Here is a 43526-nt window from a genome sequence, read left to right on the forward strand (position 1 = left end):
TTTTTGTCAACACTTAATTTTAAACTTTCTTAAAAATCTAAACTTAAGTTTTACTAGACTAACTGATTAACTCTTGCCTCGCTAAGCGTTGCTGTCTGCCGTCTCAGTGGGGTCGCATTATAGGGAGATCCAAAAACAGATCAACCTTTTTTTGAAGAAAACTTAAAATAAAACACTGTTCGCTGAGTATTTAAGCTAAACGCTCAAAAACAACACTAAACCAGCCTGTTTTTAACTATATAAGTGTAAGTTAAATGAAGAAACCCAGATTCAATCTTTAATCGAAAAAACGATCCACTACTGAAATGATCAATATTTTGATCAAATGACCTAAGTTTATAATCTTTACCTATGTATATTGTTAATAACTTATGAGGGTCAAACACTGACAGTCGCAGTTATCACGCATTTAAATCATAGGTAAAAGTAGACTCTATAGATTTATACAGCTACATATTCAGTAGCAAGGTAACTTTCAAAGCTATAAATGTTATTACCGACCATGAAATTTAAATTAACAAGCTAGTTGAATAACAAATGGTTATTAAGGTAAGTAGATTCTAGTGACGCTTAGTGGGCTTACAAAGATGTTGGTTTGATAATGGTATAGTTGAGATGTTGCGCTATATACAGGGATACTGATAGCGATATTATTTTTTGCCAAATTTTAGATATTAAAAAGCCGAGCTTATGCTCGGCTTTTTGGTGTCTTTAAGACTTACTCAGCAGACTGCGCGTCTTCTTGAACTTCTTCGTTCGCAGATGTGCGACCTACTAGTTCAATATAAGCCATTGGTGCATTGTCACCAGCACGGAAGCCACACTTAATAATACGAGTGTAACCACCTGGACGGTCTGTATTGCGAGGACCGATTTCACTGAACAACTTACCAACTACTTCTTTATCACGCGTGCGAGCAAACGCTAAACGGCGATTTGCTACACTGTCAGTCTTAGCCAGTGTGATTAAAGGTTCAATTACACGACGTAACTCTTTCGCTTTTGGCAAAGTAGTTTTGATGATTTCATGTTTCACCAAAGAACCTGCCATATTGCTGAACATCGCTTTACGATGGCTGCTGTTACGGTTTAATTGACGACCACTCTTACGATGGCGCATGACCCTATCCTTCTAACTAAACTAATATAGTGATTTAGATTATTCAGCTAGGCTTGCAGGTGGCCAATTTTCTAGGCGCATACCTAGAGATAGACCACGTGAAGCTAGCACGTCTTTAATTTCAGTCAGAGACTTCTTGCCTAAGTTAGGCGTTTTAAGAAGCTCGACTTCTGTGCGCTGAACTAAATCACCGATATATTGAATTTGCTCGGCTTTCAAACAGTTTGCTGAACGCACTGTTAGTTCAAGATCATCAACTGGACGAAGTAGAATAGGATCGAATTCTGGCTTCTCTTCTTTCTCTTCTGGCTCAGTAACATCACGTAAGTCTACGAATGCTTCTAGCTGCTCAGCTAAGATAGTCGACGCACGGCGGATCGCTTCTTCTGGATCTATAGTGCCGTTTGTTTCCATATCAATGATTAACTTGTCTAAGTCTGTACGTTGTTCAACACGTGCTGATTCAACCGAGTACGCAATACGTTCAACTGGGCTAAATGATGCATCAAGCAACAATCTACCAATTGGACGCTCATCGTCATCAGAGGATAAACGGCTAGATGCCGGCACATACCCACGACCACGTTCAACACGAATTCGCATGCTGATCGCGCTATTATCTGCCGTTAAATGACAAATAATATGATCTGGGTTGGCAATGGTTACATCGCCGTCGTGCTGAATATCAGCCGCAGTCACAGGGCCTACACCAGACTTAGTCAGGGTAAGAAAAACTTCATCTTTACCTTCCAAAGTAACTGCTAGACCTTTAAGATTTAACAGAATTTCAATGATGTCTTCTTGTACGCCTTCTTTCGCGCTGTATTCGTGCAACACACCGTCGATTTCAACTTCGGTTACTGCACATCCTGGCATTGACGAAAGAAGTATACGGCGTAAGGCATTCCCAAGAGTATGACCGAAGCCACGCTCTAATGGCTCTAAAACTACTTTAGAACGAGTTGGGTTAATAGCGTCGATATCGACTAACCTTGGTTTTAGAAATTCTGTAACAGAACCCTGCATTTTATCCTCTCTTAACTCTTAACTTTACTTAGAGTAAAGTTCGACGATTAGTTGTTCATTGATGTCCGCAGACAGGTCTGAACGCTCTGGTAGGCGTTTGAAATTACCTTCCATTTTCTTACCGTCAACTTCAACCCAAGTCGGTTTTTCACGTTGCTCGGCTAGTTCTAGAGCAGCGATGATACGAGCTTGTGTCTTAGACTTTTCACGGATAACTACTACATCTTCTGGAGTAATTACGAATGAAGGAATGTTCACTACACGACCATTAACTAAAACCGCTTTGTGGCTTACTAACTGACGTGCTTCAGCACGTGTGCTTGCAAAACCCATGCGGTATACAACATTGTCTAAACGTTGCTCTAAAAGCTGTAACAAGTTTTCACCTGTGTTGCCCTTAAGGCGAGCAGCTTCTTTGTAGTAGTTACGGAATTGCTTTTCTAATACACCGTAGATACGACGTACTTTTTGCTTTTCACGTAATTGTAAACCGTAATCAGATAAGCGACCTTTACGAGCGCCGTGCTGACCAGGTGCAGTCTCAAGTTTACACTTAGAGTCGATAGCTCTTACGCCGCTCTTAAGGAACAGGTCAGTACCTTCACGACGACTCAGCTTGAGCTTAGGGCCCAAATATCTTGCCATGTTATTTCTCCTAACCTATTGTTAAACGCGACGTTTCTTCGGTGGACGACAACCATTGTGTGGTATTGGCGTCACGTCAGTAATGTTGGTGATACGGTAACCAGCAGCATTCAAAGCACGTACAGCAGATTCACGACCTGGACCTGGACCTTTGATGAAAACTTCTAGATTTTTTAAACCGTATTCTTGAGCAGCAGTACCTGCACGCTCTGCAGCAACCTGAGCAGCGAATGGTGTAGATTTACGTGAACCACGGAAACCTGAACCACCGGCAGTAGCCCATGATAGTGCATTACCTTGACGGTCGGTAATTGTAACAATAGTGTTGTTGAAAGAAGCATGAACATGAGCCATACCATCAGCAACTTGCTTTTTAACCTTTTTACGACGAATTGGTGTCTTAGCCATAATACTATCCCCTTATCGCTTAATAGGCTTACGAGGACCCTTACGGGTACGCGCGTTAGTCTTTGTTCTTTGACCACGTAGTGGTAAAGAGCGACGGTGACGTAGGCCACGGTAACAACCAAGGTCCATAAGGCGCTTGATATTCAAAGTAACTTCACGACGAAGATCACCTTCTACAGTGTACTTGCCAACTGCTTCACGCAATACGTCAAGTGTTTCGTCTGAAAGTTCACCGATTTTTGTGGTTTCGGCGATACCAGTCGCTACTAAGATAGCCTTAGAGCGAGTCTTACCTATGCCATAAATAGCTGTTAAACCAATAACTGCATGTTTATGATCAGGGACGTTAATGCCAGCGATACGGGCCACTAACACATCTCCTATATTTGAATTCGGTTATCATCTGTTTGAAGAGCCCGTAAGGATACTCAAACGAAGACCAAATCACAACTGAAAACACAGGCCGAGAAACCTCAGCCTGCACGACTTATAAATTAACCTTGCCTTTGCTTATGCTTAGGCTCACTGCAAATTACACGTACAACACCGGCACGTTTAATAACTTTACAGTTACGGCATATTTTCTTAACGGAAGCACGTACTTTCATTGCTCAACTCCGTAAACTGACCTTATCGACCGTAGCCTTTAAGGTTCGCTTTTTTCAGCACAGAATCATATTGATGAGACATCATATGAGTCTGTACTTGTGCCATAAAGTCCATGATCACAACAACGATAATCAAAATTGATGTACCGCCGAAGTAGAATGGCGTTTGCCATGCCATGGTCATGAATTCGGGCACCAGACAGATAAAGGTTATATACAAAGCACCTGCCAATGTCAGGCGTGTCATCACTTTATCAATGTATTTCGATGTCTGCTCGCCTGGACGAATACCTGGGATAAATGCGCCAGATTTTTTCAGGTTATCTGCTGTTTCACGTGGGTTAAAAACCAACGCTGTGTAGAAAAAGCAGAAGAAGATAATAGCCGCAGCTAAAACTATTGCATACAAAGGCTGACCTGGAGTCAACGTTGTAGCAATCGCTTGTAGCACATCAGCGACAGGACCTTCACCCTGGCCGAACCAGCTGGCAATAGTACCAGGGAACAGAATTATACTGCTAGCAAAGATTGGTGGAATAACACCCGCCATGTTTACTTTTAGTGGTAAATGCGTGCTTTGGGCAGCAAATACTTGACGACCTTGTTGGCGCTTTGCGTAGTTAACGACGATACGACGTTGTCCACGTTCAAAGAACACTACAAGATAAGTAACAGCGAATACGATTACCGCAATCAATAACAGTGCTAAAACATGTAAATCACCTTGGCGCGCCATTTCGGCTGTCGAACCAATAGCAGACGGCAGGTTAGCTACAATACCAACAAATATTAGAACTGAGATACCGTTACCGATACCACGTTCAGTTATTTGCTCGCCCAACCACATCAGGAACATAGTACCAGTTACTAAACTCACCACTGCGGTGAAGTAGAAACCGAGACCTGGGTTAACAACTAACCCGTCCATCATACCCGGTAAGCTTGTGGCAATACCGATCGATTGGATAGTAGCAAGCAAGAGCGTGCCGTAGCGTGTGTACTGGCTAATTTTCTTACGACCTTGTTCACCTTCTTTCTTAAGCTCTATAAACGGAGGATACATATGCGTTAATAGTTGCGTAATAATTGAAGCTGTGATGTAAGGCATTATACCCAGTGCTAACACCGAAGCGCGCTCAAGCGCACCACCGCTGAACATGTTGAACATTTCAACAATGGTGCCCTTTTGTTGCTCGAAGAAATCGGCAAGTACAGCGGCGTCAATCCCAGGGATTGGCACAAATGAACCTAGACGGTAAATAATGATAGCGCCCAATACGAATAGTAATCGACGTTTCAATTCCGAAAGCCCACTTTGTGCACTTTGTGTATCTTGACCTGGTTTAGCCATTAGTACTTCCTTAGTCTTCTACCTTGCCTCCGGCGGCTTCGATAGCTTCGCGAGCACCTTTAGAGGCTTTAAGGCCTTTAACGGTAACAGCGCGTGAAACTTCGCCAGATTTAACAACTTTAACGAACAGAACGTTCTTTTTAACTAGACCAGCTGCCTGTAGCGTACCTAGGTCTACCACATCGCCTTCAACTTTAGCGATCTCGTATAGGTTTATTTCTGCAGATACTAAAGATTTGCGAGAAGTGAAACCAAACTTAGGTAGACGACGTTGCATAGGCATTTGACCGCCTTCAAAACCAACGCGTACTTTACCGCCAGAACGTGACTTTTGACCTTTGTGACCACGGCCACCAGTCTTACCTAGACCAGAACCGATACCACGACCAACACGTTTACCAGCAGATTTAGAACCTGCAGCAGGAGAAAGTGTATTCAAATGCATTCGAATTACCCCTCAACCTTAACCATGTATGAAACTTGGTTGATCATACCACGTACACATGCTGTGTCTTCTAACTCAACAGTGTGATTGATACGACGTAAACCAAGACCGCGTAATGTAGCTTTATGTTTCGGTAAACGACCGATAGAGCTCTTTACTTGTGTTACTTTTACAGTTTTATTAGCCATGGTTTACCCCAGAATCTCGTCTACTCGAAGACCACGTTTTGCAGCGATCGACTGAGGAGAATTCATATTCTCAAGAGCTGAGATCGTTGCACGTACAACGTTGATCGGGTTAGTAGAACCGTAACATTTAGAAAGTACGTTCTGCACACCAGTAACTTCTAGTACTGCACGCATAGCACCACCTGCGATGATACCAGTACCTTCAGATGCTGGTTTCATAAACACAAGAGAGCCAGCATGACGTCCTTTAACAGGATGCTGTAATGTGTTGCCATTTAGGTCTACGTTGATCATGTTACGACGTGCTTTTTCCATTGCTTTTTGAATAGCAGCTGGAACTTCACGTGCTTTACCATAACCGAAACCTACTTTACCTGCGCCGTCACCAACTACAGTTAGTGCAGTGAAGCTAAAGATACGACCACCTTTAACTACTTTAGACACACGGTTCACCGCGATTAGCTTTTCAGCTAGATCAGGCTGTTGTTGCTTTGCTTCTACGTTAGCCATTGTCTACTCCTAGAATTGCAAACCGGCTTCACGCGCAGCATCTGCTAGCGCCTTCACACGGCCGTGATATTTAAAGCCACTGCGATCAAAAGCAATCTTTTCGATGCCTTTGTCAGCCGCACGTTCAGCAACCGCTTTACCAACTGCTTGCGCAGCTGCAACGTTGCCTGTGCCTTTAACTGTTTCGCTAATAGCTTTCTCAACAGTAGAAGCAGCAGCCAGTACATTACCCTCAGCGTTTACAACTTGAGCGTAAATGTGACGTGGCGTGCGGTGGATAACAAGACGCGTTGTGCCTTGTTCAATATAATTTCTACGAGTGCGTTTAGCACGACGTAGACGAGCTGTTTTTTTATCCATCGTCTTACCTTACTTCTTCTTAGCCTCTTTACGGCGTACATTCTCATCTGAATAACGAACACCTTTACCTTTATAAGGCTCAGGTTTACGGTATGCACGAATGTTAGCAGCTGTTTGACCAACTAACTGCTTATCTACGCCCTTAACTAGAACTTCTGTTTGGCTTGGAGTTTCAATCGTAATTCCTTCAGGAACTGCGAAATTAACTGGGTGTGAGAAACCAAGAGTTAAATCTAATGTTTTACCCTTAGCTGCAGCACGGTAACCAACGCCTACTAACTGAAGTTTCTTCTCGTAACCTTCATGCGTACCAACAATCATATTGTTGATTAGAGCGCGAGCAGTACCTGCTTGTGCCCATGCATTGGCTACGCCTTCACGAGGTAAAGTTGTAATAACGTTGTCGTTAAGTTGTACTTCAACTGCAGAGTTGATAGTACGCGTTAATTCGCCGTTTTTGCCTTTAACTGTGATGTCCTGGCCTTTTAATGTAACTTCTACACCGGCAGGAACATTAATTGGTGCCTTTGCTATGCGAGACATAGTTCCCCTCCGATTAAGCTACAAAACCAATGATTTCACCACCAACACCAGCACTACGTGCGGCGCGGTCTGTCATTAGGCCTTTAGAAGTTGATACGATAGCGATACCTAGACCACCCATTACCTTTGGTAATTCGTCACGTCTCTTATAGATACGTAAACCAGGGCGGCTAACACGCTGGATATTTTCAATAACAGCTTTGCCTTCGAAGTATTTCAACTCGATAGAAAGCTCAGGTTTAACATCACCGCTGATTGTGAAATCAACGATATAACCTTCATCTTTTAATACTTTAGCTAATGCTACTTTCAGCTTTGAATTAGGCATCGTTACAGATACTTTTTTCGCTGACTGACCGTTACGAATTCGTGTAAACAAATCCGCGATAGGATCTTGCAAGCTCATAGTCTTACTCCCGTGATTCTATTACCAGCTAGCCTTTTTAAGGCCAGGAATTTCACCGCGCATAGCTGCTTCGCGAACTTTAATACGGCTCATGCCGAATTTGCGAAGGTAACCATGTGGGCGGCCCGTAATGTTACAACGATTACGTTGACGTGCAGGGCTAGAATCACGTGGTAAAGCTTGTAGCTTAAGTACCGCGTCCCAACGATCATCGTCAGATGTTTTCACATCACTGATGATAGCTTTTAGTGCTGCGCGCTTTTCAGCGAACTGAGCAACTAATTTCGTGCGCTTTGCTTCGCGCGCTTTCATAGAATTCTTTGCCATAACCCTACCCTTATTTCTTGAATGGGAAGTTAAACGCTTCTAACAACGCACGGCCTTCCTCATCTGTTTTCGCAGATGTAGTGATTGTGATATCCATACCGCGTACGCGGTCTACTTTATCATAATCAATTTCTGGGAAGATGATTTGTTCACGTACGCCCATGCTGTAGTTACCACGTCCATCAAAAGACTTAGCACTTACACCACGGAAGTCACGGATACGTGGGATAGCGATTGAAACCAAACGCTCAAAAAAGTCCCACATACGCTCGCCGCGTAGGGTTACTTTACAACCAATTGGGTAGCCTTCACGTACTTTAAAGCCAGCAACAGATTTGCGTGCTTTAGTAATGAGTGGCTTCTGACCAGCGATTGCTTCTAGATCCGCAACAGCGTTGTCTAGAATTTTCTTGTCAGCTAGGGCTTCGCCCACGCCCATATTCAATGTGATCTTTTCGATCTGAGGGACTTGCATGACAGAGCTGAAACCAAACTTCTCTTGAAGTTCAGCAACTACTTTGTCTTTATATACTTCATGCAGTTTCGCCATCATTCTACTCCAACTATTAGATAGTTTTACCAGTAGATTTAAAGATACGTAATTTCTTACCATCTTCAATCTTGAAACCTACACGATCTGCTTTACTCGTTTCCGAGTTGAAGATCGCAACGTTTGATACGTCAATAGACGCTTCTTTCTCAACAATACCACCTGGCTGGTTCAATTGTGGAACCGGCTTTTGGTGCTTCTTGATTAAGTTAATGCCTTCGACAAATACTCGACCAGACTCGGTAACAACTGAAAGCACTTTGCCGCGCTTACCTTTGTCTTTACCTGCTAGAACGATTACTTCGTCATCACGACGGATTTTTGCTGCCATGATTGACTCCTTACAGTACTTCTGGGGCTAGTGAAACGATTTTCATGAACTTATCATTACGAAGTTCGCGAGTCACAGGGCCGAAAATACGTGTACCAATTGGCTGCAAGTTATCATTTAAGATAACAGCCGCATTGCTGTCAAAACGGATCAAAGAACCATCTGGACGACGAACGCCTTTCTTAGTACGCACAACTACCGCGTTTTTAACATCACCTTTCTTCACTTTACCGCGAGGAATCGCTTCTTTAACGGAAACTTTAATGATGTCACCAATCGCTGCATAACGACGGTGCGAACCGCCTAAGACTTTAATACACTGCACTTTGCGAGCGCCGCTGTTATCAGCAACTTCCAGCTGAGTTTGCATTTGGATCATGTTAATGACCTCCGGTGTAGTTATTACAACTGTCTTAAATTTGTTTAAAATCAAGACATTTAGGTTAAAAACCACTCAAAAAACAATCTAGTTGTCTCCCAAGGGCGGGCAATTGTATCAGCATTGCGGGGGTAGTGGTAGGTTATTTTTTAATTAATTTAGAATAACGAGGATGGTTGTTTTGTCGATGAAACATATTTTGCTATTTTAGCATTGATTATAAAACAATCAGGGCAATTTTATGCCCTGATTGTTTTATCACCGAATAAAATCGGCATTATTTGCCAAACAAACCTTTTAACTTATCTTTAATTTTATCTTTCGCTTTTTCTTTTACTTCATCTTCTGCCGCTTTGCTTACATCTAAGCTGATGCCAACATCATGAAATGGTCCTTTGATTCGCACTGGAATTTTAAAGCCGGTACTGTCATCTTGGGTACCCTGTCCTTCGAGTGAATCGACTATACCTGTCACTAAGCGGTAGTTAACTGTCGTTGCAGGTAGATTAACATCCCCTTCACCACTAATACGTACTAATGGACTTAACAAACTCAGATCTGTGTTTTTACCTACGCCATTGGTAAAGTTAAAGCTACCCGTTAGCGCAGAGAAGTCGGTTTGCTGGGAATTATCAAAGCCAGTATCTAGTCCTTGTGATATTGCACCAAAGTTACCCTTAATTAGCTCTTTGCCTTTGCGAACCATTTCAGCAATGTTGGCGCCTTTTACTGCACCATCGGCAAATTCAAATGCTAGTTTACCCTGTAGGGCACTCATAAAGTCTTTTTGGCTCTGACCTGATGTTGCTAAGTCCCAATTGAGTGAGCCTTTGCCCATTAGCTTATCGAAGCCAGCGGCATCTGTTAGCAATGGTTGTGCATCTATTTTATCTAACGAGAAGTTGGTGCTGATTTTGTAAGGAGCTTGTTTCGCATTAACCGTTACTGTGCCTTTACCATTACCTTCGTAGGCGGCAAACTTATCTAGGCTGATTTTTGCTACGCCTTTGTTAAGGTTTACAGTGAATTGATTAGCACCAAGTTTGATTTCATTTGCTTTTAAGCCACTTGAACGGATCACCACATTCGCATCTAAGGCATTTAAGCCACTTAAATCCATTTTTGTGTCATCCCATACAATTGGTTTGGTTGGCTCGTCACTTTTAGGTTCTGGTTTATCTGCTGGCGCTACCACCTCAGGTAAGTAAGGATTTAAGTCCAGCATACCTAAATCGATGTCAGCATTAACGGCTAAACGCTTACCTAAATTAAGCTCGCTTTTTCCTTTGATCTCTAATGCATCAAGAGTGGCGACTAATTCAGCTAGGTTGAACTTATCACCTTGCATACGCATTTTGCCGCTAACACTAAATGCATTAAAGGCGCTTTCTTTAGCGTTCAGCTCGACTCCCTGCCATTTAGCAATGTCTTTTACTGAATCACCACTGAGCGCTAATTGACCTTGAATATCTTTACCTTGACCGGCTATTAAGCCTTTAAACTCAACATCAACTAACTTTGAAGTGACATCAGTTGTCACATTAAATGTATCACCTTCTATTGCTTTAGCTGGGTTATCAACTGTTACATCAAGCTCAAAGCGCTCTTGCATATAAGTGATCCCACCTTTGACTTCGAGTGATTTATGCAGTGAAGGCAGTAAGATAGCTAATTCTAAATCGCTAATTTGCTGTTTAGCTCCCGTTTGACCATCTAAATAAGTAAACGACCCACCATATATAGCTACTTCACCTAATTGAATATCGAAATTTTCAGGTAGTTTGACTGCCTCACCTGCTTGAGTTTGCTGCTCAGGTTTCGTAGCTACTGCATCAAATAACTGCCAGTTAGCTTTACCATTTTTATCTGTTTCAAGCAGAATATTTGGTTCATTAATCACAAACTTTTCTAGTTTAAGTTCACCACCAAATAGCGAAAACCAAGGAATATGAACTGCAAGTTGCTGCATGCTTGCCATATCTGCACGTGAGCCAGTTTTCATATTGGCAAAATGCACATCTTCAAGTTCAAGCTTCAAAGAAGGAAAAACGGATAATATTTTATCGCCTTTAATAGTTAAAGTACGCCCTGTGGTTTGCTCAACCTGCTCAGAGACTTTATTAAAAATGGCATCGGTTGGAATTAAAAACGGTGCAGCAATAATTAAAGCAACAAGCAATAATAATATGACACCAATAACTTTAAATAAGGTCTTCATGATGGTCCTTTCAAATGTGCAAATAATGTTCTTATCATAGCGGGAGTTAGTATTAAAATCATTGTGCAACGAATAAAAATGCTATTCCCTGCATTCTACATTGAATATATGAATTGTGACTGAAATATTTTGATACCTTTAGGTTACAAAAAACAACTTGACCAAATGATACCCCAAGGTTACATTGATACCTGTAGGTTACAAAAATATAAATTAACACTTTCACAGGATGGACTTTATGAAACAACAAGATATTAAAACCGAAGAAAAATTTATGAACCAAAACGCATGGTTTTCGATCTTCATGGGTATAACCTTACTAATTATTAGCGTTTACCCCATGCTTAATCACACATCAGCACCGCTGCTGTTTTTAGGAAGTGCTGCTTTTCTTGGTTCATTTTTTATGTTTGTGATCAGAGGTGGCTTTACATGGAAATTAAGTTACCGCCTGACTTATAAAGATGAGTATTTAAATACTATAGACACGATAGCCTATAAACATGTTGTACTCGCTCTGCTGTTTAGCATGGGGGCGATATATTTAGCTTCAGATAACCTTGCTGTTGATGTAACACACAGTACCATGGCCACCTTTTACTTAGCTGTTATGAGTTTGGTATATGGCTTTTCAATTTTTTGGCAAAGCCGTGATTAGGAGGTAATGTGCAAAACCATATAGCTGAATTTCGCAAAGCCGCTGGGCTTTCACAGCAAGAGCTAGCCGATGCTATCGCCGTTTCACGCAAAACAATCAGCACGGTCGAAACATCACGCTTTACACCTTCAGTGATCATTGCATTGAAGATAGCTCGGCAGTTTGAAACTACTGTGGAGCAGTTATTTTCACTTGAAGAAGCAGATTAACCCCTTTAAATGCAATCTTGTGCAGATTTAACTTATCAAGATTGCATCCCCTGTATTCTCCGGTATGATGCACAGCCCTGTTGTTTTAAGACGTTTTGCGCTAAAATTAAACAACTGAAAAATGTATTTAACCGGAGTACCATCAGGCATGAAAAAATTGCTCATTTCACCTTCACAAATGGCATTAGGCGAACAAGAAGGCCATATTTATCAAAATATTCTAAAGCAGGCTTCTGAAATCAGCTTAAACCTGATGGCGGTGAAAATAGAAAATCATCCTGAAGACTTCTTAGGTTGGTGCTATGAACTACTTAATGCTAGCCGTGACCGTATTAATCATGACTTACTCGAAACCAATCAATTACCAATTTTAAAAAAGCTTAATGACTTATTAGTTTCAGCAATTAGCTTCTTACAATTGAAAACATTACGCGTAGCGCCTTGGCCTGTAGTTAGTGTATTTATAGAGCAACATAAAGATGTGTTAGCCCTTGATGAACAGTTACGCCTTGCCAACTATATAGCTGGTATTCGCGAGCAATCACTGAAAGAGATGATCCCTGAAGATTTATTAGCATTTAGTGGCAAACATACTTCTGCACTGGATCCAAGTAGTTATAATTTTGATGTTGAATGGTTTAGCTCTACTAAAAGCGCCAAAGCTTTTCATCAAATGCTTGCCGACCTGCCTGCATTATTTGATGAAGCATTAGCACATATACCTTTAGAAGGTGAAGTAACTGAAGCTGATTACCAAGAATTTGTGGTCAAATATTTAAAAGCCTTTACTGATAGCAATGAAAAGCCAACGCTTGCACCGGCAACTCGTCTATTAGCAATGCGCCGCCCAGATGTTTTTACACCAATTAATAACACCCGTTTAGATGCACTTTGTTCAGCATTGGCTATTACTAAATTAAATAATCGTGACTTTGCGCGTTATTGGCAGGATATTGTCCAAGCAGTTCATGGTATGTCTTGGTTTAAAATGGCAAGTGGTGACAGCGAGCTGGATCAACAACTTGTTGCAATCAAAGCGTTAATTCCGTGCTTTTTCTATCACGCAGACAAAAACACGCCTGAAAACTCTAACTACATCAAGTTATTGAGTAAACCAAAGCGTACAACAACCACTGGCACTAGAAAAGTGCGTCGTGGTAAAGAGTCTGCTGAAATACTTGTTGATCGCGCACTTGCTGCTGACGATATGCCTGAGCATATTCGCGCAAAGCGTGATTCAATTATCAGCGAAGTACAAAAAGGCCGTGGCGTGAACGAAACAATCAGCCTAATGCGTACTATTTTTGGTTAAACCACAGTAAAAAATACAAAAACCCGCTGCAACTGAGTTGTGCATGCGGGTTTTTTTTCGCACCAATAAAGTGCGCAGGCTTCGTAAAAAACAATCTCCTCCTTTCACTATAAATATTTATACCTTTGTTTATAAAGTAATTTAAATATAAATTATTGCTTTTCATTTAACTTGGCACAAGCAGTGCAATTATCCTGGTAGACAACTAAAAATAGGATCCGCAATTATAGACTGCAATCTAATTAATAATTGCGAGCCAAAAAATCAGCATAACAACAGGATACCAAACATGTTAAAACTAAAATCAGCAATTGCGATCAGCACACTTGTACTCATGGGTGCAACATCTACAGCAGCATATGCAGAAGTAACAGCCAATGCCGCAGCAACTTCAAACTACTTATGGCGTGGTCAAGAACAAACCGGTGGTGATGCTGCAATTTCAGGTGGTATTGATTATGCCAACGAATCAGGTTTTTATGCTGGTACTTGGGCTTCAAATGCAAGCTGGGCCGATGAAATGACCTACGAGCTTGATCTCTATGCTGGTTTTGGTGGCGATATTAATGAAAATATGAGCTACGACGTTGGCTACATCTATTACGCTTACCCTGATGCAGCTTCTGGCGCAGACGCTGATTTTTCTGAAATTTACGGTAGCATCAGTATGGGTGGCTTTAGCTTTGGCGCATCAGTTCTTGCAACTTCAGCCGCAAGCGGTGATGGCACAGACTTTGGTGATTCGTTATACCTGACTGCAGATTACGGTTTCGCTGTTGGCAGTAATGGCACTGAAATGGCTTTACACTTAGGTCACTACTCTGGTGATTTTATTGGTGATGACGATATCATCGACTACGGCGTATCTATCTCTAAAGATGGCTTCACTTTTGGTCTATCTGATACCGATATGGATGACAGTGATATTAAGGCTTACGTTGCTTTTTCAATGGACTTTAGCCTATAAAAAAGAATGTGTTACTTGCTGCAACACTAAGGGCCGTAAGGCCCTTTCTCGATCTTGGTAAGCGGCTAAGTTCAGATTTTATGTCAAGACTTACCCTCAACTCAGACTGCTTATAGCTTAAAACTTACAACTCCTATGGCACACTGTGCCCTGTTGAACCCTGCCAAATACGATACCATTGTTCACGACTGAGTTTTAACTGCTTAGCGGCAACAGCCGATTTAACACGCTCAATATTGCCAGTACCCAGTACCACTGATGGGAAACTTGGGTGCATTAATAACCACGCGTAAACCACTTGATCAATAGAACTTGCACCAATTTCGCTACCGACTTGCTCAAGTACTTGACGCAGGCGAATCGCTTTTTCATCATTTTCTGCAAAAATGCGACCGCCAGCCAAAGGTGACCAACACATAGGTTTAATATCAAGTAACTGACATTGGTCTAAACTACCATCATCAAGTGCTTGCATTTCATACGGTGAAAATTCAATTTGATTGGTCACCAATTCAAAATCAAGACGCGACTGCAATAAACTTAGTTGTGATGGCGTAAAGTTTGATACACCAAATTCGAGTACATCACCATTTTGCTTAAGAGTAGTGAATGCCTCAGCTACTTCGTCTGCATTCATCAAATAATCAGGGCGATGAATAAGTAATGCATCTAATCTATCGGTATTAAAATGCTTTAACGATTGCTGTGCTGAGCTAATAATATGTGCGGCACTCGAATCGTAATGATTAGCTTGGCCTGCTAATCCTAAGCTTGCAAAAGCAGGTTTAATACCACACTTGGTAATAATTCTAATCTCATCTCGAATACTTGGCTTTAAAGCCAAGGTTTTACCAAACTCTGCTTCACAGCCATATCCACCGTAAATGTCAGCGTGATCGGTGTGCCTTACGCCAGCTTCAATTGCTTGCTCGAGAAAAGCTAAACACTGTTGTGGAGTAATTTGCCAATCTAATAATCGCCAAAACCCTAGTACTAGTTCGTCAATTTTACGCTCTGCGTTGTTCATTATTATCTCTCAACTATTTGGTGCACGATGCTAAAAAATGCCAGCCTCTATACGAATGGACTATATTCTACTAACTTAATATACTTTTAATAGAGAGAAGAAGATAATATATCCAGCATAGAAAAAGCACCCATTAAAAGTGAGTGCGATGCTAACTATATGATTGAGTTAAATAAGGTTAAGGTACTTAACTAGTACAACTTTAACATGATCTTTGATTATTAAAAATTACTGCACTTTATACGGTACCTGTGCACAACTCACCTCAACTGTTTTTGGGTACCAAATAGGCCCAACTTCGTTAACAACCAGTTCTGCTAAGCCATTAGTAAATGATTTATAAGTGTGCACACTTTGCCATTGCGGATCAGGGCAAATCTCAGATAAATCAACCGCATTCGAGCCCTCATAAAGAGCGGCGGCAAAGTTGTGATGCCATTGCTCACTTTTATGGTTTTCAGATAAGTCATCATATTCACCGTTATCAAAATGAATATTAGTACACCCCGCTAACACGACAATAAATACAATAGTGAACAACCCTGTTAACTTTTTCATATTCCAACTCCTTCGCTACCTTGCTCCTGACACCAGACTTTAATTGTGTGTGGTGCATAAATACCTAACGTGACTAACCCTAGCGCACCATCGGTAAATGTTTGTTGTGATTGCATTTGCACCACAGTTTGATCGCCACATACCTTTTTTACATCAACACGCTGCTCACCAACCAGTCCCCACATAAAAAATGGACGGCTATCTTGATAAGTTGGTTTTGAGCTAAGTTTAGCCATTTTTTGTGGTTGGATTGTTACAGCTGAACACCCTCCAAGCACAATAAATAACAAACTTATTAAAAAAATTCGCATAACTTAATCCTGATTAATTTAGTGGTGCAGAGTGTAAAATGAATGCCTACTAAAAAAAGTAAGAAACTGTATTGAAAATGTAGAAACAAACTGTATTCATTAGCTTGGCAAGCTTTTGTAGGAACTTTATCTTATTTAGAGCACCTAAAATGCAGTAACATTCTTTTTAGTCAAATTACTTTAAGGTCATTGATGCAGATAAAATCATTTTCTTTTATTGCTATTGTAGCAATTGCCATTGCTTTGCTAAGCATCACAGCATTGGCCACAGCACCATTGTCAGACGAATATAAAGGCGTTACTGAAACAGCTCATACACTCACGCAAGATTTAACAACATCAAGGACCGATTATTTTTGCTGGGGAACTCAATGCATGTAGTGATGCAAGGCAAAAGGTAGCTATTACCGCACTTTATAAGCTTGGTTTCTCAAAAACGCTTTATATTGATGATAAACGGACAAATGCTTTTGGTCTTGCGCTTGAACAAATATGGCCCCGCGGTGTAACCGTTAATACAACCCGTGTGCCACAAAAACAAAGCTCAGATCACAATCCTATAATGGTAAATTTACACCTAAATGAGGCTATAGATGAAACACTTACCCCATAATATATACGTTTTTATAGCGTGCCTTTTACTGTGCGTTAGTCGGCTAAGTGTTGCAGCAAGCGCAGATCAGGAAGTCAGTCACTTAATTAGTTTTATTAAGCAAAGTAAAGCAACGTTTATTCGAAATGGCGATGAACATAACAGTGAAGAAGCTGCTGAGCATTTAGCCATGAAATACCGAAAAGCCAAACGCTATGCAAAAACCGCTGATGATTTTATTGACAACCTTGCCAGCAAAAGTTCATGGAGTGGTAAAGCCTATACGGTTATTTTACCTGATAGTAGCACATTAACCGCTAGCAAATGGTTAACTGATGAATTAGCCCGTTTTAGAGCAATAGAAAAGCCGCAATAAATGCGGCTTTTCACCTTGTGAAAGTGGATATAAACCAAGTCTCAGCTAACGAACTCTAAAACTTAGCCAAGTTATCAACACTATCTTTATCAATTAACTTAACAAAAGGATCAACCCCTGCGAAAAGCGGCTTTTCTTTCACTTTTAGTTCAATGGTGTTAGTGCCGGTTACTAACCGGTGCTTTTGTGAATAAATCACAAAATCTTCAGCTAGTAGGTTTTCAGGATCATCGTTAAATAATGCAATATCAATCATTTCATCAAGTGGTTGCTCTGCTTCTTCACCTTGACCATCGGCACGCTTTTTAGCGGCCTCGACAGTTAGAGTGACCGTGTACAAGCCATCACTATCAGCCTCATCAGATACTTTCGCTTCTTTCATTGTCAGCTCATATAAAGTGATATACATAAACTGATCATCAATGAACGCTTGCTCTGCGGGAGTCGCGTCACGTTTCAAATAACTAAGTAAATCTAACGTGGTCGGGTAAGGATTACTTTGATATTTAAAGTCACTAACAAACTCTTTTAAAATGCTGTTTAAACGCTCCTCACCAAACAAATCATGCATGGCCATCATCACCACTGAACCTTTTTGGTAATAAATATGCGCTTGGCTTTCTACTTTATACAACGGCATTTCTTGATACGCTTCAACTGAGCGACCTTGCAAATACTTATCAAGTTCATACTTTAAGAATTTACGTAGCTTTTGCTCACCGTATTTTTTCTTAAGTACCATAATTGCGCTGTATTGCGATAAACTTTCTGACAATACTGCAGCACCTTGCACATTAGCTCCGGTAACCTGATGCCCCCACCACTGGTGAGCCACCTCATGAGCAGTAACATAGTAAGGCACATCAATCTTAGTACTGTCTCGGTTATCTGTAATAAAGCCTATTTGCTCTGAATAAGGTACAGTATTAGCAAAGCTTTGTGCAAATGACTCATAACCAGGGAACTCAATAATACGCATTTGCTTATGTTGATAAGGACCAAACTCCGCAGAAAAATAATCAATTGAATCAGTAACCGACTCAATCATACGATCCACGTTCCACGTATGGTCTTGATGGTAATAGACTTCAACATTTACTCCATTATGCGTTATTTTTTTAGACTCTAAACGAGCGGATAAAATGGCATAAAAGTTTATTATTGGTGAATCCATTTCATAACGGAACGTGCGTCGTCCGTCAGTCACTGTTTCACTTTTTAAATAACCTGGTGCAATTGCAAATTGCGACTCATCAGTAGTAATGGTTGCAGCAAAGTTGATAAAACCACCATTCGCGCCAAACATGCTTTGTTTGTAATACTGAGTGTCTTCAAGTTTATTAGCACGCTGTAGCTCAGGTAAGCCACGTTTACGACGCTCATGTTTATCCGTTAATTGATAACTGTCGTTATAACCAAAGCGCGGGAATAAGCGCCAATTATCAATAAAGGTGCCATTAGCAACAAGCTTAGTATCGGTGTTGCTATCGGCAAAACCTTGGTGGCTGCGCTCGACTGAAATCTCACCTTTGCGCACTTCACCAGGCATTAATGGCTGAGTAAATTCAAACCACGCTGAGTTATAGTCAGGCAATTGTTCAGTGATGTCCCCTCCGGCAATTTTAACACTCCACTGAGGGCTGTTATCCGGTTTACTCACCAAAAATCGCTTAATTGCTTGATCACTAGTATTGGTAATAAGCACATTGGCAGTGGCGAGTATTTTGCGCTGCTGTGGATATATCGCAACATTAAGATCAACGTCAGTGATTATCGGCAGTGGGTCATCTTTATACTGCACAAACTGTTGCTCGTATTCAACTTGCAAGTTTTCAAGTTGATCTTTAGTATAAAAATCATTCAGCACTCTTGTATTATAATAAATTTGTGCGCCCGCAGCGATAAATACCACTAACCCAAGTACTGCCGCCGCTTGCCCTTTTCGACCTAAGTTATATTTTAACTGCGCAAAACGATTGCGTAAGCTTTGTGACGGGCCACGGTGCCACAATGCAAGCCCAATAACGGCTAGCACCACACTTAACCCTCCCCAATAAAGTGTGTACCATGCCACTCCAGTTAAGTAATGACCATAACCGTTAATATCTGAATAAGCAGCAGGACTTGATTGGGCAAAATGAAACATATTATGACTAAACCCATAATTACTTAGCACTATTGACACTAAATAATACAGTCCAAATAATCCCATGCCGATGTATTTATTAGCACTGATTATCTGCAGAAAAAAGGCCAGAATAGCGAGCATTACAAAAGGTAAAAAAGCAAAATAACCTAACCTAAATAGGTATTGTCCAAGCTCTAAATTAAACTGTCCTTTAATTAGCTGTACAGTAATTGTCAGTACCATACTAAAAATATAAAGCAGACCAATAACACTCACTAAAGCCAATAGCTTAGACACCCAAAACACACTATTATGCACCGGAAAGCTATCGACAATATCACCCATGCCGCTATTACGTTCACGCCATACTAGCTCAGCGCTGTAGTACACAATAACAATAGTAATTAATAGTCTTATTGCATTTTGAATGATACCAACCATGTTTTGAGTAACAGGCCAATTAACTGTGCCATACCAACCAACTGGAGCTAGTAATGGCACCATAAGTACAGCTAAAGTAATAATACCTAAAATCAAAAATGGCGCACTGATAACAACTTGTTTAAACTCAAAAACACAGCGCAATAATAGCTGTTGTTTGAAAGAACTTGCGCTCGCTTTATGATTTACCGAAGAAGCAATGAGAGCCGCCTCTTTTTGTTTAGTTAAATTAGAGGCAGCGAGTTTCTTCTTTTCGCGCTTGATAACAATGCGAGATGACAGCTTGCCTGAGGCAAAAAATATAACAGCTGCCAATATAACCCATAATATACGATTAAATAGTAAAACCCCTGTTAGCTCTAACGTTTGAGTATTTTTATCACTCGCAGTCCAATAACGAGTAATATCAAGTAATGAGCCACTTGCAAAAGGATCGGCATAACCCACTATCCATCGAAACGCTAAATCATCAAAGTAAACAGATACGGTAGAGTAGGCGATTAAAAATGCAACCGCGGTAAGATATACTGCCATCATTGAGCGAAAATACGTTGCCACACCATTAAATATAGCCGCTAAAACAAACAAGCTAGGCACTGCCATATAAAAATAGGCCGTTAAGTAATAGCCTAACTTGTTATCTCCTACCAACTCAGGATCAAGCCAACCAACTAGTAAACCAAAACCAGATCCTAAATATATTCCCAGCGGTACAAACGCAAAAATAAGCGCAACAACACAGTACGAACCTAAAAAGCGCCCTAATTGATACATTAATGGCTTGAATGGCTTGCTAAAAACTAGCTCTGACATATTCGTTTCATCATTACGAATCGCAGAACCAGCAACAAAATTTACCACTAAAAAAATAGCAAACTGAAGCAAAATACTAACTAGCATCAAGATACTAAATGGTGAATTCACATTAACGTTGCTGCCACCAAGTAAGACGTTGTCACTGCTACTTGCAAAAAAAGCCACTAAAAAAAAGATTAAAGCGGTTACATAAAATGAAGGCTGACGTATAAAATAACGCAGCTCAAAGGTAAGCATATTTAAAAACATGATATCCCCCCCTACGCTGCACTGATATTACGATGCTGATGCAAAGTAGAAAAATACACATCTTCTAAGTTAGCATGACTAGCAGTAAACCCTTCAGGAGCTTGCTCACCATACACATTTAAAATTGTCTGCCCAGCGAATAAACGCTTTGAAATCACTGGTAGATGCTGTTCAAGCTCTTGCGCTTCAGTTTGGTTGGTTGTTTTTTGCCAAATTTTACCTTGGAGTTTATCAGTAAGTGCTATTGGGTTACCTTCAAGTAAAATTTTGCCACTGGCTAATACCGCCATATTAGGGCAAAGCTCCGCGACATCTTCAACAATGTGAGTTGATAAAATGACCACTTTTTTCTCGCCAAGGCTTACTAATAAATTATGAAAACGATTACGCTCTTCAGGATCAAGACCTGCTGTTGGCTCATCAACAATCAGTAAATCAGGGTCACCAAGTAATGCTTGTGCGATACCAAAACGCTGGCGCATACCACCAGAAAAACCACTCACGGCTTTATTACGATGCTGATACAAATTTGTATGTGCCAACAAGCCTTCAACCGACTCTTTACGCAGTGCTTTATTATCGAGCCCTTTTAAAACAGCCATATGATCAAGTAAGTCATAAGCTGAAACTCGCGGATAAACACCAAAATCTTGTGGTAGGTAGCCTAAACGCTGACGAAGCGCTTGTGGGTCTTTAAATGCATCAATACCGTCAAAGATCACAGAACCTGCATCGGCTGACTGCAAAGTGGCAACAGTACGCATTAACGATGATTTACCGGCGCCATTTGGTCCAAGTAATCCAAACAGACCTTTTCCTATTGATAAATCAACCCCTTGTAGTGCGTGCACCCCGTTATCGTAAGTTTTTGATAACCCAGTTATTGATAGCATTTTTACTTCCTAGTATTTGATTATAATAATTATTTATACGAAGTAAGTTACATTACCAGCAAGTTAGTAACAATAGCAGGAGGTTGTAATTTTGTAACAGAATGAAAACAGAAAAGCCGCAATAAGTGCGGCTTGGTTTCACTCTTAGGAGAGGTGAACTTAAATTCTGAAGTAACACTAACTCAAAGCTGTATTTAATACTGCGGTAGTTATTTTCATCATCAGTTTGCACTAGCGATAACTTTATATAACTAAGTTATCGACAAAACCTGCCTGCACTGATGATTTTTGAATGTCTAAATAATGACTGCTGGTATGTTCGGCTGAGTATTCAAAGCATGTGCTTGTAATAATGTTGCTTTGCTTTTAGCTACCCATGCACTCTTAATTTCGAACTATACTGTATGCAAATATAGCTGAACAATCTGTGAATACAACGTGCAATTAATAATCATTATTTTAGGAAATAACATGACTGTAAAGTAGATATTACTTGCACCTAATCTCGCTACTGGGTATAAAAATAGTTATCAACATTTAATAAGAAGCGAAAAGCCATGCAGCAACATGACCACCAACCACTTACAGACTTTATTGAATATCCACATGAACAGATGCTAGAACGCGCTAATGAGTTTTTAACGACCAGTCAGCGTCGTCATACAATTCGTAGTTTTAGCGACCGACCGGTGCCAAAAGATATTATTCAAACCTGCATTAAAGCCGCAGCTACAGCACCAAGTGGTGCAAACCACCAACCGTGGCATTTTGTAGCAATTAATAGTAGTGATGTGAAAAAGCAAATTCGTGAAGCAGCCGAGAAATTAGAACGCTCATTTTATGAAGGCCGCGCTGGTGAAGAGTGGTTAGATGCTCTAAAGCCATTAGGCACTGATGCCAGCAAACCTTATTTAGAGCATGCACCTTGGCTAATTGCCGTATTCAGCCAAAAGAAAGGCGGCTTAAATACTGATGATAAAAACACCAACTACTATGTGCATGAGTCAGTCGGTATTGCCACCGGCTTTTTAATTCAAGCATTACATCGCGCAGGGCTTGCAACACTGACTCACACACCTAAACCAATGAGCTTTTTAACCGACATTTGTGGCCGCGACAAAGACAACGAACGCCCCTATATGCTGCTCATTGCCGGTTACCCAAGTGATGATGCTACTGTTCCTAATCATGCCTTGGTGAAAAAATCACTCGATGAAGTTGCGACCTTCATTTAGGTTTAAAATCCACCGCTAATGTGTCGCCGGCGTTAAGCCCGGCGATAATATGCTGTTTAGCATTAATCACCTCCCCTAAACGAACAAAGCGGCGCTCAATCTTTTGCTCGTTAATAACATATACCATGGCTAATTGACCGTACTCATGCACCCAACTTGGCTCAATTAAAATTCCTTGCTCGGTATCCAGTGGCAAGTGAAGCTGTGCATATAAACCAGGCATCAAGTTTGATTGTGTTGGCAACTCTAAACGAATTAACATACTACGTGCAGCACTATCGGCAATCGGAACAATTTCACTCACCACCGCAACAGCGGTTATATTAAGTGAAGGCAAACTGACCGTTAAGCTTTGACCCAGTGTGAGGCTAATTGCCTGACGTTCTCGCACATTAAATTCAAGCTGTAATTGTTGTGGATTATAAAGTGCCAATAAAGGTGAACCAGGCACTGCGGTATCACCTGGTTCAACTAACCGCTCTACAACAACTCCAGAAATGGGCGCTTTTATACGGGTAAATTCAAGTGCGACTTGTGCTTGGGTTTGCTGTTGCTTGGCAACAGCTAAGCTTGCGGTTAAGTTATCAAATTTCGCTTTTGCCTCATCATTATCACTAACCGATACCAACCCTTGTGAATATAAGTCAGTTACGCGCTTAAGCTGTTTATCAGCTTGTGTAAGTGACGCTTGAATGGCTTTTATTTGCGCATCACTTTGTGCCAATTGCGCTTTAAAATCGTCTTGCTGCAAAGTAATGAGAACATCGCCTTGCACAACACTATCACCAGCACGTACATTTAAACGTTCCACTTGTGCCATCACTCGTGACGAAATTTGCGTGTTTTGTTTTGCAATCACAGTACCGGGAACATCTTCACTGCGCTTGATCGCCGTCAGCTCAACGGTAGCGACTTTTCCCTCATATGTCGTTGCTAATACGGGTTTATTTCCTGCGGCTTGTTTATTTGAAAAGCTGCCTGCCATATAAAGCACAGCAACAATAATCACTAACAACGCAATGATTGAGCCGAACAGTTTTGATTTACCTTGCATGAGCTTCATCCTCGGTTGTTTGTGTGTTCGCAAACACTAAATAATAAACTAGCGGCACCACAAACAACGAAAACAATGTTGATGCCACAATGCCAAAAATAATAGCGATAGCAAGACCACTAAATACGGGGTCTAACGTAATCACTAAGTTGCCTAATAAAGTTGTGCCAGCAGTCAGTAATACTGGCCGCATCCGCGTTGTGCCTGCGGCAATCAATGCCGCTTTTATTGCCATCCCTTGCCCGCGAGCTTGATTAATAAACTCAACTAAAATAAGCGAGTTACGCACCACAATACCAGCAAGTGCTATCATGCCGATCATCGCTGTTGCGGTGAATAGCACAGGCTCTGGAGCACCGGCTATGGAGCGCTCACCAAACTGATTTAATAACCAAAAACCCGGCATAATACCAATCACAGTAAGTGGAATAGCCGACATAATAATCAGCGATAAACTGGCAGATTGCGTTTGTATTCGTAAAATAATAAAAATGGCGGTTAACGCAAAAGCAAACGCAATTCCCATATCTCTAAACACATCAATTGTGATCCGCCATTCACCTTCACCACTAAACGTTACATGCGTGCCTTGTGGTAATTGCCAAGCCTGAGTTCCACCGTTATTAAAAAAGCTGCGGGCTAACCAATTTGTTTGCTCAAAATCATCGCTACTTACATTTAAATCAGCGTTTACGTCCGCAATGATTTCTGCAGGAGTACGGCCATTAAGCTCTGCCATCACGTATACAACCTCGCGTTGGTCTTTACGCATAATCGGTTTTGCGACATTTAGGTTATGAAATTCACCCAGCTCAGATAAAGCCACCAACGGTCGTGGCGCACTAGTTAAACCAAACTCATTAGTTGATTTTGCCAGCTCTCTATCACCTCTGATTTGTATAGCAAGCAGTTGCGCTAATTGGTTTCGCTGCTGATATGGTAATTGCATTTTGATCTCAACGGGCTGCGTTTCACCACTGACATACATTACGCCCACATTTTTACCCGCAGATGCAATCGTTAATGTATTGGCAATATCTTGTGTTGATACCGCCGACAAAGCCGCCTTGGCTTTATCGGTAATAAAGCGCTGCATCGGTGCCGTGGCTGCAATACTTGTATCAACTTCAACCACATGGGGCTCTTGCTTCAGTCGTTGTGCAACTTGTTGAGCCGCTTGATGGTGGGTTTGCGTATCAACAAACGGATCACGATACACTTCAGCCACTAAGGTGCTAAATACTGGCGGCCCGGGTGGAACTTCAACCACTTTTATCACAATGCCGTTAACGGCCAATGGCTCAAGCTGTTTACGTAAACGCATCACGACACCATGAGACTGTTGCTCGCGCTGCGCTTTGTCTAATAGTAATACTCTAAGCTCAGCTAAATTAGCGGCCTCACGGCGATAATAACCGCGCACCATACCATTAAAATCCATGCTTGATGGTTGCCCAACATACGCAGCTATTTCACTTACTTCACTAAGCTGCCATGTTATAGCTTGTACTTTACGAGCGGTCAGTGTTGTTTGCTCCAGATTCGTCCCCTCGGGCATATCTATCAGTACTTGTAGTTCATTTTTATTATCAAACGGCAATAACTTCAGCGGCACCATTCGCATCACGGGCAGCAATGCACTGATAATAAATAATCCTAAGGTTGCCCATAAAATCAGTTTTGCGCGCCCTTTACTGGCCAGTAAAGGCGTTAATAAGCGTTCATAAATAGCTACTTTAGGGGAAGTTAAATCATTGTGCTCAACAACCGGTTCTTTTAATAACTTCATGGCAAGCCAAGGAGTTACAAAGAATGCCACAATGGTTGAGACCATCACGCTTACAGGCACATTAAATGCCATTGGTGCCATATATGGGCCCATCATGCCAGTGATATAAGCCAAAGGAATAAAAGCCACCATGATGGTCAGTGTCGACATTAATAATGCACCACGTATTTCGCTCATTGCAGCGACAATCTGTTGTTTTTTATTGCCTTTGTTTTGTAAAAAACGGCTAATATTATCAATGCCCGTTATCGGATCATCCACCAGCAAGCCCAGTGATAATATCAATGCAAATAACGTTACTCGGTTAATGGTGTAACCAAACGCAAAATCGAGGCTTAAGGTTATGCCATAACAAATTGGCACAGCTAAACCAACAACGATAGCGGGTCGCCAGCCTAAAAATACACCAACAAAAATCACTACGGTAAATACCGCAAACACTAAGCTTGAGGTTAAATTATTCACTTTTTCGTTAGCGGTTTGCCCGTAATCTCTAAGTATTGTGTAATCTATTTGCGAAGGTAAAAAATTAGTTTTTAAATCAGCCATCATTGCGTGTACATCATTTGCGACCGCGACTGCATTTGTGCCCGCTTTTTTAGCAACACTTAAGGTAACTAAAGGATGCTCTTGTGTGGTATCAGATTGCGCTAGCCACTGATAATTTTCAGGCTCACTTGGTCCATCGAGTACTTTTGCAATATCTTTTAAATAAACACTTTTGCCGTTAATAACATTTACAACAAGCTGCTCAATCGCGGCTTTTGTTCGTAACACATCACCAGCTTGTAGCATTATTTGTTGCTCTGCATTAACAACACTGCCAACCTGAGATAATTGATTAGATACACTCAGTGCATAATAAACATCGCTGAGCGTAGTTTGATGAGCTGCTAGGGCCGTCGCATCTAAATTGACCGTTAAAGTGCGTTTGCGCCCAGCAATCACTTTAACTTCACTGGTGTTTTCTATGCGCTGTAAACTATTCGCAATTTCGTTAGCAAAACGGGTTAACTCATAGTCGTTATATAATTTAGGATCTTTACTAAATAAGCCTAGCATCACAATCGGCACGTCATTTACTTCGACCGGGCGCACCTGCCATGAGCTAATAACTGACGCCATGGTATGTTGATAACTATATAGTTTGGCGTAAGTATCGAGGATTGCTTGTTCACGATCATGACCCACAGTAAAGCGCAATGTCACCACAGTGCCATTACTTTGTGTGGTTGAATAAATATGCTCAACACCGCGTAATTGCGCCAATAACTTTTCGAGTGGTTGCGTGACCAGCCTTGCCACTTCGGGAGCTTCAATGTTAGGAGCTGAGACATAAATATCCAGCATCGGCACCACTATTTGCGGTTCTTCTTCACGGGGAGTTTGCTGTAAAGCCATAATGCCAAGCAACACAGCCATTACAAAAATAATGATAGGAATACGCCCGTTAAGACTATTTTTTACTGCACTGTCGAGCTTATCCATTTGGTTATTCCTTACAAAATAAACCATAGAGCGTGGCTAACATAGCCTGTGCGTTGTCGTTAATCACCCGATAATAGATGGTCTGGCTTTCGCGACGAGTACTAACAATATTTGCTTTTCGTAGTGCAGCCAAATGCTGCGATAAAGCAGACTGTGCCAATGGTACAGCCGCATTTAATTCAGAAACACTCATTTCACGCCCCTGCAAAGAGCACAAAATCATTAAACGGTTTTTATTTGCTAAAATTTTTAATAGCTGCTCAGCATGCTCTACGTTATTAGCCATAGCTGCAAAGTCGATAGTCATAGTTCCACTCTTATATTCAAAGTACAGCAGATTATAGTTAGCTATATTAGAAAAGTCTAATATTATAATTTACTAATGTAGCTTTATCTAATATATTAAATAGTAACAGTCACTATTACTAAGGTTAACCGTGAAACTAAACGATGCTCTTCGCTTGATAGCAGGTGTAATGATTTGCATATCATTGTTACTACAGCAATTTCATGATCCATTGTGGATTTGGTTTACAGTGTTTATTGCTCTAAACTTAATTCAATCAGCATTTAGTAAATGGTGCCCGATGATCACTCTTTTAAAAAAACTAGGTTTCGAGGAATAACATGCTTACTTCAATCCCAGATCTAATGAAAATAATTACGCCAAATCAACGCCGCATTGAGGCTACACAGGCCAAGCAAGAAATTGCTGACAACAAAGGGCTATTAATTGACGTACGTGAACCCGCCGAACATGCGGCAAAAGCAGCTATCGGCGCAATTAATATTCCCCGAGGTTTACTAGAAATGAAGTTAATGGAAATCGAAAAAGACCCAGCTCGGCCAATTTACTTACACTGCGCCAGTGGCGCACGCGCAACATTAAGCGCTGAAGCACTTACCCGCGTTGGTTATGAAAACGTCACCGTTATTACCTGTAATGCAGAACAGGTTTGCCAAGTATTTTAATGCAATTGGCATAACAGCTTCACATAAAAGTCATACTGGTCGGATAAGCTCTTACTTTTAAATTTAGCGGTACAGAGCAATGACGTTTACACGAAGAAATTTTTTAAAAGCCTCGGCGGCAGGATTTGGTGTCGCCGTTTTATCATTAGGATTAACAGCTTGTCGGTTTGACGATGAAGATGACGACATTCTTGACGTGAGCTTTGCTCATGGTGTTGCCAGTGGTGATCCATTAGCTGACAGCCTAATTCTGTGGACTCGTGTAACCCCTCTAGATCCAACAACCACCAGCATTAAAGTACAATGGCAAGCAGCAACCGACCCTAACTTTGCTAATATCAGCCACAATGGTGAAACACATATAAGTGCAGCTACAGACTTCACCTTAAAAGTCGACTTACAAGGCTTAAACGCCAACACCACTTACTATTATCGCTTTAAATCGAATGGCAAAACCTCACCTATTGGTGCAGGTAAAACACTACCAACAGGCAGTATTGATAAAGTGAAATTTGCTGTTATATCGTGTGCCAACTACCCCGCAGGCTTTTTCCATGTGTATGGTGAAATAGCCAAGCAAACAGACATAGACGCTGTATTGCATTTAGGTGATTACATCTATGAATACGGCAATGATGGCTACGCTACTGAAGATGCTGGTATTTTAGGCCGTTTACTGCCAGAAGATAACAGTGACGAAATAATTAGCTTAGCTGATTACCGTAACCGCTATGCCCACTATCGTACTGATTCAAACTTACAAGCTGCGCATAGTAACTGTGCATTTATTACTGTGTGGGATGACCACGAAATTACCAATGACACATGGCGAAATGGCGCAGAAAACCATAATGAAGGCGAAGGTGAATTTAGCGAACGTAAGCTACATGCCCTACAGGCCTATTTTGAATGGATGCCAATTCGTAATGTAGCTGATAAAGAACGAATTTACCGTCGCTTTGAGTTTGGTAATTTAGTCTCTTTATACATGCTAGACACGCGTGTACTCGCCCGTGATGAACAGCTAAGCTATGCTGATTTTGACCTAACCAGTGCACAAGGACAAAGTGATTTTGCAAATGCACTAAGCTCACCATCGCGCGCATTACTTGGCAATGAGCAGCTAACATGGCTCACTGATGGCATGACAACATCAAACTCAAAATGGCAGGTACTTGGCCAACAAGTACTGATGACCAAAATGCATTTGCCGTTTGAAGTACTGCAACTACTAGTGAGCTTACAAATAAGTCAAGCAAATGGCGGCGACACTAATGCATTATTAGCACAAGCATCGGCATTATTTGCTGAACTTGCACAAATCAAAGGCCGCGTGCTTGCAGGCGATCCAAGTGTTACTGATGCCGAACGCGCTCGAGTTGATACTACTGCACCATACAATTTAGATGCATGGGATGGTTACGCCTACGAACGTGAAGTGCTGCTTGGTACTGCCATTGCCGCACAAAAGAACTTAGTGGTTTTAGCGGGTGATACTCATAACGGTTGGGCTGGGCAATTAGTTACTGATGCTGCAAACCCAATTGCAGCGTCACAAAATGCCGGTGTAGAATTTGCTACCTCTTCGGTGTCTTCGCCTGGTCTTGAAGAATACCTAGCGCTGAATACACAAGGACCTGAAGTTACGGCACAAATGGAGCAAGTTATTGCACTATTAGTCAATGATCTTATCTATAACAACTTAGTCGATAGAGGTTACTTAACCGTGACCTTTACCCCAGAGCAAGCCACCGCTAAGTGGAATTACGTGAGCAGCATTAAAACCGCTTCATACGAAATGCAAACCGAGCGCAGTAAAGAACTACGTATGCTAGCAGGTCAGCCAGTAATACAAGGGTAAAGATTCTAGGTGCTAGGAAAAATGTTTAGATGAAAGATTAAAACAGCCCGGCGATCACTCGATCGCCGGAATTTTTGCGTTACGACTTTAATCATTGGTAATTCCTTTCATATTCTTAGTGTCGCTATTCCTCTCAAAGTGCATGAATAAAACATGAGCGATACTTGATAGCACGATCAATACAATGCCTGTGATACCCAATAAAGTTTGAGTTTGTTGAAGAAAAATGTAGCCCAAAATACTAGAAAATAGAATTTGCGCATATTCAAGCGGCATTAGCTTAGATAAGTCACTTTTATTAAAAGCGAAAAAACGTGCTGCAAGTTTAGTAATAAGGAGCCCACCATATAGCATAATTAGTAGAGCACTATTTGTATCTAAAGGTTTCCACACAAAAATAGCGACGGGTAATAAGATAATCGCCGAATAGAGGGGAGCAAAAACCATTTGAGGCACAACTTTCTCTGCATTGCCTATTTTCTTTAAATTAATATTATAAATGACTAAAATAGCTACCGCTGACAGTGCAAAGATCAATCCTAGATAGAGGTTTTGCTGCGTTACTTGGCTCGCCATTAGTTTTGGAGAAAGCAGCATCATCACTCCAGCTAAATTCAAAATAATAGCGATATAGACATAGGCTTTTGGTTTTTCTCTAAAGATAAACACCGACAAAATGGACGTTATAAGTGGCACAAAAAAGTTAATCGCGGTTACTTCCGCTAAACTTAGATATTGCAGAGCATAAAACAAACATATTGTTGAACTAACACCAAGCAGTCCTCTGAAAATATGTAGCTTCATTTTTTGGGGTTTGATATTTTCCCATTTGCCTTTCGAGAATAATATAATGGCCGCAAAAGCTGCAATTACATTAACCAAAAAGACAACTTGGAATGGGCTGATAGCTTTACCTAAAAAACCACCGATTAGTAACATCACACTTAAGATAAATGAATCTGACAACATCCAAATCACTGCGGTTGACTCTTTACTAGCCATTTAACTTCTCTCCATGTGTTTGTGTAGCACAAATATATGCTACGAAATTAGAGCCCTATTAGAAATCAACTACTTTGAACCCTAATAAAACTGCATCCTTTTCAGATAAAATCGCTTTAAATTACACCCACAAAAGGTACAAAACAAGGGGTTTAGAGATAATTTGAGCTAATAGCATAAGACACTTTGGGAGGGTTAAAACAACAGGAACCAATGATAGTTAATGTAATAGTCTTGGGTTATCGAATGTAAACTTAAGCTCCCTGTTTAGTGAATACATTGGCATAGCACTGTATTAATTTCGCGGATACTCGCACATTGCCATATACCAATTGCCAGTTACATGTTCGTACTTACCATAATCTTTAGCACCGTAACCGAGCACACATAAACCTATTTTCTCAGGGTTACCAAAAACAAAATAACCTTCTTGTTGCCTATCCTGGTATGAAAAGGTAAATGCTTTTCTAATCAACCAAACACCCTGAAAATATTGAATCCAAAGAACATCTATATTTTTATTCAGTAAAAACTCAGTGAGCTCATCCAAACTTGAATCGGTCACCTTCACGAATTCTTTACTGCCTTTTTTTCTTATTAACTTATGCGCGAAACGCTCACCACTTTTATCATCAACCCATTGTACAGCCTGAAGATCCCTTTGCTCTGCAAGTAAAATGGCGTGCTCCAAATCATTCTCGTGTTTTTTGAGAAAGTTTTTAGCTTTTGATTCAGGGCTATTAACCGTAAAAAATAAAAAGCTTGCTAGAAAAATAACTACAAGCACCGAGAATAAAACAATGAATCTTGGTATCAGAGTCTTCCTACGAAACAGCTTAATATAAGGTGTATTTTCCATATGTTCCTTAAAGCAAAATAGGATTACTCATATCTAACTATTTCCGCTCATCCAATAACGTCACTAACATTTGTTCAATATTTTTCACACTGTAAGTAAGTGCGCGTATTAGCTCAACTTGGCTTTGTGGCTCATCACTGTTCGCTTTTGTTGGTTGCTGTGCGGTTAGATTATCTTTTTGAGTTAAGATTGCCTCGCGAAACTCACTGGCATCAACTACCCCAAGTAACGATACTAATGCGCCATGACCAGACTGACCTGCGGTTTCAAAGCTTAGTCGATATAAACCAAATAAACGCATCAACGGGCCTTGGCTTAACCCGACGTCAGTTATTTTTTCAAGTGGGATGGACTTTTCTTCTTTGAAAAATACACCGCGCTTTACTACCAGTTTACGCTCAAGTAATTGAGCCGACATAGCGGCTAATATACTGCCACTTACAATCCAAACAATCAGTACTATTACCGGGATAAGCGGAATAGTCACAACTCCTAAGGTGCTTGCACATACTGCAAAAATTAACCAATAAGGCTTTATTTTAGGATCAAACGTAGCACTTTTTAACATAGCTTCTGACATCGTAGTTACCCATAATCGTATTATGATTATAAATTACGCTAACTTTGCCTAGGCTGCAATTTGATCATAAAAAAACCGAGCATCTAGGATACTCGGTTCTGATTGTTTATAAAGTGTATTAATGCTTAGTTCTTATTGATCAGTACCTGCACATTATTACGATTAGGGCCAATAACCGTAAAGGTATAGTTGCCTGCGTCAGCAATGGCTACATTAATATTTGCCCCTACAGCTTCAAGCAAACTTTGCTCGCCAACTATAACCTGTGGAGATTCACCTTTGCCGCCGTAGTCCACAGTGTTCCAATCTTCAGAGGCTATTTTGAACTCATAATCACCGGCATCTAAATCAAGTGATGTACTATAAATAGCATTCCCTTGATAGATTAGGGGGTTGTCGGTACCCCAGCCATTTAAGCTGCCACGTAAGTAAACTTGAGTGTCTGCAAACATTTGCGCATTAAATACACTCAGCGTGGGTGCATTCAAATCACTGGCATCAAAAATGAACTGATATTCGCCCTCGGTTGCAACATCCATCGTCATATTAGCGCCTTTAACAGCTAATAACTTATCTTCGGCAACGGTTACGATTGCATCCGCTTCACCGGAACCATAATCAACGGTATCCCAATCTTCAGAAGCAATTTTAAATTCATAACTACCTACACTGAGAATTTTAGTAAAGGTATAAACGCCTTTACCTTGATAGATTAACTCATCACTGGTGCCCCATTCATTTAAGCTGCCACGAACAAATACAGGCGTGCCAACGAATCGTTCTTCGTTATAAATTCTCAGCGTTGGATTGTCTTTATCGCTGGCATCAAACGAGAATACATAAGTTGCATCAATTGCGGCATTAAAGGTCATATTCGCGCCACTGCGCATTAAAGGCTCGGTTTGATTTTCCAACACTGCTTTATCAGCATCAGACAGCGCGCCAAAATCCACACTCGACCAATCTTCAGAGGCAATTTTAAATTCATAATCTCCTGCAGTTAAAGTAATAGCGATACGGTATTCACCATTGCCCATATACTCAAAGCTGTCAGCTGTGCCCCAATCATTTAAACTACCTCGCACATATACTGTGGTGCTGCCAAAAGGCACTACGTCTGGCGCGCCCACTGTTGCATTCGCACTTAAGCCTACACCTTGGTTCTCGCCTTGTGGTTTTACAAATACCGCGATTGTATAAGCTGGGACTGTAAATGTACCGTCGGTTTCACTGGCAGTAAAACTCACTCCAGACATACTGCTATCGGTGCTGTTTTTAAGTATTGGATGTAATTCAAACCCAGCAGCGGTTGGTACTGTATGTGAAAGCGCTTGCTCAGTTGCATTAATTACTACTACGAGCGCGTCAACTTGGTTATCTAAATCTGCAAAACCTTGACCGTCATCAATGCTCATTACAATCAAACCATGTTGCTGGTTTTTACCAACATTGTGAAAACCTACACGGTCAATAACATCTTGCTCTGTGGTTAATCTAAATAATGGGCTGCTACTACGAATAGCTAAAAACTCTTGGAACACATCCCCTGCGTAAGCTATATCTTGCGGCTGTGCTGCAGCTTGTGGATTACCTGAGACCTTAATGATTTCAGGCCATTTCTGTTGGTTTTTCTCAGCATTAGGTAAACCAATATTCCAATTATTATTTTCTTTCGTTAAATCTACCGCATTAAACCAATCCCCTGCATTGTAGCTGTCACGATCCATTGATTTTGAGCGTAGTAAATCAGCCCCAAGTTGCATAAACGGGATACCTTGGCTTACTAATGGAATTGCTAATGCCATATTATGCGCACGCACTCGTTGCTCAATACTCATACTTGTTGCATGTTTATATTGCAGTTGATCCCATAAGGTTTCGTTATCGTGCTTTGATACGTAGTTAATGCTGTCAGCAGGGTCTAAAGCATAAGCCGTCGGCTGAGTATTCCAGCTAAAGCTATTACCTTTTGCCGAATTACCTTTAAAGTCTTTCAGGATATAGTTTTGTAAATTACCCGCCAGTGATAAACGCAGAGTATCTTGGTCTGCTAAATTACCATCGGTCGGGTTATTGCTAAACATAGCTCCACCGCGCACAGCCTCACGGATGCGGTCATTGAATGTGCCAACTTCAGAGCCTGCCATATCAGCTTGCTTAGCTTGAGTGAACAATCGGTTATTAGCGACTTCACCAAAATCCCAGCCTTCGCCATAAAAGTAGTTGTCAGGGTCAACAGCTTGCACCGCTTCACGCGCTGCTAAAATTGATGATTTAGGCATGTGCCCCATAACATCAAAGCGAAAGCTGTCGTAACCAAAATCACGGGCAAGAATGACCAGTGAATCGCTAACAAACTTGTCCATCATCACATGTTCAGTCGCGGTGTTTTCACAACAGGTTGAACGCTCGATATCCCCCGTTATTTCACTGTATCTGTGGTAATAACCCGGCACGAGTTTATCAAACACTGATTTTTCCCAAATGCCTGATGACGTTGTATGGTTGTATACCACATCAAGAACCACGCGAAGGCCGATCTCTTGAAGTGACTGTACCATGGCGCGTGTCTCTTTAACTCGGGCAACCCCTTCACTGCTTGATGCATACGAACCTTCTGGGGCAATAAAGTGATGCGGGTCGTAACCCCAGTTAAAACCGTCTAAATCACGCATCGCGCTGGCAAGTGCTTGAGCATCATCAGAACCCGGAAAGTAGCTTTGCATTAAATGAGCAATGATGCTGTTTTTATTTTCGATTTTACAAGCATCGGCGGCATCGTCTATTCGCTCACATAACTTACCTAGGGTGTCAGTGATTTCAACGCGCTTATCCGCATCTTCTTCAATGGTGCCAATGTCTGTTACAGGGAGTAAGTGAAAATGCGTTAAACCTTTGTCAGCTAGTTGCTTAAGGTGCTGCATAGGGATGCTTTCAAGCTCAGTAAATGCTAAATATTTACCTTGGTTTGCTGCGCTTACTGACGTATCGCGAATACTAAAATCACGTACATGACCTTCATAGATAATGGCATCTTCCGGGTTGGTAATTGTTGGTACACTGCGCTCATCCCAGCCTTGTGGTTTGGTATCGTCATCATTTAAGTTGATCAACTGCGAATACAGGCCATTGCTTGATACATTCAGTGAGTAAGGATCGGTACTCCATAAACTTTCAATCGCTTGAGTAGTAGGGTGGTAAACATCAAACGCATAGCGGTAATAATGACGGTCGTATTTGCTGTCTAAACTCACTGACCAAATACCTGTATTGCTGTCTAACGTCATGGCAGTGCTATGTACTTGTGCTTTATCGGCGTCAAATACATTAAGCATCATATTGCTAGCGGTTGGTGCCCATACTGAAACATCAATTGCATTGTTATTATAATGCACGCCTAGAATGGCTTCATTTGCGTCGTTTTCACCTTGGGTGTAAAGTGCATCAAGGGCTTTGGCGGTTTGCACAAAACTTGCTTCAAGTAGCTTGCCTTCTGCATCGTAGCCCGCTACAACGAGCTGTTGTTTTATAAGTTGTTTTGCAGTAGCGGCATCCCAATTACCTTGATAGGCAGTCCAATCTGTTAAGTGCGGTACTTTCGCTGCTTGTGCATCGGTTAAACTCGTTGCCATTAATTCAACGGTTTCACCATTTAAGCCAGTATCAACATCAACAACCAAATCGGCAGCAGCTGATGAATGCAGCTTAATAATCTGCGTAAGCTCATTGCTTGGCTTATACAGCACAGTATTTAAATCAATCCAGTGTGCTGATGCACCGTCAATTGCAACGGGGCGTTCGCCAAGCGCTTCTACTGGGTATTCAAATACTGTTGGCTCACCGTCAAAGGTAAAGTTCATACGTACAAAACGCTCGTCGTCCTGCATCAGTGGCATGGTTAAATCCACATCACCATGGGCTTTACCTGAACCTTCTGTGCCAATATGAATAATAAAATTAGCGCACTCGGTATAACCGTCTTTTAGCGCGACAATCCAATAAGCTCCATAGTTTGGATCGACACCATTATATTCATGGCCATTAGCCCAATCGGTGGCATCAAACGGCGGCGCGTAAGCATCACAGCCGTCGGTATTCCAAGAGTGTAAACGATAGCCTTCATAACCCTTATTTTCTGGGCGCTTATAAAATAAAATAGCCTCACCTTCGCCTGCAAATACCACAGGGTCTGGTAAGTCGGGGTTATAGCCACTGGTACAGCTTTCATTATTTGCATCTGGAAACAGCGGTGCGTCACAAGAGATAGGCTCAGGATCAACACATTGAGTGCCTGCTGCATTAGGGACTTGCGGTACATCACAAGTCAATAAGGCTTGGCCTGCTTTTACATCGCTACTGCCTGAGCCTCCACAGCCAAACAGTAGTGTTAAGCTCACTGCTAATAGCAAATGAGTCAATTTAGTTATTTTATTCATTATTTATGCTCCAATTTGCTATTAGTGGCTATAGGTAAAACCTAAATAAACCTGACGACCAAAGTACTGGGTAGTACCGGTGATGTTTTCATTGCCAAAGTAACTTTGGGTTGGTTCATCAGTAAGATTATTAACCTGTAGCAACATGCCAAATGAGTCTGTAAATTGATAAGAGGTTTGAAAATCGACCACGGTCTCGGCATCAAAATTAACCACTTGCTCATTGATCGCCACTTGCTCTGAAACAAAGTCTGAGCGGTAACGCACATTAAGGCGGGTTTCAAAATTATCTAAGCTGTAAAATAAAGTGCCGTTTAACACGTTTTTAGACAAACCAGGTAAACCTTGTGTAACCGTTTCACCACCTAAGCTGGTGATAGATTCAACTTCGCTCTCGGTGTATGAATAGCTACCGTTAAACCCAAGGCCATCAAACGGGGCGGGTAAAAACGAAAATACTTGCGTGTAGGCAAGTTCAATACCGCGAATATAACCGCCATTGGCGTTATTTACCGCCGTTGTGTAAGTGCCGTTAGTTGTGGCAACTTGCTCACCACTGACTGGATTTTCTATATAGTCAGGGACGTTAAAACCATTACCTTTAAAGTCAAACCCTTCAATGGCGATGGTATCGATAAACGAATCGATGTTTTTATAGAAACCAGCGATCACTAGCGCACCATCTGACTCATCAAAATAATGCTCGTAAGAGATATCGTATTGGTCGGCATAAAATGGTTTTAAGAATGGATTATTGGTACTTGAGCCGTTAATTTTGCCACTGGTTTTATCAGCTTGCGCACTGGCGTCCCCCGCTAGGCGATTAATCGGTGGGCGCGACATTACTTTAGCCGCCGCAAAGCGTAATTGCGTGTTATCCGTTAGCTGAAAGTTTAAATTAAGGGATGGCAGATAATCGGTATAAGTTGTGCCAAGTACATTAGGTAAATAATTTTTATTTATGATGCCGATACTGTCGGTAATGTTTTGTGCACCGAGTGATAAATCACCATTAACATTTTCTAAAATAGTGGCCGATTGGTCGGTATCAACACGGCGAATACCAATATTACCCAGTACCGGCATAGTACCAATTTCAGTATTAATATTAAGCATGGCGTAGGCTGAAAGCACTTCCTCATATACTGAGCCACTTTGTAACATGGTCCATGAGTAGTTAGTGGTATAGCCTTGCGAGTCAACTACCCCATCTGCATTACCCCAAGTTTTAACTGGCTCTGGTGCGCCTTCAGGAAACCAAGCATTAAGCGCTTTGTCTAAATCAATCGCCAAATATGATGGGAAATAACTAAAGTCACCTTCCCAGTCAACAACATTTACCATGTCATTGGTTAAACGCAGTGGCGGCTCACTCACTGAAAAATCACCATCATTACCGTATTCAAACACTGAGCGGTTATTGCTGTATTCGCGATCTGAATAACGCGCGCCAAATTCAACAGAGCTAAACCAGCTGTTATTCAGCTCGTATTTAAAATCAAGGCGATAAGCGCTTACTTCATCTTCATTTTGATAAGGGTAAATACCGTATTTACTAACCATTACTCGGTCGATATCGCTAAATGCAGCCGCTTGATTAAAGCCTACATCAGGTAAATTTAAACCATTAAGTTGGTAGTTTATTGATACGTTTTTATCTAACACAGGTTCTTCGGCTGAGGCGTCTTCGGCAACCAACGCCCACAATAAGCCATTGCGAAAGTTACTTTTAGCCCGTGACAGCGACACATCAACATTAACGTTTAAACGTTCTGTCACTTGCCAATCGGCGTTAACACCGTAGCTATCTACTTCATCAAAGTCTTGATTATCATCATTCACAATTTCAACGCGAGTGTAGCCTTTTGAAGTACGATTAACAGAGGCACCAACTACTGAATTTCCCTCTAGCTGAGCGTTTGTATAAGTGGCCGTTGGGCCACCTAATTTCACTCGTAACCCACGGGCAAATGACTCAGTATCAAAGCGTGATAAAAACACGTCCCCTTTTAATTTAAAATTATCCACCGGTGCCCATTCAATCGCCGCCATATAACCGTTACGGGTTTCTTCTCCACCTAAATGCTGAAGCTCAAAACCTTCGCTGATATACTCATTTTCAGGTTTAAGTTCGGGGCCATTAGTATCATTTGCAACACCATCAACGTCTTTATTATCGTTATAGGCAAGGCCAATAAACTGTGTTGCTACGCTGGGTTGAAATAACCGTGCATAACCAAGTGCTACACCTAAAGTATCGTCAAGATATTTACCTTGATAGGAAAAACTAATGCGGTCGCCAAACTCAGTGGCATCGTTCACCTCTGACGCTCGGTCGTTGTACATACCTCTGGCGTTAACCACAAACTTATGTTGCTGATCATTATCAAGCGGGCTAGCTGTTTGCAGTTCTACCGTACCTGCAACACCACCTTCGATAAGCGATGCTTTTGGTGATTTATACACGGCTGCTGAGCTGATCAATTCAGACGGATATTGGTCAAACTCAATACTACGGCTGCCACTAGTTGATACTTGTTCACGGCCATTTAAAGTTGAAAATACAAATCCACCGGACATACCGCGAATGTTGATTTCTGCCGCCTGCCCGCCGGTTCGTACCGCTGAGATCCCCGGTAACCGAGTGAGCGCATCAGCCATAGATACATCAGGCAAAGCACCTAAGTCATCCGCCGATAACTGCTCAGATACCGTATCAGTAAAGCGTTTTTGATTAAGTGATTGGATTAAACTACGACTAAAGCCACGCACTTCAATGACTTCAAGATCTTCTTCTAGTTGTGGTTTTTTTACGGTACTTTGCGCGTCACTTTCAACCGCAGCTAATACACTGCTGGCTGCAAACATTGCGAGCATTAACGCACTTAGTTTGAATTTCCCCATGAGCTTTCTACCCTATTGATTTTATAATTGTGTGCTGTTTGTTTTGAAATTATGGATAAAATAAAACCAATAAAGTGTAACTAAAAAGTAAAATAAGTGTGATGAATACGTATGCAGCAGTAAGGGCAATAGCTAGCAAGGTGAGGAACTTAGTTTAGAAGTGCTGCGATCATGTAGATAACGTAAAATAAATCGACTGACTAACGGAATAACTCAGTCATAAGCCACTATTACACAGGTGAATTAGAAATTGCTAAAAACAGCTTTAAAGGGAAGTAGTAAGGATTAGTTAAGTTTAATAAACTACACCATTAGCACCACCCTTATTGCTAGACCAATAAAAATCACCGCTAATATTTTATCAAACCATGGGGATGATTTAGTAAAAGCAAAGCGCTTCTTTGAAAGCTCTGTCAATGCTGCAACAATCAGATACCAGCCAGTATCAATAGTAAAAACCGTTAAGCACATAATCAAACCGACCTTAAAACTGAGATTGGCAGGATCTATAAACTGTGAAAACAGGGCTAAAAAGAATACCGCTAATTTAGGATTTAGAAACGCAATAGCAAAGCCGTCTTGCAAAGCTTGTTTTGCACTGCCACTTTGCTGAGCCACTTTTAACTCACTATTACTTGGTTTAGCTAATAAGATTTTAACCCCTAAATATGCCAAGTACGCTGCACCTAAGTAAACTAACACTTGATACACAGTAGGAAATTGCAACATTAGTGCACCAAGGCCAAGTAACGATGCTGCAGCATAAAAACCGACGCCAACACCATGACTCAGCGCTGCCAACATGCCGTTCTTCATACTGCCATGAATGCTGTGTTTTAACACCACAGCCAAACTTGGCCCAGGAGACATTGCACCCATCATACAAATGGCGACTAAGCTTAGCCACAGTGATAACGTCATTTATATTCCTTATAGTTCTTCATTTTCAATAAGTAAGATGTATGCATAAACTTGGCCGTATAATCCTGTAGAGGCGCTAACATTTATTACTTTCCAGCTATCTTGGTTTAATTGATAAATTCGCTCATTAAGTGCGTCAATATCAATACCGCCTCTAAAAAAGCCACGCTGCTTTTTAAACTCAATTATTTTCTGCATGGCTGTATCGCTTATAATTGATACTCAAAATCATAAATGTGTATACCTGCTTCGATGCGAATTGCCATTTTTCCGCTAAGGCCTGCAAGTTCATTACTGCCAGAATCTGGCACCACGTTTAAAATTAATGAATCTTGGCCTTTATCCATAGTGCCAAAATGTTGCAGCACAAAGCTGCCTTGAAGACCTGCAAGTGTGCCAACTACTTGTTCAATTGCCACATAACCGGCACTGCCTTGAGTTGCGGTCATGGCACTGAGCATTTCGCCAGTGCTGGTTGCATCAAGCTCACCTGTAAACGTTTTATCAATCGACATACGACCCAGGTTTACGCCATCAATGCCCTTTGCATAACCTTCAATAGGATTGAGTTTAACGTTAAATTCGCCCGTTACTTTTTCAGTTGTCATGGTTAGTCCCTTAGTTAGTTATTGAAATTATGATTTAAGTAACCATATCTATACCCTATTCATCTAAAAGAATCCACTATGAGCAATAGTAAAACCGAGCAAAAAGACAAAGCTGCTTTTAGTAGTTTAATTCCTATTTTTCAGTTTATTAAGCCGTATAAATGGGTGGTTTTTGCAGCTCTTGCAGCATTACTTGTTACTGCCGGGGTTAATTTATCATTGGGCCAAGGAGTTAAATTTGTTATTGATCACGGCTTTATTGCGGGCTCTCAAGAACAATTAAAACAAGCCATAATCGTGCTAATTGGCTTGATCAGCTTATTAGCCATAGGAACATTCAGCCGTTTTTATTTAATGTCATGGATTGGTGAGCGCGTCAGTAATGATATTCGTAAAGCGGTATTTGATCGCATAGTCACCCTGCACCCGAGTTACTTTGAAGAAAACCGCAGTGGCGAGTTAATGTCGCGCTTAACAACCGACACCACTTTGTTGCAATCAATCATTGGCTCGTCATTTTCAATGGCACTGCGCAGCGCTCTGATGCTAGTCGGTGGTTTAGCCATGTTGTTATTTACTAACTTAAAACTCACTTTAGTTGTAGTTGCCTGTGTGCCGCTGGTGTTAGTACCCATGATGATTTTTGGTAAAAAAGTACGCAAACTTGCCAGCTCCAGCCAAGATGCGATTGCCGATATCAGCACTTATGCGGGAGAAATAATTCAAAATATTAAAGTAGTGCAAAGCTATAGCCACGAACAACGCGAACAACACGCTTTTGCACTAGAGACCGAAAAAGCCTTTAACGTTGCGAAAAGCCGCATTAAACAGCGCTCATTTTTAATTGCTGCAGTAATATTTTTGACCTTTAGCGCAATTAGCGTGATGCTGTGGATAGGTGGTAGTGATGTACTGGCAGGCACAATGACTGGCGGTGAGTTAGGTGCATTTGTGTTTTACGCCATTATGGTCGCGATGTCGGTAGCAACCGTTGCTGAGGTATATGGCGAGCTACAACGTGCAGCGGGCGCTGCGGCGCGATTACTTGAACTGCTCGCGGTTAAAAGTGAGATCACGAACCCTACAGCACCACAAGATCAGTTATTACATAACAACTCTAACGCTCCAGCCATTAGTCTTGATAAAGTAACTTTTAATTATCCATCGCGTCCTGATGTGAGCGCCTTAAAAACTATTTCATTAACGATTGAACAAGGCCAAACAGTAGCAATCGTTGGTCCGTCAGGTGCTGGTAAAACCACGTTATTTGAATTACTACAACGCTTTTATGACCCTGCCGGTGGCGACATTAAGTTTCATAATATTAATATCAAAGATCTATCCCTTAATACACTCAGAAACAGCATGGGCATGGTGGCACAAAACCCGATTTTATTTAGCTCTGATGTGATGCATAACATTCGTTATGGCAACCCAGATGCAAGCGACGAACAAGTATATGCTGCCGCTAAGCATGCTCACGCGGATGAATTTATTGCACAATTACCTAACGGCTACGAGAGCTTTTTAGGCGAGCAAGGGGTGCGCTTATCAGGCGGCCAAAAACAACGAATTGTATTAGCAAGAGCAATATTAAAAGACCCAGAAATACTGTTACTCGATGAAGCAACCAGCGCTTTAGATGCGCAAAGTGAGCATCATGTACAAGCTGCGCTTGAACATTTAATGCAAAACCGTACTACGCTTATCATTGCCCACCGCCTCGCCACAGTAAAACATGCTGATATGATAGTGGTAATGGAGCACGGAGAGATAATCGCAACAGGTACTCATCAACAATTGCTAGCGAGTAATCCACTTTATCAAAAATTATGTGAGCTGCAGTTTAATAGGGATTGAAGCGG

The 43526-nt window shown here is 41.3% G+C and carries 45 protein-coding genes; 11 read left to right on the forward strand and 34 right to left on the reverse strand.

The window, feature by feature from the left end:
* Positions 1 to 718: 718 nt before the first annotated feature.
* From rplQ to H5163_RS18480, 18 genes are all read right to left on the reverse strand, one after another.
* Entirely contained in the window at positions 719 to 1120 is a 402-nt protein-coding gene (rplQ, locus tag H5163_RS18395; protein ID WP_016710207.1) for a 50S ribosomal protein L17, read from the reverse strand.
* A gap of 39 nt (positions 1121 to 1159) precedes the next feature.
* Entirely contained in the window at positions 1160 to 2146 is a 987-nt protein-coding gene (locus tag H5163_RS18400) for a DNA-directed RNA polymerase subunit alpha (RefSeq protein WP_145241913.1), read from the reverse strand.
* Positions 2147 to 2170: 24 nt separating this feature from the next.
* Entirely contained in the window at positions 2171 to 2791 is a 621-nt protein-coding gene (gene rpsD / locus H5163_RS18405) for a 30S ribosomal protein S4 (protein ID WP_016710205.1), read from the reverse strand.
* Positions 2792 to 2812: 21 nt separating this feature from the next.
* Complete coding sequence (gene rpsK, locus H5163_RS18410; RefSeq protein ID WP_002959471.1) at positions 2813 to 3199, reverse strand: 30S ribosomal protein S11; 387 nt, start codon at positions 3197 to 3199, stop codon at positions 2813 to 2815.
* Between the two features lie 12 nt (positions 3200 to 3211).
* Positions 3212 to 3568: a 30S ribosomal protein S13 gene (gene rpsM, locus H5163_RS18415; protein WP_145241916.1), complete on the reverse strand. Its 357-nt coding sequence runs from the start codon at positions 3566 to 3568 to the stop codon at positions 3212 to 3214.
* 125 nt (positions 3569 to 3693) lie between these two features.
* Positions 3694 to 3807 carry a 50S ribosomal protein L36 gene (rpmJ, locus tag H5163_RS18420; RefSeq protein WP_002959476.1) on the reverse strand — a complete coding sequence of 38 codons (114 nt, stop codon included), beginning with the start codon at positions 3805 to 3807 and terminating at the stop codon, positions 3694 to 3696.
* A 22-nt stretch (positions 3808 to 3829) separates the two neighbouring features.
* Positions 3830 to 5158: a preprotein translocase subunit SecY gene (secY, locus tag H5163_RS18425; protein ID WP_145241918.1), complete on the reverse strand. Its 1329-nt coding sequence runs from the start codon at positions 5156 to 5158 to the stop codon at positions 3830 to 3832.
* Positions 5159 to 5168: 10 nt separating this feature from the next.
* Positions 5169 to 5603, reverse strand: a complete 435-nt coding sequence (gene rplO / locus H5163_RS18430; RefSeq protein ID WP_064668467.1) for a 50S ribosomal protein L15 — start codon at positions 5601 to 5603, stop codon at positions 5169 to 5171.
* A 5-nt stretch (positions 5604 to 5608) separates the two neighbouring features.
* Entirely contained in the window at positions 5609 to 5791 is a 183-nt protein-coding gene (rpmD, locus tag H5163_RS18435) for a 50S ribosomal protein L30 (protein WP_016710201.1), read from the reverse strand.
* A 3-nt stretch (positions 5792 to 5794) separates the two neighbouring features.
* Positions 5795 to 6301, reverse strand: a complete 507-nt coding sequence (rpsE, locus tag H5163_RS18440) for a 30S ribosomal protein S5 (protein ID WP_002959485.1) — start codon at positions 6299 to 6301, stop codon at positions 5795 to 5797.
* A 9-nt stretch (positions 6302 to 6310) separates the two neighbouring features.
* Positions 6311 to 6661 carry a 50S ribosomal protein L18 gene (rplR, locus tag H5163_RS18445; RefSeq protein ID WP_008115388.1) on the reverse strand — a complete coding sequence of 117 codons (351 nt, stop codon included), beginning with the start codon at positions 6659 to 6661 and terminating at the stop codon, positions 6311 to 6313.
* Positions 6662 to 6670: 9 nt separating this feature from the next.
* On the reverse strand, positions 6671 to 7204 hold the full coding sequence (gene rplF, locus H5163_RS18450; protein ID WP_145241920.1) for a 50S ribosomal protein L6: 534 nt from the start codon (positions 7202 to 7204) through the stop codon (positions 6671 to 6673).
* A 13-nt stretch (positions 7205 to 7217) separates the two neighbouring features.
* Entirely contained in the window at positions 7218 to 7610 is a 393-nt protein-coding gene (rpsH, locus tag H5163_RS18455) for a 30S ribosomal protein S8 (RefSeq protein WP_145241923.1), read from the reverse strand.
* Positions 7611 to 7631: 21 nt separating this feature from the next.
* Positions 7632 to 7937: a 30S ribosomal protein S14 gene (gene rpsN / locus H5163_RS18460; RefSeq protein ID WP_058562128.1), complete on the reverse strand. Its 306-nt coding sequence runs from the start codon at positions 7935 to 7937 to the stop codon at positions 7632 to 7634.
* A gap of 10 nt (positions 7938 to 7947) precedes the next feature.
* Entirely contained in the window at positions 7948 to 8487 is a 540-nt protein-coding gene (gene rplE, locus H5163_RS18465) for a 50S ribosomal protein L5 (RefSeq protein ID WP_016710195.1), read from the reverse strand.
* Between the two features lie 16 nt (positions 8488 to 8503).
* Positions 8504 to 8818: a 50S ribosomal protein L24 gene (rplX, locus tag H5163_RS18470; RefSeq protein WP_016710194.1), complete on the reverse strand. Its 315-nt coding sequence runs from the start codon at positions 8816 to 8818 to the stop codon at positions 8504 to 8506.
* 10 nt (positions 8819 to 8828) lie between these two features.
* A complete protein-coding gene (gene rplN, locus H5163_RS18475; RefSeq protein WP_011329449.1) occupies positions 8829 to 9197 on the reverse strand; it encodes a 50S ribosomal protein L14 in 369 nt (122 codons plus the stop codon).
* 277 nt (positions 9198 to 9474) lie between these two features.
* Positions 9475 to 11415: an AsmA family protein gene (locus H5163_RS18480; protein ID WP_182735705.1), complete on the reverse strand. Its 1941-nt coding sequence runs from the start codon at positions 11413 to 11415 to the stop codon at positions 9475 to 9477.
* A gap of 238 nt (positions 11416 to 11653) precedes the next feature.
* Between H5163_RS18480 and H5163_RS18485 the strand changes: the two genes are divergently transcribed.
* From H5163_RS18485 to H5163_RS18500, 4 genes are all read left to right on the forward strand, one after another.
* Positions 11654 to 12073, forward strand: coding sequence for a hypothetical protein (locus H5163_RS18485; protein WP_145241927.1), 420 nt, complete (start codon positions 11654 to 11656; stop codon positions 12071 to 12073).
* An 8-nt stretch (positions 12074 to 12081) separates the two neighbouring features.
* On the forward strand, positions 12082 to 12282 hold the full coding sequence (locus tag H5163_RS18490; protein WP_145241929.1) for a helix-turn-helix transcriptional regulator: 201 nt from the start codon (positions 12082 to 12084) through the stop codon (positions 12280 to 12282).
* Between the two features lie 148 nt (positions 12283 to 12430).
* Complete coding sequence (locus tag H5163_RS18495) at positions 12431 to 13594, forward strand: hypothetical protein (protein ID WP_145241931.1); 1164 nt, start codon at positions 12431 to 12433, stop codon at positions 13592 to 13594.
* Positions 13595 to 13883: 289 nt separating this feature from the next.
* Positions 13884 to 14561 (forward strand): TorF family putative porin, encoded by a 678-nt coding sequence (locus tag H5163_RS18500; RefSeq protein ID WP_182735706.1) that lies wholly within the window; start codon positions 13884 to 13886, stop codon positions 14559 to 14561.
* Positions 14562 to 14694: 133 nt separating this feature from the next.
* Here the strand turns inward: H5163_RS18500 and H5163_RS18505 are convergent, their stop codons facing one another.
* The 3 genes from H5163_RS18505 to H5163_RS18515 all read right to left on the reverse strand — a co-directional run bounded on the left by H5163_RS18505 (position 14695) and on the right by H5163_RS18515 (position 16457).
* A complete protein-coding gene (locus H5163_RS18505) occupies positions 14695 to 15588 on the reverse strand; it encodes an aldo/keto reductase family oxidoreductase (protein WP_182735707.1) in 894 nt (297 codons plus the stop codon).
* 228 nt (positions 15589 to 15816) lie between these two features.
* Positions 15817 to 16146, reverse strand: coding sequence for a Bor/Iss family lipoprotein (locus H5163_RS18510; RefSeq protein ID WP_182735708.1), 330 nt, complete (start codon positions 16144 to 16146; stop codon positions 15817 to 15819).
* Positions 16143 to 16457 (reverse strand): Bor family protein, encoded by a 315-nt coding sequence (locus tag H5163_RS18515; protein WP_145241939.1) that lies wholly within the window; start codon positions 16455 to 16457, stop codon positions 16143 to 16145. The genes H5163_RS18510 and H5163_RS18515 overlap by 4 nt, the downstream gene beginning before the upstream one ends.
* 192 nt (positions 16458 to 16649) lie before the next feature.
* Here H5163_RS18515 and H5163_RS18520 point away from each other — a divergent pair, with 192 nt between their 5' ends.
* Both H5163_RS18520 and H5163_RS18525 read left to right on the forward strand, forming a co-directional pair.
* On the forward strand, positions 16650 to 16838 hold the full coding sequence (locus H5163_RS18520; protein WP_182735709.1) for a hypothetical protein: 189 nt from the start codon (positions 16650 to 16652) through the stop codon (positions 16836 to 16838).
* 212 nt (positions 16839 to 17050) lie between these two features.
* A complete protein-coding gene (locus H5163_RS18525) occupies positions 17051 to 17425 on the forward strand; it encodes a DUF5329 domain-containing protein (RefSeq protein ID WP_145241943.1) in 375 nt (124 codons plus the stop codon).
* A 55-nt stretch (positions 17426 to 17480) separates the two neighbouring features.
* Here H5163_RS18525 and H5163_RS18530 read toward each other — a convergent pair whose 3' ends face one another.
* Both H5163_RS18530 and H5163_RS18535 read right to left on the reverse strand, forming a co-directional pair.
* Complete coding sequence (locus H5163_RS18530) at positions 17481 to 21059, reverse strand: M1 family aminopeptidase (RefSeq protein ID WP_182735710.1); 3579 nt, start codon at positions 21057 to 21059, stop codon at positions 17481 to 17483.
* A gap of 11 nt (positions 21060 to 21070) precedes the next feature.
* Complete coding sequence (locus H5163_RS18535) at positions 21071 to 21952, reverse strand: ABC transporter ATP-binding protein (RefSeq protein WP_182732365.1); 882 nt, start codon at positions 21950 to 21952, stop codon at positions 21071 to 21073.
* Positions 21953 to 22509: 557 nt separating this feature from the next.
* On the opposite strand from H5163_RS18535, the gene H5163_RS18540 reads away from it, so the two are divergent.
* Entirely contained in the window at positions 22510 to 23187 is a 678-nt protein-coding gene (locus H5163_RS18540; protein ID WP_145241949.1) for a nitroreductase family protein, read from the forward strand.
* Here the strand turns inward: H5163_RS18540 and H5163_RS18545 are convergent.
* From H5163_RS18545 to H5163_RS18555, 3 genes are read right to left on the reverse strand one after another with little or no spacing between them, the layout of a single operon-like run.
* Positions 23180 to 24241 carry an efflux RND transporter periplasmic adaptor subunit gene (locus H5163_RS18545; protein ID WP_145241951.1) on the reverse strand — a complete coding sequence of 354 codons (1062 nt, stop codon included), beginning with the start codon at positions 24239 to 24241 and terminating at the stop codon, positions 23180 to 23182. The genes H5163_RS18540 and H5163_RS18545 overlap by 8 nt on opposite strands.
* Positions 24231 to 27518 carry an efflux RND transporter permease subunit gene (locus tag H5163_RS18550; RefSeq protein WP_182735711.1) on the reverse strand — a complete coding sequence of 1096 codons (3288 nt, stop codon included), beginning with the start codon at positions 27516 to 27518 and terminating at the stop codon, positions 24231 to 24233. Before H5163_RS18550 ends, H5163_RS18545 begins: the two co-directional genes overlap by 11 nt.
* 4 nt (positions 27519 to 27522) lie before the next feature.
* Positions 27523 to 27825, reverse strand: coding sequence for a metalloregulator ArsR/SmtB family transcription factor (locus tag H5163_RS18555; RefSeq protein ID WP_149983086.1), 303 nt, complete (start codon positions 27823 to 27825; stop codon positions 27523 to 27525).
* Positions 27826 to 27955: 130 nt separating this feature from the next.
* Here H5163_RS18555 and H5163_RS18560 point away from each other — a divergent pair, with 130 nt between their 5' ends.
* The 3 genes from H5163_RS18560 to H5163_RS18570 all read left to right on the forward strand — a co-directional run bounded on the left by H5163_RS18560 (position 27956) and on the right by H5163_RS18570 (position 30351).
* Positions 27956 to 28144, forward strand: a complete 189-nt coding sequence (locus H5163_RS18560) for a DUF2892 domain-containing protein (protein ID WP_149983085.1) — start codon at positions 27956 to 27958, stop codon at positions 28142 to 28144.
* Between the two features lies 1 nt (position 28145).
* The gene (locus tag H5163_RS18565; RefSeq protein WP_182732369.1) at positions 28146 to 28490 is read left to right on the forward strand and encodes a rhodanese-like domain-containing protein; all 345 of its coding nucleotides are present in this window, start codon (positions 28146 to 28148) and stop codon (positions 28488 to 28490) included.
* A gap of 79 nt (positions 28491 to 28569) precedes the next feature.
* Positions 28570 to 30351 carry an alkaline phosphatase gene (locus H5163_RS18570; RefSeq protein ID WP_182732370.1) on the forward strand — a complete coding sequence of 594 codons (1782 nt, stop codon included), beginning with the start codon at positions 28570 to 28572 and terminating at the stop codon, positions 30349 to 30351.
* A gap of 87 nt (positions 30352 to 30438) precedes the next feature.
* Here H5163_RS18570 and H5163_RS18575 read toward each other — a convergent pair whose 3' ends face one another.
* From H5163_RS18575 to H5163_RS18610, 8 genes are all read right to left on the reverse strand, one after another.
* Entirely contained in the window at positions 30439 to 31353 is a 915-nt protein-coding gene (locus H5163_RS18575; RefSeq protein WP_182735712.1) for a DMT family transporter, read from the reverse strand.
* A gap of 295 nt (positions 31354 to 31648) precedes the next feature.
* Complete coding sequence (locus H5163_RS18580; RefSeq protein WP_064668489.1) at positions 31649 to 32212, reverse strand: hypothetical protein; 564 nt, start codon at positions 32210 to 32212, stop codon at positions 31649 to 31651.
* 37 nt (positions 32213 to 32249) lie between these two features.
* Entirely contained in the window at positions 32250 to 32792 is a 543-nt protein-coding gene (locus H5163_RS18585; RefSeq protein ID WP_064668490.1) for a PH domain-containing protein, read from the reverse strand.
* Between the two features lie 125 nt (positions 32793 to 32917).
* Positions 32918 to 37228: an alpha-1,6-glucosidase domain-containing protein gene (locus tag H5163_RS18590; protein WP_182735713.1), complete on the reverse strand. Its 4311-nt coding sequence runs from the start codon at positions 37226 to 37228 to the stop codon at positions 32918 to 32920.
* Positions 37229 to 37249: 21 nt separating this feature from the next.
* Positions 37250 to 40132: a TonB-dependent receptor gene (locus tag H5163_RS18595; protein WP_182732374.1), complete on the reverse strand. Its 2883-nt coding sequence runs from the start codon at positions 40130 to 40132 to the stop codon at positions 37250 to 37252.
* Positions 40133 to 40435: 303 nt separating this feature from the next.
* Positions 40436 to 41053 carry a LysE family translocator gene (locus tag H5163_RS18600; RefSeq protein ID WP_145241971.1) on the reverse strand — a complete coding sequence of 206 codons (618 nt, stop codon included), beginning with the start codon at positions 41051 to 41053 and terminating at the stop codon, positions 40436 to 40438.
* A gap of 9 nt (positions 41054 to 41062) precedes the next feature.
* Positions 41063 to 41251 carry a hypothetical protein gene (locus H5163_RS18605; protein WP_182735714.1) on the reverse strand — a complete coding sequence of 63 codons (189 nt, stop codon included), beginning with the start codon at positions 41249 to 41251 and terminating at the stop codon, positions 41063 to 41065.
* 11 nt (positions 41252 to 41262) lie between these two features.
* Positions 41263 to 41661 (reverse strand): DUF3224 domain-containing protein, encoded by a 399-nt coding sequence (locus H5163_RS18610; RefSeq protein WP_145241975.1) that lies wholly within the window; start codon positions 41659 to 41661, stop codon positions 41263 to 41265.
* 78 nt (positions 41662 to 41739) lie between these two features.
* On the opposite strand from H5163_RS18610, the gene H5163_RS18615 reads away from it, so the two are divergent.
* Positions 41740 to 43521: an ABC transporter transmembrane domain-containing protein gene (locus H5163_RS18615; protein WP_182735715.1), complete on the forward strand. Its 1782-nt coding sequence runs from the start codon at positions 41740 to 41742 to the stop codon at positions 43519 to 43521.
* Positions 43522 to 43526: the final 5 nt, after the last annotated feature.

Source organism: Pseudoalteromonas sp. SG44-8, assembly GCF_014164125.1.
In the GTDB taxonomy this organism is placed as follows: domain Bacteria; phylum Pseudomonadota; class Gammaproteobacteria; order Enterobacterales; family Alteromonadaceae; genus Pseudoalteromonas; species Pseudoalteromonas rhizosphaerae.

What these genes read in the sequence shown, in the direction of transcription:
- H5163_RS18585 (WP_064668490.1), bottom strand. Translation starts at nt 32,792, where the DNA reads ATGTCAGAAGCTATGTTAAAAAGTGCTACGTTTGATCCTAAAATAAAG.
- H5163_RS18610 (WP_145241975.1), bottom strand. Translation starts at nt 41,661, where the DNA reads ATGACAACTGAAAAAGTAACGGGCGAATTTAACGTTAAACTCAATCCT.
- H5163_RS18515 (WP_145241939.1), bottom strand. Translation starts at nt 16,457, where the DNA reads ATGCGAATTTTTTTAATAAGTTTGTTATTTATTGTGCTTGGAGGGTGT.
- rplR (WP_008115388.1), bottom strand. Translation starts at nt 6,661, where the DNA reads ATGGATAAAAAAACAGCTCGTCTACGTCGTGCTAAACGCACTCGTAGA.
- H5163_RS18530 (WP_182735710.1), bottom strand. Translation starts at nt 21,059, where the DNA reads ATGTTTTTAAATATGCTTACCTTTGAGCTGCGTTATTTTATACGTCAG.
- H5163_RS18570 (WP_182732370.1), top strand. Translation starts at nt 28,570, where the DNA reads ATGACGTTTACACGAAGAAATTTTTTAAAAGCCTCGGCGGCAGGATTT.
- H5163_RS18540 (WP_145241949.1), top strand. Translation starts at nt 22,510, where the DNA reads ATGCAGCAACATGACCACCAACCACTTACAGACTTTATTGAATATCCA.
- H5163_RS18510 (WP_182735708.1), bottom strand. Translation starts at nt 16,146, where the DNA reads ATGAAAAAGTTAACAGGGTTGTTCACTATTGTATTTATTGTCGTGTTA.
- H5163_RS18400 (WP_145241913.1), bottom strand. Translation starts at nt 2,146, where the DNA reads ATGCAGGGTTCTGTTACAGAATTTCTAAAACCAAGGTTAGTCGATATC.
- rpsN (WP_058562128.1), bottom strand. Translation starts at nt 7,937, where the DNA reads ATGGCAAAGAATTCTATGAAAGCGCGCGAAGCAAAGCGCACGAAATTA.
- rpsK (WP_002959471.1), bottom strand. Translation starts at nt 3,199, where the DNA reads ATGGCTAAGACACCAATTCGTCGTAAAAAGGTTAAAAAGCAAGTTGCT.
- rplE (WP_016710195.1), bottom strand. Translation starts at nt 8,487, where the DNA reads ATGGCGAAACTGCATGAAGTATATAAAGACAAAGTAGTTGCTGAACTT.
- H5163_RS18590 (WP_182735713.1), bottom strand. Translation starts at nt 37,228, where the DNA reads ATGAATAAAATAACTAAATTGACTCATTTGCTATTAGCAGTGAGCTTA.
- H5163_RS18565 (WP_182732369.1), top strand. Translation starts at nt 28,146, where the DNA reads ATGCTTACTTCAATCCCAGATCTAATGAAAATAATTACGCCAAATCAA.
- rpsH (WP_145241923.1), bottom strand. Translation starts at nt 7,610, where the DNA reads ATGAGCTTGCAAGATCCTATCGCGGATTTGTTTACACGAATTCGTAAC.
- H5163_RS18505 (WP_182735707.1), bottom strand. Translation starts at nt 15,588, where the DNA reads ATGAACAACGCAGAGCGTAAAATTGACGAACTAGTACTAGGGTTTTGG.
- H5163_RS18495 (WP_145241931.1), top strand. Translation starts at nt 12,431, where the DNA reads ATGAAAAAATTGCTCATTTCACCTTCACAAATGGCATTAGGCGAACAA.
- rpmJ (WP_002959476.1), bottom strand. Translation starts at nt 3,807, where the DNA reads ATGAAAGTACGTGCTTCCGTTAAGAAAATATGCCGTAACTGTAAAGTT.
- rpsE (WP_002959485.1), bottom strand. Translation starts at nt 6,301, where the DNA reads ATGGCTAACGTAGAAGCAAAGCAACAACAGCCTGATCTAGCTGAAAAG.
- H5163_RS18605 (WP_182735714.1), bottom strand. Translation starts at nt 41,251, where the DNA reads ATGCAGAAAATAATTGAGTTTAAAAAGCAGCGTGGCTTTTTTAGAGGC.
- H5163_RS18485 (WP_145241927.1), top strand. Translation starts at nt 11,654, where the DNA reads ATGAAACAACAAGATATTAAAACCGAAGAAAAATTTATGAACCAAAAC.
- H5163_RS18545 (WP_145241951.1), bottom strand. Translation starts at nt 24,241, where the DNA reads ATGCAAGGTAAATCAAAACTGTTCGGCTCAATCATTGCGTTGTTAGTG.
- rpmD (WP_016710201.1), bottom strand. Translation starts at nt 5,791, where the DNA reads ATGGCTAATAAAACTGTAAAAGTAACACAAGTAAAGAGCTCTATCGGT.
- H5163_RS18550 (WP_182735711.1), bottom strand. Translation starts at nt 27,518, where the DNA reads ATGGATAAGCTCGACAGTGCAGTAAAAAATAGTCTTAACGGGCGTATT.
- H5163_RS18535 (WP_182732365.1), bottom strand. Translation starts at nt 21,952, where the DNA reads ATGCTATCAATAACTGGGTTATCAAAAACTTACGATAACGGGGTGCAC.
- rpsD (WP_016710205.1), bottom strand. Translation starts at nt 2,791, where the DNA reads ATGGCAAGATATTTGGGCCCTAAGCTCAAGCTGAGTCGTCGTGAAGGT.
- rplO (WP_064668467.1), bottom strand. Translation starts at nt 5,603, where the DNA reads ATGCATTTGAATACACTTTCTCCTGCTGCAGGTTCTAAATCTGCTGGT.
- H5163_RS18525 (WP_145241943.1), top strand. Translation starts at nt 17,051, where the DNA reads ATGAAACACTTACCCCATAATATATACGTTTTTATAGCGTGCCTTTTA.
- H5163_RS18555 (WP_149983086.1), bottom strand. Translation starts at nt 27,825, where the DNA reads ATGACTATCGACTTTGCAGCTATGGCTAATAACGTAGAGCATGCTGAG.
- H5163_RS18615 (WP_182735715.1), top strand. Translation starts at nt 41,740, where the DNA reads ATGAGCAATAGTAAAACCGAGCAAAAAGACAAAGCTGCTTTTAGTAGT.
- H5163_RS18580 (WP_064668489.1), bottom strand. Translation starts at nt 32,212, where the DNA reads ATGGAAAATACACCTTATATTAAGCTGTTTCGTAGGAAGACTCTGATA.
- rplQ (WP_016710207.1), bottom strand. Translation starts at nt 1,120, where the DNA reads ATGCGCCATCGTAAGAGTGGTCGTCAATTAAACCGTAACAGCAGCCAT.
- secY (WP_145241918.1), bottom strand. Translation starts at nt 5,158, where the DNA reads ATGGCTAAACCAGGTCAAGATACACAAAGTGCACAAAGTGGGCTTTCG.
- H5163_RS18480 (WP_182735705.1), bottom strand. Translation starts at nt 11,415, where the DNA reads ATGAAGACCTTATTTAAAGTTATTGGTGTCATATTATTATTGCTTGTT.
- rplX (WP_016710194.1), bottom strand. Translation starts at nt 8,818, where the DNA reads ATGGCAGCAAAAATCCGTCGTGATGACGAAGTAATCGTTCTAGCAGGT.
- H5163_RS18595 (WP_182732374.1), bottom strand. Translation starts at nt 40,132, where the DNA reads ATGGGGAAATTCAAACTAAGTGCGTTAATGCTCGCAATGTTTGCAGCC.
- H5163_RS18600 (WP_145241971.1), bottom strand. Translation starts at nt 41,053, where the DNA reads ATGACGTTATCACTGTGGCTAAGCTTAGTCGCCATTTGTATGATGGGT.
- rplN (WP_011329449.1), bottom strand. Translation starts at nt 9,197, where the DNA reads ATGATCCAAATGCAAACTCAGCTGGAAGTTGCTGATAACAGCGGCGCT.
- H5163_RS18500 (WP_182735706.1), top strand. Translation starts at nt 13,884, where the DNA reads ATGTTAAAACTAAAATCAGCAATTGCGATCAGCACACTTGTACTCATG.
- rplF (WP_145241920.1), bottom strand. Translation starts at nt 7,204, where the DNA reads ATGTCTCGCATAGCAAAGGCACCAATTAATGTTCCTGCCGGTGTAGAA.
- H5163_RS18520 (WP_182735709.1), top strand. Translation starts at nt 16,650, where the DNA reads ATGCAGATAAAATCATTTTCTTTTATTGCTATTGTAGCAATTGCCATT.
- H5163_RS18575 (WP_182735712.1), bottom strand. Translation starts at nt 31,353, where the DNA reads ATGGCTAGTAAAGAGTCAACCGCAGTGATTTGGATGTTGTCAGATTCA.